Source organism: Lysinibacillus sp. GW823-FHT06C08 (genome assembly GCF_058795135.1).
In genome coordinates, this window is the sequence record NZ_JBXAHN010000005.1 from 1 (window position 1) to 57,671 (window position 57,671).

The 57,671-nt window shown below is 37.5% G+C and carries 52 protein-coding genes and 2 riboswitches (1 of these 54 running past the window's edge); of the genes, 35 read left to right on the forward strand and 17 right to left on the reverse strand.

The window, feature by feature from the left end:
- Window positions 1-188: 188 nt before the first annotated feature.
- The 3 genes from AC1Q6O_RS13055 to AC1Q6O_RS13065 all read left to right on the forward strand — a co-directional run bounded on the left by AC1Q6O_RS13055 (window position 189) and on the right by AC1Q6O_RS13065 (window position 2,909).
- Window positions 189-1,142 (forward strand): hypothetical protein, encoded by a 954-nt coding sequence (locus AC1Q6O_RS13055; protein ID WP_342529900.1) that lies wholly within the window; start codon window positions 189-191, stop codon window positions 1,140-1,142.
- A gap of 136 nt (window positions 1,143-1,278) precedes the next feature.
- A complete protein-coding gene (locus AC1Q6O_RS13060; RefSeq protein WP_008181660.1) occupies window positions 1,279-2,394 on the forward strand; it encodes a M20/M25/M40 family metallo-hydrolase in 1,116 nt (371 codons plus the stop codon).
- Window positions 2,395-2,420: 26 nt separating this feature from the next.
- On the forward strand, window positions 2,421-2,909 hold the full coding sequence (locus AC1Q6O_RS13065) for a chemotaxis protein CheW (RefSeq protein WP_239355197.1): 489 nt from the start codon (window positions 2,421-2,423) through the stop codon (window positions 2,907-2,909).
- Window positions 2,910-3,044: 135 nt separating this feature from the next.
- On the opposite strand, the gene nspC is transcribed toward AC1Q6O_RS13065, so the two are convergent.
- The 3 genes from nspC to AC1Q6O_RS13080 all read right to left on the reverse strand — a co-directional run bounded on the left by nspC (window position 3,045) and on the right by AC1Q6O_RS13080 (window position 5,769).
- Entirely contained in the window at window positions 3,045-4,184 is a 1,140-nt protein-coding gene (gene nspC, locus AC1Q6O_RS13070) for a carboxynorspermidine decarboxylase (protein WP_025116106.1), read from the reverse strand.
- Window positions 4,181-5,410: a saccharopine dehydrogenase family protein gene (locus AC1Q6O_RS13075; RefSeq protein WP_008181665.1), complete on the reverse strand. Its 1,230-nt coding sequence runs from the start codon at window positions 5,408-5,410 to the stop codon at window positions 4,181-4,183. The genes nspC and AC1Q6O_RS13075 overlap by 4 nt, the downstream gene beginning before the upstream one ends.
- 227 nt (window positions 5,411-5,637) lie before the next feature.
- A complete protein-coding gene (locus AC1Q6O_RS13080) occupies window positions 5,638-5,769 on the reverse strand; it encodes a hypothetical protein (RefSeq protein ID WP_008181667.1) in 132 nt (43 codons plus the stop codon).
- A gap of 281 nt (window positions 5,770-6,050) precedes the next feature.
- On the opposite strand from AC1Q6O_RS13080, the gene AC1Q6O_RS13085 reads away from it, so the two are divergent.
- The 3 genes from AC1Q6O_RS13085 (at window position 6,051) to AC1Q6O_RS13095 (ending at window position 9,347) form a co-directional block, all read left to right on the forward strand.
- Window positions 6,051-7,766, forward strand: a complete 1,716-nt coding sequence (locus tag AC1Q6O_RS13085) for a methyl-accepting chemotaxis protein (RefSeq protein WP_342529895.1) — start codon at window positions 6,051-6,053, stop codon at window positions 7,764-7,766.
- Window positions 7,767-7,868: 102 nt separating this feature from the next.
- Window positions 7,869-8,597, forward strand: coding sequence for a tetratricopeptide repeat protein (locus tag AC1Q6O_RS13090; RefSeq protein WP_237068870.1), 729 nt, complete (start codon window positions 7,869-7,871; stop codon window positions 8,595-8,597).
- A 117-nt stretch (window positions 8,598-8,714) separates the two neighbouring features.
- Window positions 8,715-9,347 (forward strand): LysE family translocator, encoded by a 633-nt coding sequence (locus AC1Q6O_RS13095; RefSeq protein WP_008178185.1) that lies wholly within the window; start codon window positions 8,715-8,717, stop codon window positions 9,345-9,347.
- 29 nt (window positions 9,348-9,376) lie between these two features.
- On the opposite strand, the gene AC1Q6O_RS13100 is transcribed toward AC1Q6O_RS13095, so the two are convergent.
- On the reverse strand, window positions 9,377-10,429 hold the full coding sequence (locus AC1Q6O_RS13100) for a Cj0069 family protein (RefSeq protein ID WP_107922539.1): 1,053 nt from the start codon (window positions 10,427-10,429) through the stop codon (window positions 9,377-9,379).
- A gap of 165 nt (window positions 10,430-10,594) precedes the next feature.
- Window positions 10,595-11,512 (reverse strand): DMT family transporter, encoded by a 918-nt coding sequence (locus tag AC1Q6O_RS13105; RefSeq protein WP_107922538.1) that lies wholly within the window; start codon window positions 11,510-11,512, stop codon window positions 10,595-10,597.
- Window positions 11,513-11,619: 107 nt separating this feature from the next.
- Here AC1Q6O_RS13105 and AC1Q6O_RS13110 point away from each other — a divergent pair, with 107 nt between their 5' ends.
- A complete protein-coding gene (locus tag AC1Q6O_RS13110; protein ID WP_492401444.1) occupies window positions 11,620-12,513 on the forward strand; it encodes an AraC family transcriptional regulator in 894 nt (297 codons plus the stop codon).
- 108 nt (window positions 12,514-12,621) lie between these two features.
- Window positions 12,622-13,662, forward strand: a complete 1,041-nt coding sequence (locus AC1Q6O_RS13115) for a beta-carotene 15,15'-monooxygenase (RefSeq protein ID WP_492401445.1) — start codon at window positions 12,622-12,624, stop codon at window positions 13,660-13,662.
- 47 nt (window positions 13,663-13,709) lie between these two features.
- Here the strand turns inward: AC1Q6O_RS13115 and AC1Q6O_RS13120 are convergent, their stop codons facing one another.
- Window positions 13,710-14,174, reverse strand: coding sequence for a hypothetical protein (locus AC1Q6O_RS13120; protein WP_008178191.1), 465 nt, complete (start codon window positions 14,172-14,174; stop codon window positions 13,710-13,712).
- 263 nt (window positions 14,175-14,437) lie between these two features.
- Between AC1Q6O_RS13120 and bioD the strand changes: the two genes are divergently transcribed.
- The 5 genes from bioD to AC1Q6O_RS13145 all read left to right on the forward strand — a co-directional run bounded on the left by bioD (window position 14,438) and on the right by AC1Q6O_RS13145 (window position 18,577).
- Window positions 14,438-15,142, forward strand: coding sequence for a dethiobiotin synthase (bioD, locus tag AC1Q6O_RS13125; protein ID WP_089986278.1), 705 nt, complete (start codon window positions 14,438-14,440; stop codon window positions 15,140-15,142).
- Window positions 15,123-16,499 (forward strand): adenosylmethionine--8-amino-7-oxononanoate transaminase, encoded by a 1,377-nt coding sequence (bioA, locus tag AC1Q6O_RS13130; protein WP_239355193.1) that lies wholly within the window; start codon window positions 15,123-15,125, stop codon window positions 16,497-16,499. Before bioD ends, bioA begins: the two co-directional genes overlap by 20 nt.
- On the forward strand, window positions 16,492-17,085 hold the full coding sequence (locus AC1Q6O_RS13135) for a biotin transporter BioY (protein ID WP_096365335.1): 594 nt from the start codon (window positions 16,492-16,494) through the stop codon (window positions 17,083-17,085). Before bioA ends, AC1Q6O_RS13135 begins: the two co-directional genes overlap by 8 nt.
- On the forward strand, window positions 17,082-18,077 hold the full coding sequence (gene bioB / locus AC1Q6O_RS13140; protein WP_008178199.1) for a biotin synthase BioB: 996 nt from the start codon (window positions 17,082-17,084) through the stop codon (window positions 18,075-18,077). The genes AC1Q6O_RS13135 and bioB overlap by 4 nt, the downstream gene beginning before the upstream one ends.
- A 377-nt stretch (window positions 18,078-18,454) precedes the next feature.
- The gene (locus AC1Q6O_RS13145) at window positions 18,455-18,577 is read left to right on the forward strand and encodes a hypothetical protein (protein ID WP_008178200.1); all 123 of its coding nucleotides are present in this window, start codon (window positions 18,455-18,457) and stop codon (window positions 18,575-18,577) included.
- A 45-nt stretch (window positions 18,578-18,622) separates the two neighbouring features.
- Here the strand turns inward: AC1Q6O_RS13145 and AC1Q6O_RS13150 are convergent, their stop codons facing one another.
- The gene (locus AC1Q6O_RS13150) at window positions 18,623-19,210 is read right to left on the reverse strand and encodes a LysE family transporter (protein WP_043990450.1); all 588 of its coding nucleotides are present in this window, start codon (window positions 19,208-19,210) and stop codon (window positions 18,623-18,625) included.
- Between the two features lie 116 nt (window positions 19,211-19,326).
- Between AC1Q6O_RS13150 and AC1Q6O_RS13155 the strand changes: the two genes are divergently transcribed.
- Entirely contained in the window at window positions 19,327-19,881 is a 555-nt protein-coding gene (locus AC1Q6O_RS13155; RefSeq protein WP_492401449.1) for a helix-turn-helix domain-containing protein, read from the forward strand.
- 45 nt (window positions 19,882-19,926) lie between these two features.
- On the opposite strand, the gene AC1Q6O_RS13160 is transcribed toward AC1Q6O_RS13155, so the two are convergent.
- Window positions 19,927-21,090 (reverse strand): aminotransferase-like domain-containing protein, encoded by a 1,164-nt coding sequence (locus AC1Q6O_RS13160; RefSeq protein ID WP_107922534.1) that lies wholly within the window; start codon window positions 21,088-21,090, stop codon window positions 19,927-19,929.
- 129 nt (window positions 21,091-21,219) lie between these two features.
- Here AC1Q6O_RS13160 and AC1Q6O_RS13165 point away from each other — a divergent pair, with 129 nt between their 5' ends.
- On the forward strand, window positions 21,220-22,617 hold the full coding sequence (locus AC1Q6O_RS13165; protein WP_492401451.1) for an aminotransferase-like domain-containing protein: 1,398 nt from the start codon (window positions 21,220-21,222) through the stop codon (window positions 22,615-22,617).
- 610 nt (window positions 22,618-23,227) lie between these two features.
- Here the strand turns inward: AC1Q6O_RS13165 and AC1Q6O_RS13170 are convergent.
- Window positions 23,228-23,773 (reverse strand): helix-turn-helix domain-containing protein, encoded by a 546-nt coding sequence (locus AC1Q6O_RS13170; protein ID WP_089986283.1) that lies wholly within the window; start codon window positions 23,771-23,773, stop codon window positions 23,228-23,230.
- Window positions 23,774-23,922: 149 nt separating this feature from the next.
- On the opposite strand from AC1Q6O_RS13170, the gene dsdA reads away from it, so the two are divergent.
- The 16 genes from dsdA (at window position 23,923) to AC1Q6O_RS13250 (ending at window position 44,232) form a co-directional block, all read left to right on the forward strand.
- The gene (gene dsdA, locus AC1Q6O_RS13175; protein ID WP_008178207.1) at window positions 23,923-25,302 is read left to right on the forward strand and encodes a D-serine ammonia-lyase; all 1,380 of its coding nucleotides are present in this window, start codon (window positions 23,923-23,925) and stop codon (window positions 25,300-25,302) included.
- A 296-nt stretch (window positions 25,303-25,598) separates the two neighbouring features.
- Complete coding sequence (locus tag AC1Q6O_RS13180; protein ID WP_090002577.1) at window positions 25,599-27,089, forward strand: M81 family metallopeptidase; 1,491 nt, start codon at window positions 25,599-25,601, stop codon at window positions 27,087-27,089.
- Between the two features lie 8 nt (window positions 27,090-27,097).
- Entirely contained in the window at window positions 27,098-28,696 is a 1,599-nt protein-coding gene (locus tag AC1Q6O_RS13185) for an ABC transporter substrate-binding protein (protein ID WP_090002578.1), read from the forward strand.
- Window positions 28,697-28,761: 65 nt separating this feature from the next.
- Window positions 28,762-29,679, forward strand: a complete 918-nt coding sequence (locus tag AC1Q6O_RS13190) for an ABC transporter permease (protein WP_043990452.1) — start codon at window positions 28,762-28,764, stop codon at window positions 29,677-29,679.
- Between the two features lie 17 nt (window positions 29,680-29,696).
- The gene (locus AC1Q6O_RS13195) at window positions 29,697-30,611 is read left to right on the forward strand and encodes an ABC transporter permease (RefSeq protein ID WP_090002579.1); all 915 of its coding nucleotides are present in this window, start codon (window positions 29,697-29,699) and stop codon (window positions 30,609-30,611) included.
- Between the two features lie 19 nt (window positions 30,612-30,630).
- The gene (locus tag AC1Q6O_RS13200) at window positions 30,631-31,626 is read left to right on the forward strand and encodes an ABC transporter ATP-binding protein (protein WP_089986285.1); all 996 of its coding nucleotides are present in this window, start codon (window positions 30,631-30,633) and stop codon (window positions 31,624-31,626) included.
- Window positions 31,623-32,627, forward strand: coding sequence for an ABC transporter ATP-binding protein (locus tag AC1Q6O_RS13205; RefSeq protein ID WP_090002580.1), 1,005 nt, complete (start codon window positions 31,623-31,625; stop codon window positions 32,625-32,627). The genes AC1Q6O_RS13200 and AC1Q6O_RS13205 overlap by 4 nt, the downstream gene beginning before the upstream one ends.
- Window positions 32,628-32,655: 28 nt before the next feature.
- A complete protein-coding gene (gene menC / locus AC1Q6O_RS13210) occupies window positions 32,656-33,786 on the forward strand; it encodes an o-succinylbenzoate synthase (protein ID WP_090002581.1) in 1,131 nt (376 codons plus the stop codon).
- A 48-nt stretch (window positions 33,787-33,834) separates the two neighbouring features.
- Entirely contained in the window at window positions 33,835-34,677 is an 843-nt protein-coding gene (locus AC1Q6O_RS13215) for a GNAT family N-acetyltransferase (RefSeq protein ID WP_258954724.1), read from the forward strand.
- Entirely contained in the window at window positions 34,670-35,809 is a 1,140-nt protein-coding gene (locus tag AC1Q6O_RS13220; RefSeq protein WP_008178227.1) for a M20 peptidase aminoacylase family protein, read from the forward strand. The genes AC1Q6O_RS13215 and AC1Q6O_RS13220 overlap by 8 nt, the downstream gene beginning before the upstream one ends.
- Window positions 35,810-35,914: 105 nt before the next feature.
- Window positions 35,915-38,020, forward strand: a complete 2,106-nt coding sequence (locus AC1Q6O_RS13225; protein WP_090002583.1) for a S9 family peptidase — start codon at window positions 35,915-35,917, stop codon at window positions 38,018-38,020.
- Window positions 38,021-38,092: 72 nt separating this feature from the next.
- Window positions 38,093-39,529 (forward strand): serine hydrolase domain-containing protein, encoded by a 1,437-nt coding sequence (locus tag AC1Q6O_RS13230; RefSeq protein ID WP_486347257.1) that lies wholly within the window; start codon window positions 38,093-38,095, stop codon window positions 39,527-39,529.
- A gap of 55 nt (window positions 39,530-39,584) precedes the next feature.
- Window positions 39,585-40,484, forward strand: coding sequence for a serine hydrolase (locus AC1Q6O_RS13235; protein ID WP_258954725.1), 900 nt, complete (start codon window positions 39,585-39,587; stop codon window positions 40,482-40,484).
- 520 nt (window positions 40,485-41,004) lie between these two features.
- A complete protein-coding gene (locus AC1Q6O_RS13240; protein ID WP_008178234.1) occupies window positions 41,005-41,868 on the forward strand; it encodes a MurR/RpiR family transcriptional regulator in 864 nt (287 codons plus the stop codon).
- A gap of 217 nt (window positions 41,869-42,085) precedes the next feature.
- Window positions 42,086-43,321, forward strand: a complete 1,236-nt coding sequence (locus AC1Q6O_RS13245) for a DNA polymerase IV (RefSeq protein ID WP_089986293.1) — start codon at window positions 42,086-42,088, stop codon at window positions 43,319-43,321.
- A 158-nt stretch (window positions 43,322-43,479) separates the two neighbouring features.
- On the forward strand, window positions 43,480-44,232 hold the full coding sequence (locus AC1Q6O_RS13250; RefSeq protein WP_089986294.1) for an alpha/beta fold hydrolase: 753 nt from the start codon (window positions 43,480-43,482) through the stop codon (window positions 44,230-44,232).
- A 50-nt stretch (window positions 44,233-44,282) separates the two neighbouring features.
- Here the strand turns inward: AC1Q6O_RS13250 and AC1Q6O_RS13255 are convergent, their stop codons facing one another.
- Genes AC1Q6O_RS13255 through AC1Q6O_RS13265 form a run of 3 tightly spaced genes read right to left on the reverse strand, consistent with a single transcriptional unit; the run spans window position 44,283 to window position 46,808 of the window.
- Window positions 44,283-45,137, reverse strand: coding sequence for an SDR family oxidoreductase (locus tag AC1Q6O_RS13255; RefSeq protein WP_090002586.1), 855 nt, complete (start codon window positions 45,135-45,137; stop codon window positions 44,283-44,285).
- Entirely contained in the window at window positions 45,134-46,162 is a 1,029-nt protein-coding gene (locus AC1Q6O_RS13260) for a polysaccharide biosynthesis protein (protein ID WP_089986380.1), read from the reverse strand. The genes AC1Q6O_RS13255 and AC1Q6O_RS13260 overlap by 4 nt, the downstream gene beginning before the upstream one ends.
- A 46-nt stretch (window positions 46,163-46,208) precedes the next feature.
- Window positions 46,209-46,808, reverse strand: coding sequence for a glycosyltransferase family 2 protein (locus AC1Q6O_RS13265; RefSeq protein ID WP_008178244.1), 600 nt, complete (start codon window positions 46,806-46,808; stop codon window positions 46,209-46,211).
- A 256-nt stretch (window positions 46,809-47,064) separates the two neighbouring features.
- Here AC1Q6O_RS13265 and AC1Q6O_RS13270 point away from each other — a divergent pair, with 256 nt between their 5' ends.
- Together AC1Q6O_RS13270 and AC1Q6O_RS13275 are read left to right on the forward strand one after the other, a co-directional pair.
- Entirely contained in the window at window positions 47,065-48,159 is a 1,095-nt protein-coding gene (locus AC1Q6O_RS13270; protein WP_008178247.1) for a glycosyltransferase, read from the forward strand.
- Between the two features lie 113 nt (window positions 48,160-48,272).
- Window positions 48,273-48,713, forward strand: coding sequence for a GNAT family N-acetyltransferase (locus AC1Q6O_RS13275; protein ID WP_008178250.1), 441 nt, complete (start codon window positions 48,273-48,275; stop codon window positions 48,711-48,713).
- An 82-nt stretch (window positions 48,714-48,795) separates the two neighbouring features.
- On the opposite strand, the gene AC1Q6O_RS13280 is transcribed toward AC1Q6O_RS13275, so the two are convergent.
- From AC1Q6O_RS13280 to AC1Q6O_RS13300, 5 genes are all read right to left on the reverse strand, one after another.
- Window positions 48,796-52,314: a S8 family peptidase gene (locus AC1Q6O_RS13280; protein ID WP_427071140.1), complete on the reverse strand. Its 3,519-nt coding sequence runs from the start codon at window positions 52,312-52,314 to the stop codon at window positions 48,796-48,798.
- Between the two features lie 138 nt (window positions 52,315-52,452).
- Window positions 52,453-53,301 carry an energy-coupling factor ABC transporter ATP-binding protein gene (locus tag AC1Q6O_RS13285; protein ID WP_427071139.1) on the reverse strand — a complete coding sequence of 283 codons (849 nt, stop codon included), beginning with the start codon at window positions 53,299-53,301 and terminating at the stop codon, window positions 52,453-52,455.
- Window positions 53,298-54,071 carry a cobalt ECF transporter T component CbiQ gene (gene cbiQ, locus AC1Q6O_RS13290; RefSeq protein WP_492401459.1) on the reverse strand — a complete coding sequence of 258 codons (774 nt, stop codon included), beginning with the start codon at window positions 54,069-54,071 and terminating at the stop codon, window positions 53,298-53,300. Before cbiQ ends, AC1Q6O_RS13285 begins: the two co-directional genes overlap by 4 nt.
- Before the next feature lie 5 nt (window positions 54,072-54,076).
- Entirely contained in the window at window positions 54,077-54,349 is a 273-nt protein-coding gene (locus tag AC1Q6O_RS13295; RefSeq protein ID WP_008178258.1) for an energy-coupling factor ABC transporter substrate-binding protein, read from the reverse strand.
- A 1-nt stretch (window position 54,350) separates the two neighbouring features.
- Window positions 54,351-55,097: an energy-coupling factor ABC transporter permease gene (locus tag AC1Q6O_RS13300; protein WP_043990468.1), complete on the reverse strand. Its 747-nt coding sequence runs from the start codon at window positions 55,095-55,097 to the stop codon at window positions 54,351-54,353.
- A gap of 144 nt (window positions 55,098-55,241) precedes the next feature.
- Window positions 55,242-55,426, reverse strand: a riboswitch (cobalamin riboswitch).
- Between the two features lie 261 nt (window positions 55,427-55,687).
- Window positions 55,688-55,869: riboswitch (cobalamin riboswitch) on the forward strand.
- A gap of 144 nt (window positions 55,870-56,013) precedes the next feature.
- Between AC1Q6O_RS13300 and AC1Q6O_RS13305 the strand changes: the two genes are divergently transcribed.
- The gene (locus AC1Q6O_RS13305; RefSeq protein WP_008178261.1) at window positions 56,014-56,385 is read left to right on the forward strand and encodes a (2Fe-2S) ferredoxin domain-containing protein; all 372 of its coding nucleotides are present in this window, start codon (window positions 56,014-56,016) and stop codon (window positions 56,383-56,385) included.
- A gap of 4 nt (window positions 56,386-56,389) precedes the next feature.
- On the forward strand, window positions 56,390-57,671 hold the 5' portion of the coding sequence (gene cobJ, locus AC1Q6O_RS13310; protein WP_008178263.1) for a precorrin-3B C(17)-methyltransferase. The gene runs 386 nt beyond the window's last position; only the first 1,282 of its 1,668 coding nucleotides appear in the window; its start codon is at window positions 56,390-56,392; its stop codon lies beyond the right edge, outside the window.

The following is a 57,671-nucleotide window of genomic DNA, read 5'->3' on the forward strand; positions in this document are numbered from 1 at the left end:
AGATTTTTTTGTGAAATGAACAAAAAACCCCGAATAGGGTCACTTTTTAAAGTGTCCACTATTCGGGGTTCAGTTCAGCTATACAGTTACTAGGCTTTTTATTCCCAAAAATTAGTATGTGATATTATCAATGAAAATTGAAACATTTTTCCTTGTCATCCGTACTGATATATAAGGAGTTGATATGAATGGAATGGAAGCAATTACAAAAAGAGCAGGAAAAGATTCATACACAACTAAGAAAAGCGGCAAGGCTAAACGAGCAGGGACAGTTAATTGACAAGCAGATTGAGCATACACAACAGGAAATAGACAAACATTTTAGTACACTCAATCAAATTCGGTCCAAACTACATAAATTAGAGGGTTTCTCATTTATGAATATGATTCGTACTTGGACGGGGCAACAAGATGAATTACGGGCTGAAAAAATTGATAAAGCAGCCGTGCTTGAATTAAAAATTAAAGAAGTGAAGAAAATACAGACGGATTTAAGCGAAGATAAAGTTCAAATAACTCAGAAATTAGCTCATATCAATACAATAGCCTTACAAGATGAGCTTCGAGAAATTCACGCAAAACAGAAGGTCTATTTACAAATCCATAATCCTGCACAGGCAGAGAGATTGGAGCATTTAGCTCAGGAAAAAATGCACACGAAGCAACTCATTACTGAAATTCAAGAAGCAGAAGGAGCAGGGGAGGTAGCTCTGACAAAGTTGGGGCAAGCAGCTGCGTCACTTCATTCGGCCAACGAATATTCGACTTGGGATACTTTCTTTGGTGGTGGAGTAATCGCTACACACTTAAAGCATGGTGCACTTGATCAATCAGAAAATTACATACATAGTGCCCAAATTGCGTTGCAACGTTTTTACAATGAGTTATTAGATGTTCATGAGATGTCTACAAAGACACTACAAGTCGAAACAGATGGTTTTGTTAAATTTGCGGACTACTTCTTCGATGATCTTTTTTCAGCTTGGTCGGTCCATTCCAAAATTTCAACCGCAAGAGAACAGGTTTCACGTGTCCAAGATGATGTACATAATACAATTTGGCGCTTACAGGATAAACATAATAAAGCAGCGAACTATTTACAAACAATCGAACAAGAACAAGGGGCCATTTTCAATGCGTAAGTTCAGTCTGAGATTAATTTCTCAGACTTTTTATATGGGTAGTATTGTTGAATGATTTCAACTCTTCTGACGTTGTGCTAAAATAATACTTATACTATAACGTGGAAAATCACGTAAACTAAGGGAGTTTTACAACATGACAAGTCGTTTAGTGGAAGAGTTTTTTGAGCTCGTTCAAATTGATTCAGAAACAAAATATGAACAAGAAATCGCACCAATTTTAGTCGATAAGTTATCAGCACTTGGATTTACAGTAGTCCAAGATGACGCCCATACACGTAACGGACATGGTGCAGGCAATATTATTGCCACATTAAAAGGCACATTAGATGTAGAGCCGATCTATTTTACTTCTCATATGGATACAGTTGTTCCTGGTAAAGGCATAAAGCCATCATTACGCGAAGACGGTTATATTGTATCGGATGGCACAACGATTTTAGGTGCGGACGATAAGGCTGGACTTGCAGCACTACTAGAAATGGTAAAACGCTTAAAAGAGCAAAATATTGCTCACGGAGATATTGAGTTTATTATTACTGCTGGTGAAGAAAGCGGTCTTGTTGGTGCCAAAGAATTGGACCCTTCTATTATTAAAGCAAAATATGGCTTTGCTGTGGATAGTGATGGCAAAGTTGGAGGCATTGTGACAGCAGCACCGTTCCAAGCGAAAATTTTCGCGAAGATTATCGGCAAAACTGCGCATGCTGGAGTTGCGCCTGAAAAAGGAATTTCAGCTATTACAGTTGCATCAAAATGTATTGCACAGATGAAGCTAGGTCGATTAGATGAAGAAACAACAGCCAATATTGGTCGCTTTGAGGGTGGACAGGCGACAAATATTGTTTGCGACGAAGTTACTATTCTAGCTGAAGCGCGTTCGATTGATAAAACAAAATTAGATGCTCAAACAAAGCATATGCAAGAGACATTTGAACAAGTAGCTGCTTCATTAGGGGCACGAGCTGAAGTTGAAGTGAAGCTTATGTATCCAGGTTTCCGTGTAACCGAATCAGACAAAGTCGTTCAAGTGGCAATGGCAGCGGCACGCCAAATTGATCGTACACCTACATTAGGTATTTCAGGTGGTGGGTCCGATGCAAATGTGATTGCAGGCTTTGGTATCCCAACAGTTAATTTATCAGTTGGGTATGAGGATATTCATACGACGAATGAAAAAATACCCGTTGAAGAATTAGAAAAATTAGCAGATTTACTAGTTGAGATCGTCAAAGAATCTGCGAAAAAATAATAGTCGAATTTGAAGGGTGTGACCATATGGAAAGTGTAAAAGCAGTAGTTTTTGCTTGTGGTACAGAGGAATATGCAGTGCCTGTAGAGCAAGCGATTTCAATTGAAAAATTAGAGCAGGTAACACCTATTCCTCATTTACCTAACTATCTTTTAGGTTTTACAAGAATTCGTGGGGAACTTGTGCCTGTTCTAGATTTTGAACGAATATTATATAATCGCACTTCCAATACAGCAACTGCTCGGGTGATTGTATTGAATACAGATGTTGTTAACTATGGGTTGCTTGTTACGGAAGCTCGTGAAATTCTTGATTTAGATGAGTCTATACTTCAACAGCTAGGACTTGTGAATTATAGTAAAACTCGCTATTTTACAGCTGTGGCTAATCTTGAAAACCGAATGATTACGTATGTTGACCCAAAAATACTCGTCAATTCATTAGAGGGTATTCGTGAAATTATCAATTATTTACACAAAATGCTTGAAAATGAAAAAGAAAACGTAGAGGCTTAGGCTTCTACGTTTTTCTTATGTTCAAATAGTATGTAATGTTGGGACAAGGCGAAGGCGACGTATGAACAGATTCCAAGACTACACAGCTATAAAAAGAAGCCCTTCCTGCAAAAACGGAAGGGCTTTGTCGCCTTCTTAAGAAAGACGACCACTGTAGTCTTCAAATTTAAATTCACGAATAATTTTAATACCTTCTTCATCATTGTAAGAAACGATAGAAGGCAGGTTAACACCGTTAAACATATGGTTTTTTACCATTGAATAATGGGCCATATCCGTAAATACAAGACGATCTCCTGGTTTTAATGGCTGTTCAAATGAATAATCACCAATAACATCACCAGCAAGACATGTTAATCCACCTAAGCGATATGTGTGGGCAAATTCATTAGCTTGACCAGAACCAATAATCATTGGACGGTAGGGCATTTCAAGTACATCAGGCATATGACATGTTGCCGACGTATCTAAAATTGCAAGATCCATCCCATTTTCTTGAATATCAAGCACAGTAGCTACTAAATAACCAGTATTAAGTGCTACTGCTTCACCTGGCTCTAAATACACAAGCAGGTTATATTTTTCTTGCACATAATTAATGATGTTCACAAGCTTCTCTACATCATAATCTTCACGTGTAATATGGTGACCACCACCGAAATTCAACCATTTCATTTGATGTAATACATCACCAAATTTTTCTTCCACTACTTCAATAATACGCTCTAGCGTATCCGAGTTTTGTTCACACATTGCATGGAAGTGTAAGCCATCAATGCCGTCAAGTTGGGATTTATCGAAGTTAGCCAAAGTCGTTCCAAGACGGGAATTCGTATAGCAAGGATCGTAAAGAGCTGTTTCAATTTCAGAGTACTCAGGATTCACACGAATACCACATTCAATTGTTTTACCAGTAGATTTTACTTTATCCTTGAACTGAGCCCATTGGTTAAATGAGTTAAATACGACGTGATCCACATAGCCTAGAAGCTCGTCCATTTCATGCTCAATATAAGCAGGTGCATAAACGTGTACTTCTTTGCCCATTTTTTCATAGCCAAGACGTGCCTCATGCAGGGAGCTGGCTGTAATGCCTGCTAAATATTCCCCTACTAGAGGGAAAGTTGAATGCATAGAGAACCCTTTAAGGGCTAGTAAAATGCGGCAGCCTGTACGATCTTGAATTGATTTTAAAAGCTCAAGATTTTTTGTTAATAATCGCTCATCCACTACATAAGAAGGGGATGGAACTTTTGAAAAATCAATTGGTTTCATCGGCTTAATTCCTTTGCATCTAAATCAAGGTCTAGTAACTCTGGGTTATGGCTTTCTTGCCATGGTAGACCCCATTTATTTAATGCATCCATGAATGGATCTGGATTGAAATCTTCTACATTCCAAACACCTGGTTTACGCCATTCGCCGTTCATCACAAGCATTGCACCAATCATAGCTGGCACGCCAGTTGTGTAAGAAATTGCTTGTGAGCCCACTTCGTTATAGCATTCTTCGTGGTCACATACGTTGTACACATAATACGTTTTTTCTTTGCCATCTTTTAGACCGCGAATGATACAACCGATATTTGTTTTACCTTTTGTACGTGGTCCTAGAGAAGCTGGATCTGGTAATACCGCTGTCAGGAAGTGGATTGGTTGAATCATTTTACCTTCAAATTCGATCGGCTCGATTGATGTCATACCAACGTTTTCTAATACTTTTAAGTGTGTTAAGTATTTTTCAGAGAACGTCATCCAGAAGCGGATTTGTTTTAAACCTTTAATATTTTTCGCTAGTGATTCAAGTTCTTCATGGTATAGAAGGTAAATATCTTTTGGTCCAATTTCTGGTAAGTTATACACTTCTTTTTTCTCAAGTGGTGCCGTTTCAACCCACTCGCCTTCTTTCCAGTAACGACCATTCGCAGTAATTTCACGAATGTTAATTTCTGGGTTGAAGTTTGTTGCGAAATGATAACCATGATCTCCTGCGTTTGCATCCACGATATCGATATAGTGGATTTCATCAAATTCATGTTTTTGCGCATGAGCAGTGAAAACGCCTGTTACACCTGGGTCAAAACCGCTACCAAGTAATGCAGTTAAGCCAGCTTTTTCAAACTTCTCTTTATAAGCCCATTGCCATTTATATTCAAATTTTGCCGTTTCAGGTGGCTCGTAGTTTGCAGTATCCACATAGTGCACACCTGTCGCTAAGCAAGCATCCATAATCGTTAAGTCCTGATAAGGTAGGGCAACGTTAATCACTACATCTGGTCCGAAAGCTTTAATAAGCTCAATAACCTCTTCTGTATTATCTGCGTCTACCTGTGCAGTATGAATTTTTGTTTTTCCGCCGTCTAGTTTTTCTTTTAGAGCGTCACATTTTGAAACAGTTCTACTTGCGATACAAATTTCCTCAAATACGTCCGAATTTTGAACACACTTGTGTACCACAACACTGGCAACTCCGCCAGCTCCGATAATCAATGCTTTACCCAATTGTCTACCCCCAAGTTCATAAAAGTATTGTCAAACAAGCTGATTATACAGAAATTTGATATAGTACTCAATCATTGTTTTAAAATTTTCTACAAAAAATTTAATTTTTCTACATCAATTAGACGTAATCAGAAGAAAATAGCTTGGAAAACATGAAAAAATCCCTTTTCTACAAAGGTAGCAAGGGACATCATTGCTTGAAACATTAGAACATCATTTCACTCTTTTTATTTTAAAAATCGACTGGATATTTGTTGCTTTTCATCTCCCCATACATAAAAGAAAATCACAAGTAATGTACTTAAAAATCCCATCACTAGTGCATACGTACTGAGGGCTACATGTACTTGGCTTTGCACGGCATAAATGAATATAGCTCCTATTGTTAGCAAATTTCCAGTAATAAGCGATACAAAATGAAAACGTTTATTTATTGTAAGCCCCCCTTTGTAGATGAATGATTGAATGCCTCAAAATAAAGTTAGTCCACTTCAATTATCGCATAATTCAGAACTTTTATCCAATACTTTTATTTATAGGAAAAATTAAAGATGCTTTTTTAATACATCTTTTTATAGTATGATGAGAAAATAAAGGGAAAATTCATAGATTATTACAAGAAAGGGGGAGAAGATGAATCGTGAAATTACGAAATTCATTAACTTTTCAACTTGGAACGATTATCGCTGGTATTTTAGTAGTCATGTTAGGGATTACATCGTTCGCTACATACATAACTGCTTACAATAAACTTTATGATGCTGCTGGTGTGGAGGCATATGGGTGTGCCAATATTACAACTGGTTTAATTGCTCCTGAACTAATGGACAAGGCCATGCGTGGCGACCAGGCAGCTCAGGAACGGATTGGGAATGACTTAAACTGGACAACCGGACACAAAGATATTTTTCAAACTCAATATATTCTGTCCCTTGACGGTACATTGTTAGCGCTGGACGACCATTTAGCCGAGAAAGGATTTGCCCCTGGGGATTCTTTCTATTTGGATCAAGAGGCGATTGATAGGTTGTTACAAGATAAGCATCCAACTTACTCTCAGCCCTATACGTATGCTGACATGGATCGCTTATCGGGCTATGCGCCCATTTTCAAAGACCACGATTCAAGTAAAGAAATCATTGCCATCAGTGTGATCGATTTTGACGCCAATATTGTCAAAGAGCGTACATGGGATGTTGTGCGAAGTGGGATATTAATTAGTATTTTCCCTATGCTGATTGCTTCAATTATTACAGGGTTTTTAATCCGTCGAAAAGTGAAGCCAATTAGTGTTCTCATTCAACAGGCCAAAGAAATTGCGAATGGCAATTTAGCAGTAGCTGAAACAAAAGTAAATAGCAAAGATGAGGTGGAGGATTTAGCGAAGACATTAAATCGTATGACCGCTAGCCTGCAAAGTATGATCATGACCATGCGTTCTACTTCTAATACACTTGCTAATAATGCAGATGAAACCGCTTGCACCTTAAACGAAATGACAAATACCATTCAAGAGGTCGCTCATAATATCGAAGAGGTAACAAGCACTGTGACGGCAGGCATGCATCATGCTGAAAATGCTACCGAAGTGCTTACCTCCTTAGCAGATGACTTGCAGGTAATCCAGTACAATGCTACGGATAGTGCTAATAATGCACGAGAAACAATGAAACTAGCAACAGAGGGAGAAAGGCTAGCCAAAGACATAAATAATGATATGGCATCGATTCAAAGTGGATCAGATGAAGTGAAGCATACTGTTGAAAACTTAGTTACGTCTGCTGCTAAAATACAGGCAATTACAACATCTATTGCTGGTATTGCATCACAAACAAATTTATTAGCACTGAATGCTTCTATCGAAGCGGCTAGAGCAGGAGAGCAAGGAAAAGGCTTTGCGATTGTTGCTGAGGAAGTGCGAAAGCTAGCAGAGCAGTCCAATGCAGAAGTATTACAAGTTGAACAGCTTATTAAGGATATGATGAAACATGTTCAACAAGTAATGTCGTCAACGAATGATAATACGCAATATATTGAAAAAGGAACAGAGACTGTCGGTTTAACAGCACAATCGTTGGGAAATATTTCAAACGCTGTAGCGAAGACCGTTGAGGAAATTATAAGTATTTCTCATGCAGTGACTGCTGAAAATGAAAAGTCAGCTCGAATTGTCCAGATGATACAACAATTAACTGAATCCATTAGAGACATCGAAGGAGCCATGAATAGAATTACTTTAGCAGCTCAGCAAACAACAGCAAGTATTGATGAGGTTGCACAAGGTTCGAATGAAACGACCCATATGGCACATACACTAGAGCAACACGTAAAAGCATTTAAATTAAAAGAATTGTAGAAAAATTAGAATAAGTTAGCTTTTGCTTGCGTGTCTAAGATGGTACACTATCAATAAGATTTTTCTTTTGGTGAAGGTGAGGATTTAGTGGTGGTAAAACAAATGGATGAGCAAGTACAGCAAATGAATGACTTATTTTTAAGTGGTCAAGTAAAAGAGAGTTATCGGCTAGCAAAGGAGATACTTGCCAACCAGACAAATTTAGAAGGTGAGACCCATCAGCTTATTCAGCAACATGTTGCATTACTCGAGGCAAATGGATATGCCAATATGCCCGAAACGACTGATGAAAAAGTCATACAAAGTGCCGAGCGTACAGATGGCTCGTACCCAGAGCGAGATGTTCTTACAGCCTATATCGGTACTCAAGATGATGAACAGTTTGGGAAGGTAATTGACGAATTATTAGCCGGACCCATTGAAGCACAGGCAAACGCGTATTATACGATGGCTGAATACTACGTTCTTACTAAAGAACAGGACAAAGCAATGGTACAATTTGCGGAGGCAATCAAATTACAGCCTAACAAGGGTCTCTATTGGGGTGCTTTTGCTCAATTTTTAAATCGTCATGAGGGGAGCCCTTATTTAGCACTTAGACTCATTGAGGAAGCCATACAGCTGGATGGTATGAATCCTCGCTGGCACTTTATTCAAGGGAATATTTTTTTACAGCTTGTAGCTGCTACGAAAAATTTAAGCTATTTACCTGCTTTAGAAGAGGCTTGGGAAAGAGCTAAAAAACGCTGTTCTACCAAGCAAATTACCTTGAAAATGGATCTCGTGAAATCAAATGATATGTTAAGACAATGGAAAAAACAAATGCTATAAATCTAGAAAAGAGATGTTCAAACTATTAATAATTATTTACTTTTGAGTATATTTATGCTATTATGAATGTATAAACGGACGTATGAAGCTTATCGATGACATGAAAGAAGTGTTTTTTTGAGTTTATATGTAGCGTATGTATTAGTGGGACTTGCCATTGCCATGCCTGTAGGTGCAATTACAGTCGAAATGACAAAGCAAGGACTCAAAAATGGTTTTCTGCACGGCTGGGCTGTAGGGCTTGGTGGCATGACCATTGACATCGTATTAGTTTTTGCCTTGTATATGGGATTAGCCTCCATTTTGGCTATGCCTATGGTACAGCTTCCGATGTGGATCATTGGAGCGGGCTTTTTATTCTTGTTAGGCTATGACTCTATTAAGAATGCCGATCATGATATTACATTGGCAGGAGAAAAAGTAACCAAGTCCTTTTTTGCCTCTTATTTTAATGGATTATTGGTAGCGATCTCCCCTGGTAACCTTGTTTTTTGGGTCAATGTATTCGGCGTGGTTCTAGCTAAATCTTATGGACAAGGGGAGCAATCAAGCTTTTTAATTATTGCTGCAGGCGTTCTGAGTGGAATTTTACTCCACGATCTTGGTTTACTAACCATTGTCTCAGTTACGCGTAAAGCCATGAATCGTAAAATGATTAAAACATTTACGATTGTCGCAGGATTCTTGTTAATTGGCTTTGCTGGATATTTTATATATGAATTTATACAAGCAATTAAAATTTATATATGAAAAGTGCGATCACTCAGATCGCACTTTTTTTATGATGGTGAAACGACTGTTGACTGCTCTTGGAGACAGGCCAAAATTTCTTCTGCTACTTGATGTGCTAAGGTAAGCTCTGACGTAAAGCCCACACAAGAACAATTCATTTCACCTAATATATAGCAATCTGCTCCAGCTTCATCCGTATCTAACATAAAATCAGCTGTCCAGATTAGTGGTAAGTCATAACCCCCTAATAGGCTCGTTACTTGAGGGAGTTGCGATAAAAAGTTTTCGACCAGCTCTTGCCAATCCTTTGGTGAATCATAGCGATATTGTGCACCTGAGAATAATGTTGCACTAAAGGCATCCTCAGTATTAGCAGGTTTTTTATGTACCACGTGAACAGGGTGATTGCGCAACATCAATAAGCGAACTTCACCTTCTGTAATACGAGGAAGAAAACGCATATCGATCAACATACCATTCAGTCCAGTAATATAGGGCTCACAGAATGTCATAAAGTCTCCAAGCGACCAATATTCAACATGATTATCTTTCGCTTCCGTACATTTAATTTGTGCATCTAGTGGAACTTCAGTCATTCCTTCAGCTAGAGGTTCTACTAATTTTACACGCCAAATACCTTCACCTGTAGAACCACGATTTTGCTTCAGAACACGTTCTGTTAATGCTAGTGAAGTAGGAAATTGCGCTTTAAATGCCTCAATCGTATAATAGGCGAACGTATCATCAGGTACTAAATTAGTAGCAATCAGCTTGGATAATACATCTTTAGAGCCATAGCTAATCATCGCATCGGGATGTGGCATGCCCATTACGCCGACTTGGCAAAGTTCTCGGAGCATCGCAAAATATTCTTCTTCATGTTGTAAATTGCCAGGGTTTATACGTGATACATAGGCAGCACCATGTTCCTTCACGTAGTCAAAAATTTGCTGTTTTTTTGCATTATCAAAAAAAAGCACCTCTGCATCTTGTCCACGTTGCTTTAAAGCTTCCACCATCGGCATTGTATCTGGACGATAGCCATCTGGTCCTTTATCTGTGCCACCCTCAACCTCGAAAAAAATAACTTTTTTATTCATCAATAATACCTCCTTTTTTGTTTGTCATTTATTTTCAGTATAGTAGACAAACAAGGAGAAAAGATATATGAAATATGTAAATTTTATGTATAAATTTATATAAACCAATATTTAATATAGGAGGTATTAACTACATGAAATTAGAAAAATCAGATATTTGGGTGTTTAAGCCTGTTTCTTCTGAAACACTGTGAGATATAGAATCATTAGAAGAATGAGCAAAGTGCCAATAAATTGATAACCTCCAAAGCTTATTTTTAACCACCATACACTTGTGATGACGGCCATTAATGGTTCTAAACTACCTAACAAGCTTGACTCCTTTGGGGATAAATAATGCAAGCTAGCAATATAAAACCAAAAAGCTAGCATGGTGCCGAATATAATAATAAAAAGAAAATAGGCAATCGTAGAAAATGTCCAGTCTGATACATCAATAGCCCATGGTGGATGGAAAAAACTCATAACGATTCCCCCAATGATCATGGACCAACCTACAACAAGTAAGGAATGAAATTGCTGGAGAAGTGGAACTGCATATAGTGTATAAAAGGCAACTGAAAGTCCTGATACTACACCCCAGAAGACCGCCATAAAAGGAACTGACAGTGTTGAAAAGGACCCATTTGTTAATAATAAAAAGGTTCCCACAAGCGTAAGTGTAACAGCAATACTATCCTGTTTTGTCAGCGGGCTTTGCTTAGATAAGAAGTAATACGCCATAATGAACAACGGTGCTAAATATTGTAGAAGCGTGGCTACTGCTGAATTTCCAATAGAAATAGACATCATATACGTATATTGGACAGCAAGCATGCCGAGTAAACTAAATAGAAGTTGTCTCATTGCATTTTGTTTTGTCCGCCACATTACAAATATTGACCCTTGTCGATGGGTTATTTTATATATTCCTATGAGTAATAGACCAGACAAAAGTAGACGACTAGAAACTAGCCATTCTACAGCTATTTGCTCCTGCTGAAACAGTCTTTGGGCTACGGTTCCACCGATTCCCCAAAAACTTGCCCCGAGGATAACTAGTAAAAAACCGAGGGACCGATTTTTTGGGATGATTTGATTCATGGATGAACATCTCCTAAACTATCAATATAAAGTGATTATAAGCGATCCATAAACCAATAAATATCGTGTTAACATGTTAAAAATATCAATATATTGAGGTGATGAGAATGCCTTTAACACATATAAAAGTTGCGAAAGATTTACAAGAGCTAACATTGCATGGATCGAAAGAATTTCCAGTTGCCTTGTATGAAACAAAAATGAGCATGGATAGTATGGATTTTCTACCGCTTCATTGGCATAAAGAAATTCAATTTGTATATCTCAAAAGTGGACGTGCTAAGTATCGGATAGGAGCGAATGTTATAGTTTTAGAGGAGGGGGAAGGGCTATTCATCAACGCCTCACAATTACATGAGGCAAAGCCATTTCAAATGGAGCAGGCTATTGTTTACTGTATAAATGTAGATCCTATAATCATCGGAGGACATGAAGGCAGTATTTTTATAACTAATTATGTTCAACCTTATTTAACGAATCAGCGACTGCCATACGTCAAGCTTACAAAGGAGCTATCACAAAAAGTGGCATGTATGGCTGAGATTTTGCGAGAGCAAGATGCCTTTTATCAACTAAAAGTATGGAGAGAGCTGCTATACATTTGGGAATTGATGTTAACCCAATCTTTGCTAACTGAAGAGATTATGGACCCCTCGATCATCGTGCAACAAGAACGGGCTAAAGTGATGCTGAATTTTTTACATACGCACTATCAGCAAAAAATAACGTTAGAGGATTTAGCGAAGCATGTGTATGTAAGTAGGGCTGAGTGTAGTCGTTATTTTAAGAAAATAATTGGACTGACACCTTTTACTTATTTATTACAATATCGACTGCGCAAAAGTATTGAATTATTGAGGGATGACGAGCAAACCGTCACAATAATAGCTGCCAATACAGGCTTTAGTACAGTCAGCTATTATATTGAGAAGTTTAAAGAATATACAGGCTATTCACCACATGTTTATCGCAAGAAATTCCTGCAAAATATTAAATTGTGAAAAAATCTTGAACGTAAATGGAAAAAATATGATTATTTATGCCTGTAATCTATACATGATTCACCATTTACAATAAAGTGAAATTAATAGTATGTGGGGGGCGTTAGAATGATGGTTTTAAGGAAAAAGCAGCATATATGGCTAGCCTTTTTATTCATCGTGTTAGTCAGCAATTATACGCTTTATAATACGGGGCTTGGTTCTTCCATCTTGCCAATTGAAACAAATGGAGTTGTCCTAGGTTCCCTTATTGATTTAGTAGTCATCATACCTGTATTATGGATGCTTTATAAAGGGAAGTTTTCATTAAAGCAAGCCATTTTATTAGCCGCAATTGGCTGTCTTGCCGCACGTTTTATCATTCCGATAGAGCATCTTCAGCCTTTTGTCGCAGTCACGTGGGCAGGCTTTGCCATTGAAGGCATGGTGATCGTATTGGAAATTTTTCTCATTGCTACCCTTGTACGCTATTTGCCAAGGGTTCTTGCCGATGTACGCGCCAGTTCATTACCAGATTTATTTTCATTTTCAAAAGCTGTGGAAAAACAAATACCGCAGCATCCTGTCATTCAAATGGTTTGTTCCGATTTACTTGTCCTTTATTATGGATTTGCTAACTGGAAGCGACAAGAACGACCCGGTTTCACTTTGCATAAAAATTCAAGCTATATCGCTTTTCAACTGATGATTATCCACGGTATTGTGATTGAAACAATTGGCATTCACTGGTGGCTACATGAGAAGTCTATGATCCTTTCCATTATTTTGCTCATTTTTAATGTGTATTCAGTCATCTTTTTTATCGCAGATATGCAGGCGGTTCGATTAAATCCTGTATACGTAACAGACGAGACAATATATATTTCGCTAGGTTTAATGAAGCGTACAGAAATCGACTTTAATAAAATTGAAGAGATCGTAGAGGATAAGGTACAGTTAGAAGGAAAATTATCAAAGGATACGATAGATTTCGTGGCACGTGATTTTGGTGAAGCTTATCCGCACGTTATTTTAAAAATGAAAGAGCCAGTGGAAGTGACCTTTATGTTAGGCATTAAAAAAAGCTATCATCAAGTAGCGATTAAAGTTGATCAGTCACAAGAATTTAAACAAATGCTTCAACTAAAAATGTCAAAGCATTTTGCCTAAATATATGTATCGCCAACGTTTTGAATAAAAACGTTGGCTTTTTTTATTTAATCAAGGTCTGCGATTGCTTGTAAAATATCATCGCGGATGGCTTCCCAAAATTGCAGTTGAACCGAGTCGCAATACGTATAAAGCTCTTTATGCTGAATGTGATCGTATAGTGCGGCAATGTCTTCTTGATGGAAGGATAGTCGATGGTTTAGATTCGCTCGTTCTTCCTCCAAACAAAATAATTTATAGATATCAGCCAGGCGCTCCAGTTTGGCTAGTTTCTTGGTCATCGCCTCATATTGTTTTTGATGAAAACGTCCTACTGCAGAGGTCATCGAAATTTTTGCACGATGTTCCGACTGAAGACTACGACACTCCTCCTGGCGAATAGCTACACGATACCAAAATTCATAGCGAGTCGGTAATTCTCTTAGTTCATAGGTAAGCAATGATTTTAAAATTGTATGCACTTGTTCATATGTATCAATGCTTTTCTCTGCGTCTTTAAAAATCCCAAACATACAACCACCCCCATATAGTGTAATACTACACAGCTAGATAAAACTCCTTTCATTTAAGAAGTATCTCCTACTTTATTTTATGAAAAAACATATTAAGTTGGTGCATTCCTTGAAAGGTCTAACTTTTCAAGGAGCTATGACAAGATTTTGTTATTTTTGTACAAGTTTCTGAGAAATTAAAGAATAGGCATTTACAAAAAGAAAATAAATGTGTTAACTTTTAAAGTGTCTTAGGTTAACTTAAAAAGAGGGGGAGGTTAACAATGCAACATTTTTGGGTTGTCGGTACTGATACAGATGTTGGTAAGACGATTGTCACCACATTGTTGATGTGTCAATTGCAAAGGCTGGGGTTGAAAATTACACCTTTTAAGCCTGTGCAAACAGGAGAGGTATACGACAATTTGCATAGCTATTATGCTGATACGGCTATGTATGAGAAGTATTCCTTGCAAGCTTTAAATAAAGAGCATATGAATGGCTATTCGTTTAAGGAAGCCGCATCGCCTCATTTTGCTGCTCAACTGGAGGGACAGCAAATTGATGTAGAAAATCTTTTACAGCGTATTCAATGCTTACAAGAATCCTACGATGTCGTTATAGCTGAGGGAGCAGGTGGATTGTTTGTGCCTTTAGATGTTCAACAAAGCATCACACTGCTCGATGTCATTGTGAGTAGCAAATTGCCAGTAGTGCTTGTTACTAGGACATCCCTTGGGACCATCAATCACACCTTGTTAACGATGGAGGCATTGCAATCACGCCAGATTGATGTTCTTGGCATTGTTTTTAATGGTGACACGGGCAGTATGATGGAACAGGACAATATAAAAACGATTTTACAGTATCACCCTTTGCCCTATGCGGTTATTCCACGTCTTCAGGACATTTCACAGCTAGTGAATATCAACATTACACACACAACATTATTTGAAAGGCTTTATGGAAATGATACGAGAAATAACTGACTTACAAGCTAGAGATTTACAGCATATTTGGCATCCGTGCTCGCAAATGAAAGATTACGAAGCATTTCCGCCAATCGTCATAAAAAAAGGACAAGGTGTGTGGCTTTATGATGAGCATGATAAACGCTATTTGGACGCAGTTTCCTCATGGTGGGTAAATTTATTTGGACATGCCAATCCGCGGATCAGTCAAGCCTTAAGTCATCAAGCCTTTACGTTGGAGCATACGATTTTTGCTAATTTTACACATGAACCGGCTATTCGGTTAGCTGAAAAACTAGTCGCTTTAGCACCACCTGGTTTACATAAAGTGTTTCTTGCGGATAACGGCTCTTCTGCCGTTGAAGTGGCATTGAAGATGAGCTTTCAATACCATATGCAAACTGGAAAACAAACAAAGACTAGATTTCTAGCGTTTACAGATGCGTATCATGGTGAAACCATTGGTGCTTTATCTGTAGGAGGGGTAGGACTGTACAATGAAGTATTTGAGCCACTTTTATTGGATACTGTACGTGCCCAGGGGCCGGATTGTTTCCGTTGCCCGTTTCAGAAAGTACCAGAAAGCTGTGACGCACCATGCAGTCAATTCGTAGAAGAACAGCTCAAGGTGCATCATGAGGAAATCGCGGCAGTTATTATAGAACCACTTATTCAGGCAGCAGCAGGGATGAAAATGTATCCACCCATTTATTTAAAACGGCTTCGAGCATTATGCTCACAATACGATGTTCATCTAATTGCTGATGAAATAGCTGTTGGATTCGGTCGTACAGGGACAATGTTTGCCTGTGAGCAGGCGAATATCACACCTGATTTTATGTGTTTATCCAAAGGCATAACAGGCGGCTATTTACCATTATCCGCTGTCCTCACAAGTAATGAAGTGTATAACGCATTTTATGATGAATATGGGACAATGAAAGCATTTTTACATTCTCATAGCTATTCTGGTAATACATTGGCATGTCGTGTGGCGCTGGAAGTATTAACAATATTTGAAGAAGAGCAAATAATGGACATGATTCAACGCAAGGGGCAACAAATGCGAGAGCTAGCAATGGCAGCATTTGATGATATGCCTTATGTGGGTGAGTACAGACAAGTTGGTTTAGTGGGGGCTATAGAACTTGTTGCAGACCGTCAGACGAAGGAGCCATTTGCCAGTGAAGAACGAATTGGTTACCAAATTTATCAACAAGCACTAGTAAAAGGTCTACTCATACGACCTCTTGGCAATATTTTGTATTTTATGCCACCTTATATCATTTCAAATGAAGAAATGACGTTCATGATGAATACAACGAAAGAAACGATTGAACAATTTTTCAAAGATAGGGGGGAGGAGGTTGATTAAACGTTATTCTACATTAGCATTAGTCATGATTGCCATGTTCGCTGCATTAACGGCGATCGGGGCGTTTATTAAAATTCCATTACCGATTGTCCCGTTTACTTTACAAATTGTTTTCGTTTTTTTAGCAGGATGTTTACTAGGTAGTCGCAATGGATTATATAGTCAGCTTGTTTATATCGGTGTTGGCTTAGTAGGGCTACCTGTTTTTACTCAGGGCGGAGGCATTACTTATGTATTACAGCCCACATTTGGCTATCTTATTGGCTTTGCTATTGCCGCCTATGTGATTGGAATGATTGTTGAGAGAATTGAAAAGCCAACGAAAAAGCATTTTATTGGGGCGACAATTTTGGGGCTTTTCATTGTATATGCTATAGCTGTTCCATATTTATATATAGCTTTAAACTTCTGGTTAGATTTGAAAACAAGCTGGTCACATGTTTTTGTTGTTGGCTTTGTAAGCAGTATCATTGCTGATTTTGGCTTAGCTATTTCAGCCGGCTTATTAGCAGAGAAATTGTATAAAGTATTTCATTCAGCTAGAAGAGAAAGTATTTCTCAAGGGGAAGGGGAGACGATGATATGAATTTTTTACAGGTAGCACAGGAAGTAATTGATGGCAAAATCATTAGCAATGAGGAGGCACTTGCTATTTTAAATAGTAAGGATGATGAGCTATTACAATTGATGGATGGTGCCTTTGCTATTCGTCGGCATTATTATGGTAAAAAAGTAAAGCTGAATATGATTATGAATGCTAAAAGCGGCTACTGCCCAGAGGATTGTGGCTATTGTTCTCAATCCTCTAAATCAACAGCACCTATTGAAAAATATCCTTTTATTACGAAAGAGGAAATCTTGGCTGGTGCGAAACGAGCATTTGACAATAAGATTGGAACGTATTGTATTGTGGCAAGTGGTCGTGGGCCGACAAGGAAGGACGTCAATGTCGTAAGCGAGGCAGTTGCTGAAATTAAAGAAAAATATGGCTTGAAGGTTTGTGCCTGTCTTGGCTTGCTAAAAGAAGAACAGGCACAGCAATTAAAGGAGGCGGGGGTGGATCGCTACAACCATAATTTAAATACCTCTGAGCGTCACCATTCCTTCATTACGACTTCACATACGTATGAGGATCGTGTCAATACGGTAGAGATTGTTAAAAAACATGGTATCTCCCCTTGCTCGGGCGCCATTATTGGGATGAAGGAAACTCGGGAGGATGTCGTCAATATTGCGCGTGCCCTCCATCAATTAGATGCAGATTCGATTCCTGTTAACTTTTTAAATGCGATTGACGGCACAAAGCTGGAAGGGACAAGGGACTTAAATCCACGTTATTGTTTAAAGGTCTTGGCATTATTCCGTTACATCAATCCAACAAAGGAAATTCGAATTTCGGGTGGCCGTGAAATCAATCTCGGCTCTCTACAGCCACTGGGCCTTTATGCAGCGAATAGTATATTTGTTGGGGATTATTTAACAACTGCAGGCCAGGAAGCCAATAGTGATTATCGTATGTTGGAGGATTTAGGCTTTGAGATTGAATTAACGCAAAAGCAAGAGGCAGCATTTTGTTAGGGCTTTAGAAATAAAATCTACTAAAGAGAACCGTGCACTCGTACGGTTTTTTGCTTAAGATGGATACAGTTGTAATGATGATGGATAAATAGAAAGAATAAAAGCCGTAATGCAATGGATAGTGAGTGAAAAATGACGGATAAACCTAACATCTCAAACCGGTTTTATACCTAAAAAATAAAGAAATTCACAAATTGTTCAATGAAAGCGGTTTGAAATTGAACAGTTTGTGAAGACCTTCACATAAAGCTTTCTTTTTCATAAATTCAGCGTAAAATAAGAATCAAGTAAGGAATTGTTGTAAAACAGTTGACGAGTAGTGTCACAAATTTTAGTGATTGTTATAGTACAAAAAATAAGAGAAGGGAGCTTTTTACATGTGGGTTATTACAGTATTTGATAAAAAGGATGTTCGAATTTTTGAGTATGCAAACAAAAATGAGGCAACAGAGGCTTTGGCGAAATTCAAAAAAAATGCGGTTTTAACATATACAAAATAAAAGTTCTTTTTTAACTACAGCCCTCGACAGTTGAGGGCTGTTTTTTTAATGAACAACAATTGAAAAGGCACTATATACAAGTAATAAAGCCATGATGATATTAAACAATTGTCGATGCTGCTGCAATACCTTTTGGAAAACAGACCCACATAATGCCCAACTAAATGTACTAATGATCCCAATGAAGCCTAAAAAGAGGGAGAATAGTAGATAGCTTATGTAGGAAGAATTATAAGGAAGGATGTAGGTAGCAACTACGGTAATCCCAAATAGTATTCCTTTTGGATTGATAAATTGTAAGAAGGTTCCTATAAAAAATAAGTTCCGTCTTTCTTCTACGTTGTTGCTTTCCTCCTGTTCTTTGCTTGTCACAATTTTAAAGGCTAAGTATAGCATATAGCCAACACCAAAAATGGTTAAGGGTAATTTAATGGTCGGTAAAATATTTAGCATGACGATGTTGAAAAAGCTGCTCAGAGCAATAATGATAAAAAATCCAATTCCCACACCAAAACAGAAGGGCAACGTTTTTGATAAGCCATGCTGTTTGGCAAATACCATGGCCATAAAGTTGTTAGGGCCAGGAGTGAAGCTTGTAATCGTGATAAAAACTAAAAAGGAAAATATAGGCAAGGACCATCACCACTTTCAATTTGTATGTTATAATGTCCGAAACAGACATTATAACGTTGTTTGTTTTATTATACATAACGTGCGTTATATTGTATATATTTAAAAGGAGATTAAATATGGATGATATTCAACTGATTTTTGCTCGAAATTTAAAGGCTATTCGTGAGAGAGAGAAATTAAGCCTAGAGAAGGTATCGCAACTAAGCGGGGTTAGTAAAGCCATGATTGGACAAATTGAAAGAGGGGAGTCGAGCCCAACATTAACTACCATTTGGAAAATAGCTAATGGGTTAAAAGTTTCTTTCACAGAGCTTATTCATCAACCGCAATCAGAGATAGAGCTCATCTTAGGCAATGACATTCATGCATTAGAGGAAGATAACGGGAAATATATCGTCTACCCTCATTTTCCTTTTCAAAAGGATAGCCGCTTTGAAATTTATAGTATCGAGATAAAGGGGAATGGAACATTACACGCTGAGGCGCATAGAGAAGGAACGGAGGAATATTTAACCGTTTTTGATGGGGAATTAATCATTCGAATACAAAGTAAGGAATATCGATTAGCAAGCGGTGATGCCATCCGTTTTAAAGCTGATCGCCCCCACACATATATCAACCCTGGGAAGACTTTAACACGTCTCAGCATGACCATATACTATCCACATTAATAAACCGTATAAACGCCTTCAAAGCGTTTATACGGTTTCATTTTTTTACAGTATACTTGCTAAACGTTTAATACCCTCGCGGATTACTTCAGGTGTTGCATTTGTATAGTTTAAGCGCATTGTATTCACGTTCGTTTTCGATGTATAGAATGGATCACCCGGCACGAAGGCAACCTTTTGTTCCATCGCTTTATGGAATACATCAAGGGCTGACGTACCATCCTTCATTGTTGCCCAAATGAACATGCCTCCCTCAGGTCGTGTGTACTCAACATGGGCAGGGAAAAACTCTTGCATCGCATCTAGCATCGCTTCTGATTGATTTTTATATAAGCTAATTATTTTATTAACATGCTCCGTGTAATCATTACTTGCTAAATAATCATAGATAACATATTGCGAGAAAATATTCGTATGAAGATCAGAAGCTTGCTTAGCTGTTTCGATATGCTGTAAAAGCTCTTTATTTTTTGTAATGATAAAACCAAGACGCATGCCAGGTGTGACCGTCTTAGAGAAAGAACCTAGTAAAATACTATTTTCTAATTTACCAGCGCCGATATAAGGAAGTGGCTCGCCTTGGAAACGTAGCTCCCCATAAGGATCATCCTCAATTAAAGCAACATCATACTTGGCAACCAATTCGTATATTTGCTCACGCTTTTCTTTCGAGTATGTGAGACCCGTTGGATTTTGGAAGTTTGGAACTGTGTAAATAAATTTTACATTTGGTTGTTGTAGGGCTTGCTCTAATTCTTCCAGATTAAGACCATCGTTTTCTAGTGTTACCCCATGAAAGGTTGGTTCAGCTAATGTAAAGGCTTGAATAGCCCCTAAGTAACCAGGCTCTTCGATAATAATGCCATCGCCCTTATTAATAAGTACTTTACCAATTAATTCAAGTGCTTGCTGTGAACCTGTTGTAATAAAGACGTCGTCAGCATGGATATCAAGCCCGTGGACACGTTGATACTTCGCAGCAATGTACTCACGTAATGGTGCATAACCTTGAGTTGAAGAATATTGAAATAGACGGCTACCATTTTTTGTGATAGCTTGATCTACTGATGCTCTTAATGCATCAATTGGGAAAGAGATTGGGTTTGGAAGCCCACCTGCAAAGGAAATGACATCCTCTGCATCTGTCACTTTCAAAATATTTCGAATAAATGAGGATGGAGTATTTAAGATTCTTTCAGAATATTGCATAATGATCGGTCCTTTTTTTCTGATTTTTTAAAAATTATATCATTGTCATCGGTTGCATACAATATTATCATTGTATGCAAGACAATTAAACTATTGTATGCAAATTAATAGAAAGAAGGCGCTTTGCGAATGCCTATTAATTCATTTGATGCGTATCCTATGAGTTGGAAGCCAGATATTAGTAATAGCACGGCTCCATTATATATAGCCATTGCACAACAGCTAGAGCTAGACATTAAAGAAGGAAGGCTAACGCCAGGAACAAAATTGCCACCGCAACGCGAATTAGCAGATTTTTTAGATGTGAATTTAAGCACGATTACACGTGCATTTAAGCTCTGTGGACAAAAGGGATTAATATATGCCTCGATTGGTAGTGGCACATTTGTTTCAACGGATGCAGCTAGCAATAAAATTTTATTACCATCAAACCGTACGACACCGATCATTGAAATGGGCTCCGTACTACCAGATAACTTTGTCAATGAGGACATTACTCGTTATATGAAAAAAATGGTAGGTGAACCTAGCTTTACTAAACTATTTCAATATGGGCGACCTGAGGGTAACGCTTGGCAAAATGAGGCCGTGCTCAAGCTCTTCGAATTGGTAAATTTTCAAACAGATCAGCCCATTTTGCTTGGAGCTGGTGGACAAAATGCCATTGTTGGAACACTTGCGGCATTATTCCAGCCAGGCGATCGAATTGGGACAGATCCTATTACTTACGCTGGGGTGAAAACTGCTGCCAATATGCTAGGTATTCAGCTTGTCGCTATACAACAATGCCAGGGTGAGATGACAAAAGAAGGACTGCTGTATGCTTGTAAAAATGAACATATTAAAGGCATTTATGTCATCCCTGATTTTCATAATCCAACTACACATACGATGTCGGTAGAAACAAGAAAAATGATCGCAGAAGTAGCAAGACAGAGAAATTTGCTTGTCATTGAGGATGCAATTTATAGCTTTCTTAAGGAAAATCCATATGCTCCGATTGCTTCCTATGCACCAGAAAAAGTGATCTATATTGCTAGTCTGTCGAAAACAATCTCACCAGGGCTGCGACTATCCTTTATCGTCACACCTCCTGCATTTCGTAAAAAAATAATGGAAACTCTCTATAATATCAATATATCAGTCTCTCCAATTATGCTAGAGCTTGCAGCAAGATTGATACATGAAGGAGTTGCTCAAACCATATTGGAAAAACATCGAGCATATGCAAAACAACAAAATGCACTTGTTAATCATTATTTAGCAGAGTATCACATTTTAGGTGACGAGGAATGTATTTTCAGATGGCTCCTATTGCCAGACAAATTCACAGGCGTACAATTTGAATTGCTGGCCTCAAAAGCGGGTGTACAGGTCTATGCTGCAGAACGCTTCGCAGTCGGCAATGCAAAGCCAGTGAATGCTGTGCGTATGGCTATAGCAGCTCCAGAGTATCAGTTGGAGCAAGCATTAATCATCTTAAAGGATATTCTCGAAAGTAATGGTGACTATACATTTGTTGATTAATCGTCTTTAAGTCATACGAAGAGGTATAGAGATATTAATGAAGAGTGCGTGATTCTTAGGTGGGCAAGTCTATTGCAATTGTAGGAAACCTAAAATTTTAAGTGCGCTAGGCATTACATAACTATGACTATCCATGAGGAAAAACATAAAAGTCCGTAGACAAACTCTTAAAATGTTAAGTTTGTCTACAGACTCGTTTATGTATTGACAGTCAAACTTATAAATCTAGCCTATAATAATATTCATGAGTTGTCATGTCCCCTGTAAAAGTGTTTACTTTCCTAGTAAACGTAAACCCATAAGATGTATATAATTTTTTCGATTTGCTCATACATAAAGAAACTTATTAAAACCTCATCATTATAAGGGGACATAGGATGCATATTTGAAGAATACACAGATTCCTTTAAAGATACAGCATTACTACATATAAATTCTTCGTACAATGTAAGTTGCCATTTTTATTACTTGTTAACTCACAAACCTCCATATAATTTTTTTGGTGATTTCACTAATTGAACTTACCATGCTAACTCCTTCTATATTCAAATTTGTTTAGGTGAGACAAAAATATTTTTTGTTCGTATTCATACATATCTCTTTTAATGTTTTAAAAAATAGGAGGAGTAACAGAAAATAATACAACTGCCACTGTATTAGAATTATTTTCCCATTTATGCTTCAAATTTGCTGGTATTTTCACACTATCACCAACTTCTAAAAGATATTCTTCCTCACCCAAATAAATTTTTATGCTTCCTTCTATAATAACTGCTATTTCCTCGCCTCTATGATCCAAAAGTTTCTCTGAAGAAGACGTATAGGGTGGAACGGTCAAAATGGCTGACGCCAAATTACCTGTGAAATCGGGTGATAATAACTCATAGGACAAGTTATCTACAATCATTTTCTTACGTTTATTGGATCTCACTATTAAAGCCTCAGTGTTTGTTTCTTCCATAAAAAAGCTAAATGTTGGAACATCTAAAGTTTTTGCTAAGACTTTTAATGTTTGAATGGATGGATTCGCTAGACCCCGTTCAATTTGGCTTAACATGGAAGGGGTAATGCCAGCTAAAGCTGCTAATTCTCTATTAGTCAAATCCTTCATTTTTCTGTATTTCTCAACTTTCTTCCCAATATCAATATTCTCCATTTTGAAACTCCTATCGTATGAATTAAAAATTATTTAACATTATTAAATTTTATTTAACGGGAACAGCAAATGTGTTAAACTTTATTAAATATTATTTAATTATATTTTATAACTAGAACTACTACAAGAAAAATGGGGGGATCAGCTAGATGATGAAAAAAGATAAACAAATATGGAAAGAACAATATCCAATATTCGATAAGCTTACAGTAATGGAGGAAGTATTTTGGATAAATCCGAATATGGAGATTTTCCAATCAGGAATTAAAAAATCCCCTCTGAACGAAGCGGATGTAAGGGATGCGGAGGAAAGGTTGGTACGCTTCGCCCCATATATAGCGAAGGTTTTTCCTGAAACGGAAGGAACAGCGGGAATGATTGAATCTCCTCTAGTGGATGTTCCTGCCATGAAGCAATCATTACAGAATACTTTTCAGCAGCCAATTTTAGGTGATTTATTACTGAAATGTGATAGTCATCTTCCTATATCTGGATCTATCAAAGCTAGAGGGGGGATTTATGAAATTCTCAAACATGCAGAGAATTTGGCTATTCAACATAATTTGTTAACGGTCGATGATGATTATTCAATTTTGGCTAGTGAGAAGTTCCGATCTTTCTTCTCACACTATTCTATTGCAGTAGGCTCAACTGGGAATCTAGGACTGAGTATTGGTATTATAAGCTCAAAATTAGGCTTTAATGTGACGGTTCACATGTCAGCAGATGCTAAGCAATGGAAAAAGGACTTGCTCAGAAATAGTCATGTCACTGTTATTGAATATGAAGCTGATTATAGTAAAGCAGTAGAAGAAGGTCGAATTCAGGCAGAAAAGGACCCAACATGCTATTTTGTGGATGATGAAAATTCACATGATTTATTTTTAGGCTATGCAGTAGCTGCGTCACGCTTAAAAAAACAATTAGATGATCTGAATATAATGATAGATAAACACCATCCTTTAATGGTTTACCTTCCATGCGGTGTAGGTGGCGGTCCAGGGGGGATAGCTTTTGGCTTGAAGCTATTGTTTGAAGATAATGTTCACTGTTTCTTTGCTGAACCTACTCACTCTCCTTGTATGCTACTCGGTTTAATGACAGGACTGCATGATCAGGTTTCTGTGCAAGAGATTGGCATTGATAATGTAACAGAGGCAGATGGACTTGCTGTAGGAAGACCCTCTGGATTTGTTGGTAAGACTATAGAACCTTTTTTAAGTGGTAATTTTACTGTTAGCGATGAACAATTGTATAGGTTACTTAAGGACCTTGTCGATACTGAAGGCATTCATTTAGAACCATCAGCACTAGCTGGTATGTTAGGACCAATAAAATTATATAAAGAGGGCACTGATTATTTAAGCAAGCTTCATTTAACAGAACAATTAATGAAAAACAGTACACATATTATTTGGGGAACTGGGGGGAGCATGGTTCCGGAAGATATCATGAATCAATATTATCAAAAAGGTTTGAAGTTGGCGCTAGAAAACAAAATTGATGGATCAGACATAGTTTCTCGATAAAAAAAGTGCTGGGCCTTTTCTATATAAATAAGCAATTTTTTGCAACTGAACATGGCGATCGCTATGTCCAGTTGCTTTTTTTAGATTTATTTGGACAAGAGTCGGTAGATTGTTGTCCTGTTTTGATGATAGCGCTGGCTGAACAGGTACTTGTATCTATAAATTCTGAAATTTTAGAAAAAATAAATAACTGTATTGACAACTTTGCCCAAAATCAATATGATTAAAAAAATAAAACATTTACTTTATTTTTGTTTTATTTTAAAGTAAATACTTCAAAAAGGGTGGGTAAAATAATGAAAATCTTGATAGGCGAAATTGCACATGAGACAAACACGTTTGCTAATGAGAAAACAACTGTTGAGTCGTTTAAGGAATGGGAATGGATTCATGGCGACGAGATCCTACAGAATCATCGTAAAGTAAGAGATTACTTAGGTGGAATGATGGAACGTGCTGAAGAAACAGGAGTAGAAATAATTCCTTTATTTTCAGCATTTGCCATGCCTTCTGGAGTTATAACAAAAGAAACCTACAACGTGCTTCTTCAGGAGTTAACGAATTCAATTAAAGCTGTGAAAGAGTATGATGCCATTTGTCTTGCACTTCATGGTGCTGGTGTCGCGGAAGACGTTGATGATCTTGAAGGCGGTATATTATCCGCTATTAGAGAAGTTGTCGGGTATAAAATCCCTGTTGTCGTCACGCTAGACCTACACGGAAATATAACGGATCAGATGGTTCAAGAAGCAGATGTCCTATTGGGCGTTAATTTTTACCCACATGTTGATTGTTTTGAAAGAGGAATCGAGGCAATCGATATTACCCGAAAAATTCTTTCAGGTGAGCTTCAACCAAAAATGAGCCTAAAAAAACTCCCACTTATGATTCCTACATCTACTACAAATTTACCACCAGCAAAAAATATCAATGAACTGTGCTGGGCACATGAAGTAAATGAAAAAATTATTGATTGCACATTCTTTCATGGCTTTCCTTACACGAATATACCTGAAGTTGGAGTTTCGGTGGTGACCGTCACTAATAATGATCAGGAGCTTGCAGATCAAACTGCAGAAGAAATCGCTTTGGAGATTTGGAATACAAAAGAGATGTTTTTTCCAGACATTATTAATCCAGATGAAGGAATTAAAAGAGCACTAAAAATAGAAGGAAAGCCAATTGTCATTAACGAAACTTCAGACAATCCTGGAGGGGGTACGCCAGGTGATGGAACTCATCTACTTTCAGCCATGATAGAGGCAAATCTTGAAAATGCTTGTTTCAGTTTTATTTATGACCCGGAAGTAGTGAATATTGCTCATAATAGTGGAGTAGGAGCAACAATCGATGTATTACTAGGTGGCAAAACAGATGATTTACATGGAAAACCGCTCAAGGTAACTGCTTATGTTAAAACTCTAGCAGATGGCCGATTTATCCAGTCTTCTCAAATGGGAAAAGGTGCAAAAGTAAATTATGGTAAGTCTGCAAGATTAGTAGTTGGCGATATTGATATTGTTGTTTGTTCTAAAAGGTCGCAAACACTGGATGAACAAATCTTTTTATTACACGGGATTGATATTAGGTCATACAAAATTGTCGCTTTAAAATCAAGTCAGCATTTCCGTGCCGGATTTGAACCCTTAGCCCATACAATCATTACCGTTGACTCACCTGGGTTATCAAGTTTTAATCTGTTTTCTTTTGAACATTCAAGACTTGCAAAAGAAGTTTATCCTTTTAAAAAAGATGTTGAATTTTTACAGAAAGATAAAGTTAAGTAAAGGGGAGGATGAAGGTGAAAAAGAAAACCAGCGGAATTAAATTAATCGTTATGGTAATGATCATGGTTATTTTAGCAGGCTGTACCCCAGATTCAAATGAACAAAGTTCTGGAAATGGCGATAGCAAATCAAAGAATACATTAGTCATCTCTTCTGTTCGTGAGCCGGATACAATTGATGTCCATAAAACAACTTGGGTTGATAATTCAACTTCTAATATTTATGACACATTGTTAAAAAGAGACCTGGAGGGAAATATAATACCTGGTCTTGCTGAAAAATATGATATTTCAGATGACGGTAAGATTTGGACTTTTTATTTAGATGAAAATGTCACGTTCCATTCTGGGGAACCGCTTACTGCTGAAGCGGTTAAAAAGTCATTTGAAAGGTTCCTAGAGTATTCTGCCGTCAAGTTTTTAGCTGGACCAGTGGACAAAATGGAAGCTGATGGGCAAAAATTAATGATTTATTTCACAGAGCCTTTTGCACCTTTTGCCAGTGGATTAACTACCGCCTATTTAGCACCGATGGATCCTAAGGCACTTGATGATTACGGTGAGGATTTTGGAAAAAATCCTTCAGCTTCAGGAATATTTAAATTTGAGGAAAGAGTACGTGGATCTTCTATTACTTATATGAAAAATGAGGATTATAATTGGGGCCCACCATTTGTAGACAATAAGGGCGCACCTGGTTTTGATAAATATGAATTCCGATTCATTACGGATGACGATACGAGGGTACTAGAATTTAAAAAAGGTACCACGCAAATTATGACTAATGTGCCCCCGAATTATATTAAAGACCTTGAAACAACAGAGGGTGTGAAAATTGATCGTATGTTCGAACAAGGCATAACTTACTTAGGCTTCAATAATAAAAAACCAATGTTCCAAGACAAACGTGTTAGGCAAGCTATCGCACTTGGTATCAATCGGGATCCACTCGTAGAATTTGCTTTGGAAGGTTATGCAAAACCACTTTTTGGTCCACTGCCTCAAAGCATCCCTGGATATAGTGAGAAAGTTGAAGGAGAGGCAGCACAAAAATACACGCAAAATGTGGAAAAAGCTAAATCGTTACTCGAAGAAGCTGGGTGGAAGGATACAAATGGAGATGGCATTGTAGAGAAGGACGGAAAGCCTTTCTCATTTGAAATATGGTTATCTGATGAACCAGTTATGCAAAGAATTGTTCAAATTCTTCAAGGCCAATTAAAAGAGATTGGTATTGTAGTTAATATTTCTGTTCAAGAGCCAGCATCCATTAGTGCAAACACACCAAAGGGATTACATGATGCCATTCTAAATACGTACGGATGGTCAGATCCAGATATCTTATATATGCTTTTTGGAAAAGGAAGTTCATTAAGAATGCATTACGAACCTGAAGAATTACACAATTTACTCACTAAAGCACGTCAAACGATGGATATGGAAGAGCGGATGAAGATTTATGAGGAAGCACAGCAATTCCTTGTGGAAGAGTCTCCTTGGGTTCCGTTATTTGTACGTGAAAATGTAACCGCTTACCGTGACATTAATGGATTTAAACAAAATCCTTACTCACAATCAATTATTTTCAATGATATCACTTCAAAATAAAAATTAACCTGTAAAGTTAGGGACCGCTCATCGCTAACTGCCTTATTAAAAGGGGGGATTAAAACTTGTCTAAATATATTTTGAATCGAACTCTTTCAATGGTTATTACTCTAATTGGTGTATCAATTTTAGTCTTTTTGATGATGCATCTCATACCGGGTGATCCCGTAACTTATATTCTAGGAGACTTTGCTTCAGAAGAGGCCATAGTGGAAATGAAAAAGACTTTAGGGTTAGATCAACCGCTTTTTATTCAATACATTGATTACATTAAAAATGTGTTGCAAGGGAACTTAGGGACTTCCTATATTACGGGTTTGACAGTGGGTGAAGAGATTGTGGCTCGCTTTCCAATTACAGTACAACTAGCACTTTATAGTTTAATCATTGGAGCCGTCATTGGAATTTTAATGGGTATTTTAGCAGCAGTGAAACAAAACACAATCTTTGACCAACTAGCTATGGTGATTTCCTTAATAGGAATATCTGCACCAGGTTTTTGGATAGCATTATTCTTAATTTGGATGTTTTCCTACCAATTCAATATTTTCCCTATTTCTGGATATCAAGGGTTTTACTCGTTAATTTTGCCATCTATAACACTGGGTTTAGGCTCAGCTGGCAATATAGCAAGAATGACGAGGTCTAGCATGCTTGAAGTTATTAAACAAGATTTTATGAGAACGGCTCAAGCTAAAGGACTTGCCATGATTCCTATGATTTTTAAGCATGCCCTCCAAAATGCGATGATCCCAGTTATTACTTTAATTGGTCTACAGTTTGGTTTTCTATTAGCAGGTGCAGTAGTCATAGAAACGGTATTTGCACTACCGGGGTTAGGGAGTTTTTCTATTGAAGCCATTACTAAAAGGGATTTGCCAACAGTACAAGGGTTAGTTCTATTTATGGCATTTCTTTTTATTATAACTAATATGATCGTGGATCTCGTTTACAGTCTAATAGATCCTCGTATTAAGTATTAGAAAGGGAGGCAAGTATTTTGAGTAGTTCAGCTCCTAAACTTACAGATTCAGAAACTAAATTCAATCCGCCTCACAATAAAGATTCTGAAGCAAAGTCTAAAACTTACTGGTCAGTCGTGGGGAAAAGAATAATAACTAACAAAAGTGCTGTTAGTGGGGCCTTTATCTTATTGTTCTTCGTATCAATTTCCTTACTTGCTCCTTGGATAGCTCCACATCCAGTTGACGTAATGAATTTCGAACAAAGGTTTTTACCTCCAGGAGGACAATATTTTTTAGGGACAGATGATTTTGGGAGGGATATATTTTCAAGAATATTATATGGTGGTCGGGTTTCCTTAATGATGGGGCTTGTTGCAGTGCTAATCGCAGGTGTTATCGGTGTCATTTTAGGAGTGATAGCAGGCTATTATCGTAAATTTGATATTTATATTATGCAGGTTATGGATATTTTACTGGCTTTTCCTTCACTCCTTCTTGCCATCGCTATTATTGCTGTACTTGGGGTCGGATTAACGAACGCGATGATCGCAGTCGCAATTTCGGCAATACCTTCGTATGTAAGGGTAGTTCGAGGATCGGTTTTATCAATAAGAGAAAAAGAATATATAGAGGCAGTTAAGGCCCTTGGAGTTTCAGATTTTAAAATTATTGTAAAGCACGTATTTCCAAACGTCTTATCACCCGTAATTGTTTTATCCAGCTTACAATTTGGAACTAGTATTCTAGTAGCTGCAGCGTTAAGTTTCTTGGGGCTCGGTGCTCAGCCTCCAACTCCTGAATGGGGTTCGATGGCTTACGTCGGGAAAGCTTTTTTAGGGCAGGCTTGGTGGATGTCCCTTTTCCCAGGTATGGCCATTATGTTAATCGTCCTTGGTTTTAATCTGCTAGGTGATGGATTACGTGACGCATTAGATCCAAGGCAAAAATAACTGCTTGGGAGTGAAAAATATGGGAATAAAAGATGAAGCGCTTCTGAGAGTGGAAGACCTTTCTATTAAATTTAAAACGGGGAAGAAAGATTTTGTCAATGCAGTGAGTCAGGTGAACTTTACTATTAATAAAGGTGAAACACTTGCTTTGGTAGGAGAATCTGGATGTGGAAAAAGCGTTACGTCCCTTTCCATCATGAGATTAATAGCAAATGGTGTTGGTGAAATTGAAGGGAAAATTCTTTTTAAAGATATGGATTTTAATCAAATATCTGAAAAGAAAATGCGTTCGATTCGAGGGAAAGACGTTTCAATGATATTTCAGGAGCCTATGACATCCTTAAATCCTGTTCATAGAATTGGCAGGCAAATTAGTGAGGTTCTTAAGCTTCATACAGATGCCTCAGGAGATGAGTTAAAAAAGCAAACGGTAGATATATTAAAAAAGGTTGGAATTCCACGTCCGGAAAAAATTGTTAACGAATATCCCCATCAACTTTCTGGCGGAATGAGACAAAGGATCATGATTGCAATGGCGATGGCGTGTAATCCTAGCCTATTAATTGCTGATGAGCCGACAACAGCATTAGATGTAACTATACAAGCCCAGATTTTAGATTTAATGAATGATCTCAAAACTAACTACGATACAGCCATATTATTAATCACGCATGATTTAGGTGTTGTAGCAGAAATGGCTGATCGGGTTATGGTGATGTATTATGGACAAATTGTTGAAGAAGCCCATGTGAAAACGATCTATAAAAATCCACAACATCCTTATACTATTGGTCTATTAAATTCTATTCCTAGTCTTGAAGATGAACAGGATAAGCTGAAACCAATCGAAGGCAATGTACCTAATATCGGAGAAGTAACGAAAGGATGTCCTTTCTTTTCTCGGTGCACCAAAGCTCATTTAAAATGTTTTGAAAGCAACCCACCTCTCATAAAAACGAATAACGAACACTCCGTTAGATGTTGGCTATATAGTAAGGAGGAGGCATTCGCATGAGTGAAGTATTGCTAGAAGTTCAAAATCTAAAAACCTATTTTCCAATCAATAAACGTTTTTTTTCAAAAAATAAGGACTATGTGAAAGCTGTTGATGGTGTTACTTTCAAGCTATTTAAAGGAGAAACATTAGGAATTGTTGGAGAAAGCGGCTGTGGCAAGTCTACAACTGGAAGAAGTATTCTAAAATTAATTGAACCAACAAGTGGTAACATCCTATTTGAAGGCAAAGATGTTCTAAGCTTGAGCAAACAGGAATTGAGAAAGCTCAGGAAACAAATGCAAATTGTTTTCCAAGATCCATTTGCTTCTTTAAATCCTCGTCTACGAATATCTTCTATTTTAGAAGAAGCACTATTAACACATGGAATAGGGGCGACTAAAAAAGAAAGAAGACAGAAAGTAATAGAGATTTTGCAAATGGTGGGGTTAGGTGCTTTTCATGCAGATCGTTATCCTCATGAATTTAGTGGAGGGCAAAGACAAAGAATTGGTATCGCCCGAGCAATCGCGGTTGGACCGTCACTTATCGTAGCAGATGAGCCAGTTTCTGCCTTAGATGTATCTGTACAGGCACAAATACTTAACCTTTTTCAAAGCCTCCAAAAAGAATTAGGACTAACTTATATTTTTATTGCTCATGATTTAAGTGTTGTAAAACACATTAGTGACAGAATTGGGGTCATGTATCTAGGGAGAATGGTAGAGTTTGCCGATAAAAACCAATTGTTTGCTGAACCGCTTCACCCATATACAAAATCCCTTATGTCTTCTGTTCCAGTCCCAAATCCTGAAAGTGAAAAAAAAGACCGGATCATTTTAACTGGTGATGTTCCAAATCCGGTAAATCCTCCTCTTGGTTGTACTTTCCATCCGCGGTGCTTCGCGTGTATAGAGGTTTGTAGGACAAAAAAACCTCGAAACATAGAAGTTAAACCGGGACATTTTGTAGCTTGTCACTTGTTTGAACCAGAAAGAACGGAAGTAAGAGACCAAAAGTAATTTTATATAAAAAGGAAGGTATTACTAAATGGATATAAATAAAATTTCGTTACAAAGAATTAAATTACCCTTAAAATCTTCGTTTGAAACTAGCTTCGGTAAAGTGACTGAAAAGGATATTATCATCGTTAAGGTTCATGGTGGAGATAAAGTTGGCTTTGCTGAAAGTGTCGCGATGCCTTTTCCTATATACAATGAAGAGACTACAGGTACAGTATGGCACATGCTTGAAACTTACTTGATTCCAAAGCTATTAGAAAATGAAATTAAAGAGCCCAAAGATTTCTCAGAATTGTTTTCCTATATACGTAGAAATAACATGGCAAAGGCAGCACTTGAAATGGCCATTTGGGATTTATATAGTAAGCAAAAAGGGCAAACGCTATCTACTACACTAGGAGGTAAACGATCAGAGATTGAAGTGGGCGTAAGCGTTGGAATTGAAAATAACATAGAAACTCTATTAAACAAGGTGGCAGGCTTTTTAGAGGATGGCTACAAAAAGATTAAAGTGAAAATAAAACCTGGCTGGGACATTAAACCTTTAGAGGCTATTCGGAAAAAGTTTGGAGAACAAATTCCACTAATGGCTGATGCTAATTCTTGCTACAGTTTGAATGATTTACAACTATTACAAGAATTAGATCAGTTTAATTTAATGATGGTGGAACAGCCGTTAGCTCATGACGACATTATAGATCACGCAAAATTACAAAACTTATTAACAACACCTATCTGTCTAGATGAAAGTATTCATTCATTAGAAGATGCAAGAAAGGCAATTGAAATTAATGCATGTAAAATTATTAATATTAAGGTTGGTCGTGTAGGAGGGCTATTCGAAGCAATTCGAATGCATAATCTGTGCGAGGAAAAAAATATCCCAGTTTGGTGTGGTGGAATGCTTGAAGCTGGTATAGGTAGGGCTCATAACATCGCAATCGCTTCATTAAGTAACTTTAGTATTCCGGGTGATACATCTGCTTCAAGTCGTTATTTTGATAAAGATATCATTTTACCAGAAGTAAAGCTTTCAAAGGCTGGCACTATTATTGTTCCAGAACAACCTGGAATTGGTTTTGAGGTTAATCAGGAATTCATTAATCAACTTACAGTGACCCAGAAAGAGTTTATTAGAGATAAAATAAAGTTCTACTAAATGATTTTCAAGTTGATTTTATTTCATGGTGTCTGGAGGGATTTACCAATGGTTTTCACACAGCCAATCATCTATAAAAGTATTATAAGTTTAAAGGAAATACAAGATGTAGTTAGTTTTCAAGAGGATATCTGGGATAAAGATGTAGTAACGCCTCTTCCGCAGCTTGTTGCTGCAACTCACAATGGTGGAAACATCGTTGGAGCGTTTAAAGAAGGTGAATTAATTGGGTTTTCATACGGTTTTTCGGGCTTTAAGAATGGGAAAAAATATTTAATTTCTCATATGACTGGCGTCCATAGTAAGTACCGTAATTATGGGATAGGCTTACAGCTAAAACTTAAGCAAAGGGAGTGGGCAGTGGAATACGGCTATCAAAAAATTGTATGGACTTTTGATCCTTTAGAAGCCAAAAATGCATACTTTAATCTTAATAAGCTAGGAGCTTATTCTCAAACGTACTTTCCTTCTTATTATGGTGAAATGAGCGATAAACTGAATAAAGGTCTACCTTCTGATCGTTTTTTAGTAGAATGGGATATTTGTTCGAGCCGAGTAGCGAATGCACTTACCGGTGTACTCAAAAAGGATACATTGGTTAATCACTATAAGTCTCTGCTGTCATATAGTGATAGTAGAATTATCCCATATCCCAATGAGAGAGAATCGATTAAGAATGAAGACGGATATTTAATACCTGTTCCAGCTAATTTTCAGATTTTGAAACAAGAGGATTTTGAAGCGGCGAAGGCTTGGAGGTATAAGTTGAGAGATGCAGTAAATGATGCTTTCTCAAAAGGTTTTGTAGTAACCGGAATGTTAAAAAAAAATTTAGCTAACATTCATTTTTATGTTATTGAAAATAAATCCATGGAGCCCCTATATGATTGAACAAATCAATAATTGGGTTGATGAGAATAAAGAGCTAATAAAATCAACATATCATCATTTTCATTGTAATGCGGAAATTAGTTGGAAAGAAAAAGAGACAACGGATTACTTATGTAAGCAATTCGAATATTTGAAAATACCTTTTGAGAGGTTTGAGGAGCATACCGGAGTTGTTGGATATTGGGGAAATGAAAAACTTGGTCCAACCATTGGAATTAGAGCAGACATTGATGCGTTATGGCAGCTGGTCGACGGTGAATGGAAAGCCAATCATTCCTGTGGTCATGATGCTCATATGACAATGGTTCTTCATACTATTTCTTGTCTAAAGAAATTAGGTTTTCAACCAAGGGGGCTTATTAAAATTATTTTTCAGCCAGCTGAGGAATCCGGTTTAGGAGCTAAGGCTCTAATTGATAGAGGCGTTATGGATGATGTTGATTGTTTACTAGGGATACATGTACGTCCCATTCAAGAATTAAAATTTGGCCAAGCATCTCCTGCCATCTATCATGGCGCGACAACACTATTGAAAGGGAAGATCCATGGAATTCAAGCTCATGGTTCACGACCAAATCTAGGAATAAATGTTGTTGATTCACTTGGAGCCATTATTCAGGCTGTTAACTCAGTTAAAACAGATCCGACATTATCCTCATCTGTCAAAATAACCATGGTTCAGGCCGGTGGAAACAATATTAATATCATTCCCGATTATGCTGAATTTGGCATTGATGTCCGTGCACAACAGAACTATGTTATGGAAGATTTACTTAAAAAGGTAGAAAATGCGGTTCTTTCTTCGGGCTCAGCAAATGGGGCAATAGTTGAAATAGAGACACTAGCATCGATGATTGCTGCGGAACCTAGTTCACAACTTGAGGAACTAGTGGGAGAAGCTATTATTGAAGCTCTAGGGAATGACGCAATCGCTGCTCCAGTCATTACTCCTGGAGGGGAAGATTTCCATTTTTATAAAAAGTATTTTCCTCATATTAAAGCTACAATGATTGGACTTGGAACCGATTTACAACCTGGACTGCACCATCCTCATATGAATTTTAACTTAGATGCTTTGCAAAATGGTGTAAAAATTCTTGCTATGACTACCATTAAATTATTTAAACCATAGTATTAGTGAAAATTAGTAGAAGAGACTAGATTAGAATATTGCGAAAGTATTTTTCTGAAGAATTGCAATAGTGAAATATCTATTATTAATAAGGAGTGATAAAAGATGTTAAGAACTACAGTGCCAGAAGATATTTATAACTTTGAATGGCCAAGCAATCCTGTCATTTCTCCTGATGGACAACAGGTAGTTTATGAAAGAACCATAGCTGTGAAAGAAAATAATTACGAAACACATTTATATTTAAGCGATGTAGAAGGAAAAACACGAAGAGTTTTAACATCCTCAGGCACAAGGAACGTCAATCCTATCTGGTCACCCGATGGAAAAACCATAGCATTTATCTCGGACCGTGCTTACGGAATGCAGGCATGGCTGTTATCTCTCGATGGTGGAGAGGCCCGGTGTCTGACAAAGTTTCGTCAAGGAATTAGCTCAATAGTATGGGCTCCTAACGGTAAAACGATATATGGATTGGTACCTGTAATTGTACATTCGGAACTAGAAACCTTTCATGAAAATGCAACAATTCATGAAGCAAAGAGTGAGAAGGAACAAGAGGATAAGTTATGGAGAGATGGGGCTAAACGCTATCATCATCTATATTACAAAAATGATGGAACTGGGTTTCATAAACCGTACAAACGTCAAATTGTTGCTATTCATATAGATACTGGAACATTCGTTTTGATAACAAAAGGAATAAATGAAGTTCATCAGCCTGACGTGTCACCAGATGGAGAATATATCGTGTTCAGTTCAAACGCAGAAAATGAAAATTTTCTTTTTGGAGGAAAGGTTTATCGAGTTTCTTCTTCCGGAGGAGATGCGGAGTTGCTATACAGTGATACGGAAGCAAGCTCACCTTCTTACTCACCTGATGGAAAGTGGATAGCGTTTTTTTGCAACCATGCAGAACAGAAGGAATTATTAGTCATACCTTCAGAGGGAGGGGATGTTAGCTCTTTAAGCAAAAAATATCAAGACACCCTCCTTGATATGACTTTTACAGATATGCGTAATCTCAGATATGCACTTCGCCCTCAATGGTCTAATAATAGTAGGTATATTTATGCGCTTAGTACCCATGAAGGAAGAAATGAAATTGTTAGATTCTCGAATGATAAAAATGACGATCATCCGGTAATTATTGCTGGTGGAGACCGTACTATTTTTCATTTTTCATTTGATGGAGAAGAGACGATTAGTATGGCCTATTCGACAGTCAATCATCCTGGGAGGATATCAGCCATTAGAATTGATGAAACGAATACAGCCGACTGTAATTATCGGTATCCAACAGAAGCTTTTCCTCAATTACATGTACCCATTTTCCCTGAAACTGAAGTTCGTCTGGATGACTGCAACGACAAGTTATTATCCGAACTCATCGTAGTTGAACCTGAGGTTTTTTCCTATAAATCTGTTGATAACTGGTATATGCAAGGTTTTATTTTAAAACCCGCTAACTTTGATCCTGAGAAAAAATATCCTGTTCTATTAGATATACATGGAGGACCACATTCTGCTTATGGTTTCACATATTTTCATCAATTGCAATTATTCGCTGCGCGAGGTTATGCAGTTATCTATACGAACCCACGAGGAAGCTCAGGATTCGGTGTAGAATTTACCAATGCTGTACATGGTGATTATGGTGGAAAGGATATGAATGATATTTTGAACGGACTGGACTTTGCCTTACAAAAAAATCGATATCTTGATAAAAATAGGGTAGCCGTTAATGGAATTAGCTATGGTGGATTCATGGTAAATTGGCTCATCTCTCACACCGATAGATTTTTTGCAGCAGTTTCTGAAGGCTGTATTTCGAATTGGATTTCCATGTATGGCACAAGCGATATAGCACCATATTTTATTGATCAGGAGTTTCTTGGAAAGACAGATTTGGAGAATCTTTGGAAATTCTCTCCTCTTGCCTATGTAGATAATGTAAAAACGCCACTTCTACTTCTACACAATGAAGATGATTTACGATGTCCAATAGAGCAGGCAGAACAGTTTTATTCCCATATTAAGCGTCGAGGAGGAGAAGTAGAACTGGTTCGTATTCCACAATCAAGTCATGGGCTCCTCCAATACGGCAAACCCGAATTAAGAATAGCTAGGTTGAATTCAATGCTCGATTTTATAAACAGACATTTACCTGTAGAAAATTTTTCGAACTTGATAACGACTGAGAATCAATAATGTGAGGATAATAGTTAGATCATCGATTCGATCTACATTATTATATACAACTACTCTAAAGGAGGAAAAGAAATGAAAGTAGATGTGAATTTAAAAGCATTTGAAGAGGCTGGTCAAAAGATAACGGAAAAACATAAGATTCCTGGTACTGCTGTTGCAATTGCTGAAGCTGGGGAGATTCTTTACCATAAAGGATTTGGCTTCCGTAATGTAGCCGATGGACTACCTGTAACTGAAAATACAGTTTTTGGTATTGGTTCGATAACAAAATCATTTACTTGTGTGGCTATTATGCAACTGCAGGAAGTCGGTAAATTGAATGTGCATGATCCTGTTAGTAAATACTTGCCTGAATTCAACGTTAAAAATAAAGAGGCTATCAAAGATATCACTATTCATCACTTTATGACTCACACAGCAGGATTGCCTCCAATGTCTTCGTTATTTTATGCAATGAAAAGGTCACTAGATCTTGACCCAACTGTAAAAAATTATCCAGGTTTAAATATTAATGTTGAAGATCACGGACCAATTGACACTTATGAGCAACTTATGCAGTTTATTGATGAACAAGATATTGAATTATTGGGTGCACCTGGTACACATTTTAGTTATTCCAATGAATCATATGCCTTATTAGGAACAATCATCGAACGAATCAGTGGAAAAAGTTATGAACAATATATATATGATCATATCCTCACACCTTGTGGTATGGAAAACAGCTATTTCACAATTGAGGAGTACGCTGATTATGAAAATATCACCACTTGCTATACAGAGGACAAAAGCGATGGAACAAAACACGTTTTGGCTGCACCAATTTGGTGGGAATCTACTTCAATGCGAGCAGCAGGCTTTTTGAAATCTACAGCTAGAGACATGTTATTGTATGCAGAAATTTTCCGTAATGCTGGTGTAGTAGATGGTAAGCAAATATTATCAGAAGAAAGTGTAAAAGAAATGACTAAACCCCATATTCAATTACAACCTGGAAGATTCTATGGGTACGGTTTTATGATTACTCCCGATTATTTTGGCACTACTCTTATTGAACATGGCGGAGGGCTCAAGGGAATTTCAGCTCAATTAAGTATTTTACCTGAAAAAGGGGTTACAGGTGTTGTATTAACTAACTTGGCAGGTGTACCTGCTGCCCGAATTATGCAACTTGCATTTAATGCTTTGAGTGAAAGGGAGGTAGACGCCAATCACCTTACCTTTGAAGAATATGATATTTCAGAAGAACGACTTCAACAGTATCAAGGAGAATATCAATCGAATGAAGGGACGAAAGTATGCATTAAAATCAAGGAAGGAAACCCAGTTCTACTCTCACAAAATGTAGAGATACCAATAACTTTTGTGAGCGATAACATGTTTATAGCATATTTTAATGACTTTACAGAAATAGCTGAGATACTAGTGGATGATAATAGTGAAGCATACGGAATATCATATCATTTTAGACAATTCCCTAAAGTTTCCGTAAATATACCACTTAACTAGTGAGTTCCAAGGTTTTCATATTGAACTCCTTATGTAGAAATTTGAGAGGATGTTGATGATGGGATTACAGGAGAGTTTGGAAAAAATTATACAAGAAGCTACTGGGACATTCGGGGTTTATGTGAAACATCTGGAATCTAGAGAGACTGCTGCAATAAATGAGAATCGTTTATTTCAAGCTGCAAGTGTTTTTAAGATTCCTATTTTGGCCACTTTATATCGTGATGTTCAAATGGGGAAGGTCGAACTAAAAGAACATATTAGGTTGGAAGAAGAGGATTTAGTCAATGGATCAGGTATATTTAAGGAGTTAATTCCTGGAATCGACGTTACGATAAAAAATTTAGCGACTATGATGATAATTGTTAGTGATAATGTGGGAACAGATAAGTTATTGAGTATTTTAGGGAAAGAAAATGTAAATCAATATATGAAAGAAATTGGACTAAGCAATACTTACATTCGTCTCAGCTGCTGGGAGCTTCTTTGCTCTTGTGTGGGATTACCTCCACAAAAATTCTCAATGGACACTTATAATGACATTAACCGTCGATTTAAAAATGGTGAAATTGATCATCATTCAATTGTATTTAAAGAAAGTCATGCAAACAATGTAACAACCGCAGCTGATATGGCACTTTTATTAGAAAAAATGGCAAATAAGCAATTAATCTCTGAAAAAGCTTGTCATGATATGTTTGAAATCCTTGCCAAGCAACAATTTCGAAGTAGAATACCTTATTTATTACCTCAAAATACAGTTGTTGCTCATAAAACTGGCACCATTGCAAGTGTTGTCAATGATTCAGGGATAGTCCAGCTACCTGATAATAAAGGTAATTTTATCATTTCAGTATTTTCTATAGGAAATAATACTGAAGCAGAAGGTGCTAGTATCATATCTAAATTATCGAGAGTTGCTTATAATCATTTTCTTAATAAAGTAACCGTTTAGCTTTTAAACCCAAAGGCTATTAATAATTTATCAAATATAATCGGTTATGAAAAAATATACAACTATAACATAACTCATAGCTAAATGGTATGATGATGTTACAACTAGTAAGTTATATTCTTGTTGAAAATCAATTAATGTTGGGGTATTCACACTAAATATATTTATAGTGAATGCCCTAGAATCTAAGGTTGAAAGGTTACACGGGTTAGGGATATGCTAAAAATATGAAACTGAAATTATACATAAAACTCACAATAAAGGTTCGTGTAATTACCAAATTACCTACGTAATAGATTGAATGTTTGTACTATAGTAATTGTTCATTGGATACATTACACCGACAGATAAAAGTATAAAACTTGGAGCTCATTATCTCTAAGTGATTTAGTGGTTTTTTAAATATAAAAGTGATGCATACTGAATAATAAAATGGGAGTTTTTTTAGTCATCAACCATTTACTGAACCTGTATTAAATAAGTTACATACCTAGATTAACTCATTGGAAGGGCTGGCTGTATGGATAATTATAATGAAAGAATTAGAAAACAATTTAATGAACTAACAAAAAGACAGAAATTAGTTGCAAAATATATTGTTGACTTTCCGAAAGAGGTTGCATTTCAAACATCGAAGCAGCTAGGTATTGCAAGTGAAACAAGCGATACAACGGTGATTAGGTTATCATATGCTCTTGGGTATTCTGGATTTAGCGAATTGCAAAAAGAAATTCAAGCTACTTTATTAGAAGATTCTTCACCCATTTCAGATCCAATTGAAGGGCTTCGATCTACGTCCAAGTCTTTAAAAGATACAAATTTAATTCAACATGTAATCGAGAAAGATACTTCGTATATACGTGCAACGTTAGAACAAATAGATTACACCCAGTATAAAAAAGCTATAGATCTTTTAATTAGTTCTGAAAAGAGAATCGTCATAGGCTTCCGTTCCTCATATGGTCCTGCTAACTGGCTATCGTTTAGTCTCAATGTTGTTGTAGGAAATACGTTTTTATATCGTGGAGAAATAGAGGATTCTAATTATTTATTATCCTTAATCGATGAAAAGACATTATTGGTGGCTATTTCTTTTCCTCGATATTCAAAAGAAACGAATGCATTTGTCAAAGCAGCAAAGAAAAAAGGGGCACAAGTGATAGGCATAACAGACGATGAATTGTCGCCATTAGGGCTTCTTTCGGACATTTTGTTTAAGGTGGTTGCTCCTTCTCCTATTTCTCTAAAAGGTGCTACACCAACCTTTGCACTACTTAATCTACTAATAACAGGAATAGCAGCTTCTGATGAAATAAAGGTTCAAAAGCGGATGGAAGATTACGACCAAACAAGTGATGATTTCTCACCATTTACTAATCAGTAATAAGGGAGCTCATCGGATAGATTCTAATAGGATAGGTAACCAAAATAAAAGGTTTTTTTGATGTCACTTGATTTCCGAGAGTATACATCAAAAGAACCTTTTTATTTTATTGTGAAACCTATAAAAACATGCTTTGCTTAGACGGTAGATTAAGTGTGAAAGGACTCATATATGATAAAATATAGCTAACATTAAAATCAACGTGAGGTGAACGAAATTGCATAAAGGAAGAATCATTTTACATATTGACCTTAATTGCTTTTATGCCTCAGTGGAACAAATTTACGATCCCTCATTAAAGGGAAAACCTATAGCCATTGCAGGTAATCCAAAAGAACGTAGAGGGATTGTTATTACGTGTAGCTATGAAGCTAGAAAAAGTGGTGTATATACAACCATGAATGTCGGTGAGGCCAGAAGAAAATGCCCAGAGTTAATTGTGCTACCTCCAAATTTTGAACGATATAGAGCTGCTTCAAAATCTTTTTTTGGATTACTGAAAGAGTATAGTGAAATACTTCAACCCGTTTCTATAGATGAAGGATATATACAATTGCCTATAATCGAAGGACAAAATGTATTAGAACATGTACATGGTATACAAGATAGAATTTGGAACGAACTACAATTGCCTTGTTCAATCGGCATTGCACCCAATAAGTTTTTAGCAAAAATGGCCAGTGAAATGAGAAAGCCGATGGGCATTACAATATTACGTAAACGTGATGTCCCTTCAGTTTTGTGGCCATTGAATGTTAAAGAGATGCATGGAATCGGGAAAAGCACAGCAGAAAAACTGAAAGAGTTAGGTATACAAACGATTGGAGAATTAGCTGCGGCTGATGAATACACATTAAAACAGAAGTTTGGCATCAATGGACTTCGCTTGAAACAGAAGGCCAATGGCGAGGATGACCGACCTGTTGATCCAGAAGCAATATATGATACGAAGAGTGTAGGGAATTCGACAACATTATCTCATGATACGACTGACCGAGATGAATTATATAAAATAATGACAACTCTTTCTGAAAAGGTAGCAGAAAGATTAAAGGCTAAAAAGCTCGCAGGAGTGACTGTGAGTATTATCATCCGTACAGCTTCTTGGGAAACGTATACACGGAGTAAATCAGTCAATAACGCGATATTTTCAAAAGAGGATATAGTTGAACAGGCGTGGAATCTGTTTAATAAAAACTGGAATGAGGAGCCTGTTCGATTATTGGGTGTGACTATTTCCAATGTAAGTGACATTAAAGAGATGACTCAGCAGCTAACTTTTTTTGATTTTGAAGATCATATTAAAGACGAACCCATTATTAAATTGGTAGATCAAATTGAACAGAAATTTGGAAAAGGTGTCATTTTAAGAGGTTCTGATATTGTAAAACCAGCAGGGAAGCATCAAGCAAACACGAGTTTTAGTAAGGACTTTTGGGATGATCATTTGTAAATGATTCCATTTTGACAGGTTTGAGGCAATTAATTTCCGTATCGAGAAAGACATACGTTAACAATTGCCCAGGAAATACAAAAAACCAGACATTCAATCAATCTCAAACAAGCTTTTGAGAAGCTAAACAGTAAAGAAAGTAGGTGCATGAATCCATTATGCAATATAAAGAGTATGGCCATTTCGACGGTCCAGTGATGATGTTTCTTCATGGGGGTGGTGTTGGGGGATGGATGTGGGAACAACAAATTCAGCACTTCTCCAAGTATCACTGTGTAGTGCCTGAGCTTGTGTCCGATCATTCATTTTCTATTGAGCAATGTGCACAACATCTCGTACAGCTCTTAGAGGAAAAGGCGAATGGCAAGCAGGTAATTGTTATTGGCTTTTCATTAGGTGCTCAAATTGCCATACAAATGTTAAGCATAAAGCCTAGTTTAATCCACTTTTCGATTATTAATAGTGCTCTTGTTATCCCTTCACCTACTACAGCATGGATGATTCGGCCGTTTCTCCGACTATCATTCCCGCTTATCAAAAATAAAACCTTCGCAAAGCTTCAAGCGAAAACCTTATACATCGATGATCGCTATTTTGACCGCTATTATCATGATAGCACTAAGATAACATACGATGCATTAATTCAGGTTTTACAAGAAAATATGACGTTTTCAATCCCACGAAATTTCCACAATGCACAGGGGCATATTTTAATTACTGTTGGCAATCAAGAGAAAAAAATAATGAAAAAATCTGCACAAAAGCTTGTACAAAGCCATCCAAATGCAAAAGGAATCATGTTAAACAACATAGGGCATGGAGTATCATTAGCCCAGCCTGCATTTTTTAATCGTTTTGTAGAGAATTGGATCAAGGAAGGACAATTGCCAGTGGGCACAGTCATTCAATAGAAAAACTCCATTATGAGTAACGTAACAATACTCGTAATAGAGTTGAAGTTTTAAGAAATATAGTGAGGATATAAATCCTTGTGCTGCAAAATCCATTCCTTCATGTCAATTATCATTTCTTCATAGCTAGGGACCGTAAAGGAAAAATCGTTTCTAGTATTAATTAAAGTTTTATTAACATTAATAAGCTGATGTGGAGTAATCTTTATTGTATGGTCCATAAAGTGCTTATTCAATAACTGAAGCAGATCGTATTTGGATATAGGCGATGTATTGACAAGATGATAGAGTCCAGTTAATTCTTCATGTGCTGCTTGCTCCATGGCTTTCGCTAGGGTGAGGGTTGTGACCCCCGTCCAAATAGCACCAGTATAGCCGTGAATCGGACCTTTTTGGTGCATAAACCAATTGAAAAGCCCAATTCCATCCATTTTCAAATCAGGGCCAATAATTGAATTACGGAATGTTAAATGTTTGGTATGATCAATTTCGCCTAAACCCTTTGTACGGTCATAAAAGGTAGTTCCGTCCTTTACACTATTTTCATAATAGGGTGCGTTTTCACCTGAAAATACACAATCGGTACTCATATGAATAAGCTTCGTCTGGCGATTTTCAAGGAGAGATACGATAGCATGTGGTAAATAACTATTCAAGAAAATACTCTTCTCAGGATTTGCCTCACATTCTTTATTTAACATACCGATACAATTAATGACAATATCATACTGATGGTCTTGAAGAAGTGAACGTAAAAAGTTCAAATCTGTAATATCACCAGTAATATTATTTCCATATGCGAAAGCAGTTCTCGTATACGTTGTCACATCATACCCTTGCTCCCGTAAGTAGATGGAAATGGTATGACCCGCCATGCCAGAAGCGCCGAGCACTAAAAATTTCATGGTGTTCCTCCAGTCCAAAGGAGAAGCTCTTCTTGAATGAGAGATAAGGTTAGTAATTTTTCTTTAATAGCCATCACGTTTAACATTTGTGTATTATTGGAATTATATTCATCCGATAAGGTAATTTTAGGAGAGCCTTCATCCAGGTATTTTCCATAATTCAAATCTCGATTATCTGCTGGGATTCGATAAAAATCACCTAAATCTATGGCTTTTGCTGCTTCCTCCTTTGTACATAATACTTCATACCGTTTCTCCCCATGCCGCGTGCCAATAATGTGAATCGCATTGTTCACTTGGAAAATTTCAAGGAGAGCTTGTGCCAAATTCTCGATCGTAGCAGCGGGTGATTTTTGCACCATAATATCGCCATTTTGCGCATGTGAGAATGCATACAACACCAATTCGACTGCTTCCTCAAGGCTCATCATAAAACGAGTCATAGTTGGATCGGTAATAGTTAAAGGTTTACCAGCTTTTATTTGTTCGATGAAAAGTGGTATGACTGAGCCTCTTGAAGCCATTACATTCCCGTATCGTGTGCCGCAAATCAATGTTTGCTTTGGGTCGACCATCCGTGATTTAGCAATAAATGTTTTCTCCATCATCGCCTTGGATATCCCCATCGCATTGACAGGGTATGCCGCTTTATCTGTTGATAGACAAATAATCTTTTTAACGCCAGCTTGAATCGCCGCAGTTAAAACATTATCTGTTCCTAAGATATTTGTTTTAACAGCCTCTAAAGGGAAAAATTCACAAGAGGGAACTTGCTTGAGGGCCGCAGCATGGAACACATAATCTACGTTATACATCGCAGGGTGAAGGCTTTGTAAATCACGTACATCCCCGATATAAAATTTAATTTTAGAGTTTTGATAAAGCTTTCGCATATCATCTTGCTTTTTTTCATCCCTTGAAAAAATCCGTATTTCCTTAATATCGGTATTTAAAAATCGATTTAGTACCGCATTACCAAAAGATCCTGTTCCTCCAGTAATCAGTAAAGTTTTATCTTTAAACATTGTCTGTCTTGTTACACCTCCCACATGCTTAGGTCCGTTCATGATGTTATTTCAATCCTCTTTCATGCAAATCGCATTCTGAGTTTTCTCGTGGATAGTTGTACCAATAAGCGTATTCATGGGTATATTTACTGGTTGGATTTTTGTCCATGAGCGCACAATTAAAATCCCAATCTCCTGCAATATCCTTACGTATAGTAAATTTCGCATCCCCGATAAAGCTTCTTCGTATGATTTTAAATTGTCCCGGCAAGGAATAACGATTTGATTCATCTTTAATAAACGCATAGCCATTCTTAATGATCATGTTGTAATAGTAAATATCAAATTCACCATCCACCTGTGCTAATACATTGCGGATGGCAGGTAAATAGTGGTCATCACTATCGATGATGGCAATATAATCACCTGTTGCTTCAGCGATGCATCGGTTATAGGCAACGCTTGCACCTAGATTCGTTGGATGAACGATGATTTTTAACGCTGTACAGTTTTTTTGATAGTCCTGTAAAATGGCTAACGTCTTGTCGGTGGAGCCGTCATCTACAACGATAATTTCATAGGCATATTCTTTAGGAATACTGTCAAGCATTGTTAGGATCCATTCTTCGCTATTATAAGTAGGTGATAAAAAGCTTATTTTCATTTTATCCCTCCATCCTGATTAAGTAATTTAGTTCTTCATGTTTACTGAACAGATTCTTTATTACAATATGCGTGGATAGAGGGCTATCGTAGGCAATTGCTTGCTATCATAAGTTTTTTAAGAGAGTAATTTTATGGATTGCCTTTATTTTTGCTAGAGAACTATGGGGATGGTTGTGACATTTTACTAAGTTATACACGTTTGACAGGTGTGGTCATAAACTAGGAAAGAGCGCTTTTTAAGAAAGAGGGATTCGATGACAAAAAGGATCGCATTTATTTGTAGCGTGGAATCAGCTAAACTTTCCGATGCACACATTTTCAAAGATCTATGTCTTGTGCCTATTTTACTAGGGGAGTATTTAGGCTATGAAGTTAGTATAGTGACGACAGAGATGAATGAAACCCTTCTGCAACAATCTTTTCCGGCTGTTAAATTTGAGCAGGTTCCAATTGGGATTGATTATGTTGCCAATATGAATGCTTATTTAGTGAAGCATGCCAAGAACATTGATCTTGTATTTGCTATAGGACCATACCCATCCTATCTTTCCATTCTTCAAACATACAAGCAGTTTAATCCTAATGGCAAAGTTTATATGAAGTTAGATGTTAATCGATTTTGGTTAAGTCGATTAAAAACCTATCCATACTTTCTAGAATTGCTACAGCTTTGTGATCTTCTGACCTCCGAATGTGTATCGATTCAAACTGACATTCGAGAGTTTTCACAATTAGATGTTCAACATATCCCAAATGGCTTTTATGAGTATTTTCACACAGAGCCCGTGCAATTTCATGAGAAAGAAAATAGAATTCTATCAGTGGGCCGATTAGATGCACCAGAGAAGCAGACCATTTTTACAATAAAAGCCTTTCTAGCAGCACAGCTGACAGACTGGGAGCTTCGTTTGGTAGGACCTATGTCTGAATCGTTTCAGCAGGAAATAAAACAATTACTGGACAGTCATCCTTATCCTGCGCAAGTCACAATGGTAGGGCCAATCTCAGACAAGATGCAGCTAGAGGAGGAGTATCGCAAGGCAAAAATCTTTTGCTTAACATCCACAGTTGAATGCTTTGCACATGTTTTTGCAGAGGCTGCTAAAAACGGTTGTTATATTGTGACAACCGATGTGGATGGGGCTGCTGATATTACCCAACAACAACGCTTTGGCCGTATTCATCCAACACATGATTGGGAAAGTATTGCTCGGACGTTGCAGCAAGTCGCACATCAGGAAGCATTGTTAGAAAATACTTGTCTTCAGCTACAAGCCGATGCGCGGAAGGAATTAAACTGGCAGCATATCGTGAAAGATGTCGCTGCATACTTAAATGAAAAAAAGTAGAACTTCTCTCGATGGAGAGGAGTATTCTTTTCTTTGTGCCATTTTTTCCTATATAATGAAACTAGCTTTATAATGGTAGAAACAATCATGGGAAGACACAAGGGGAGACAAGAATGGAAATATTGCAAGCATCGATGAACGAACTAGAAGAGTTAACAAAGCTATTTGATGAATATCGTCAGTTTTATGGTATTGAATCGGACGTAAGTAGCGCTAAGGCATTTTTACAATTACGATTGGCCCTCAAAGAGTCGGTTATTTTTATGGCGCAAGTAGACGGCAAGATGGTTGGATTTACACAATTATATCCAACGTTTTCTTCCATAGCGTTACAGCGTGCCTATATTTTGAACGATATTTATGTCACGGAAGATGCTAGGGGCCTAGGGGTGGGCAAGGCATTGATGGAAAAAGTTTTTCAATATTGTGAGCAACAGTATGCTCGTTATGTGACACTGCAAACAGCAGCAGATAATGTGAATGCGCGTAAGCTGTATGAAAAGCTTCATATGAAGCAAGATGAATACTGTAATTATGTCAAATATTTTATGTAATAAGCATTTTAGTTTAGAATAAAGATGCTTAGATGTATAAAAATCCCCTAGATATTCCGTTATCTAGGGGATTTTATTGATATTATTTAATTTCTAACGTATATGGCTGTGTACTTGCTTGGCCATAATATTCACTAACTTCAATATAGTATTTACCTGCATCCAGTTCGATTGTACCTACCTCAGCATCTCCAGCTCCGTAAAGATCTAAAGTTTTGACTGTTTTTCCGTTTGCATCTATCACTCGAATCACACCATCTAGTGCTTTTTCTGTTTGAAGTGAGAAGAAGATATCACGTTTTTGGACGTTGTTAAATTCAAAGTAATCCTTATCACCAAATGGTATACCCGCATTTAAATATTGAGTAGCTATCCATTTGTCGTCTTCTTTCTTAAGGGCTAATGGTTTGGTTGGTACACCATTCACTAATTGGGAATCTGCATCTTCGTCTGTTCGTTTATGGTCGAACATCGTCAATGTGTAGGGCTGAATGGACAGTTGGCCAAGCCCTGTGCTATTGACTTGAATAAAGTAACCACGATCCTTTTTAGCCTTAAAGGATGTATTTACGTCTGTCGTTCCTACCATGCCAAGGAGTATCTCAAGAATATTATCGCTCAATCCAAATGGAATGGCGGTCTCCATTTCTTTCGGGTCAATTTTCATATTGCCATTTGTATCTTCAATAATCGATCCTGCAAATTTCAAGTCCTTCTGTAACTCTTTTGGCAATTGATTTAATTGTTCATTGGTAAATGGAACAGAGGAAATTAATAAACTCATAATTTCATCATTACCGTTTTGCTTATAATAATAGTAATCCTCATCGTCTTGGTAAATTAGATGATCTTTATAAGTTGTACCTGGTTGAATTTTTAGAGCTTTTGCTTCTTCATAATTATCAGGATTATAATCTTTTGGAATATCACCGATTTTACTTGTTTTCAACGTATATGGCTCAATAGAACGTTCCCCAGCATTTACAACGGCTACTACATATGTTTTGTCCTTTTTCAATGCCATCACTTTTGCATCGTTTTCATTACCGGCTGAGCCAAGAAGCAATGAAAGTAAGCCCAAATCATTGGTTAAGGACGAAACAGGAATTAGTTCATTTGCTTTTTCATCGTATTCAAAGACAGTACCAGCAGGCATTTGGCCAGCACCTTTGTTAAAGCTAAAACTATAAAGGGCATCTTCCTTTGTTTTAAATAAGAAGTAGTCCTCATCATATTCTGTTTGGAAATAAGCTTTTTGATCCTCACCAATGTTGAAGCGAATAGCTTGCTTAATAATCGGATCAACATTTTCTAAATTGTCCGTTGTAAAGGAATTCATGAGCATACTCATCATGCCTTCAATTTCATTTCGCTTTTTTGTTGTACTTGGCGTTATTGGTAATTGGTCGAGAGAGATGTTTTCGTCGTACATGGCTTCCTCTAAAGGTAGTCCATCCTCATCGGGTGGAAGTATAACAACCTCACCTTTTAATGTGTATGGAATCATAGACTCACTGACTGTTTCCTCTTTTTCAATGCCACCACTGAAAAACATCTCCATTGAAAACTCGCTATTACTTTCATTAGATACACTTAAAATGTATTCTTGATCTGGAACAGCATCGATAATCATGCTAACGGCTTCACCTTTAGCTGCACCGTAGGAACTTTGAATAGGGAAGGCTTCCTCTTCTTCAATTTCCTCTTTTTTAGCTTGCTTTATCTCTTCTGGTGGAATCGGATTGAAATCCTCTTTTAAGTAAAGATCCATAGTGGCAGTAACACCTGGAATTCCAGATAAATCAAACTTCAATGTTGTTGGTTTTGTTACTGAAAACGTAAAATAATCTTGATCCTTTTGTTGATCTTTGGACAGTAGGGTATAGTTTTTACCTGCCGTATTATATGGGAATTTTTTAATAGGCTGCATTGAAGACTTATTTAAAGCATCAATTGGCAAATTCGAGTTTTTCGCAGTTTGTGCTGTAAAGATATAAGTAGATTTCCCTTTTAAGCTATAACTACCATTATGATCTTTCACACCAATTAACAGCGTTCCTTTTTGGTCTGCTTTAAAAAGGTGACCTTCTTTTTTTCCTACACGAACATCATTAACTTTAATAGGCTCTACTTCACCTTGTTCATTAGTAGGGTAAAAGTATAAATCGAAGGCATAGTCGTATTGATCAGCGCCTTTTAATGTTAGCTGAGCATACTCATTTGCCTCTAGCTCAACCTTGTACCATTTTTTCTCGTCTTGCTGTTCGAAAACACCTTGTTCAATATTTAATGTATTTTTAGCAAGAACTTTGGCATTTTTGATACGCTCTTCTTTAGATTCAGAATAATGTTTAGGTAATTTATTTAAATCGAACTGTAAGGCTTTCACTGGATCGACAAGCCCATGACCATAAGTAAGATCATAACCCTTTTTACCTAAATCTTGTGCAGTTATTTCAAGAATTGCTTCAATTTCATGTGGCTTTAAATTCGGATGCTTTGATTTAAGTAGGGACACGATGCCTGCCACTACGGGAGATGCCATGGAAGTACCACTAAACTTAACAAAAGATGATCCTTTTTTGTCATCGTGTACAGTACTGTAGATGTCTTCGCCAGGAGCCACGACATCGACAGAGGGACCATAATTGGAATAGCTTGATAGCTTATTACGATCATTCGTGGAACCAACACTAATTACACCTTCATAGGAAGCAGGGAAGGAATATTCATCCGTCGACTCATTACCAGCCGCTGCGACAATCGTAATGCCACTATCAATAGCTTTTTGAACAGCATCCTGCATAAGTGGTGATTCACCATAGCCTCCTAAACTCATATTAATGACATCAACACCTTGCTCAATGGCGTACAGAATACCTTGTGCAATGATAAAATCATTTGCTCCTTCTTTTCCGTTAAAGACATCAATAGGTAGTAGCTTCGCTTGTGGATTAATTCCATGTCCACCAATGCCATTGTCTTTAGCTGCGGCAATAATCCCAGCAACATGTGTTCCATGATCACCTGGATAAGATGTATTTGCCGGTGCAGCTGCATTATAAGGTGTGAGTACTTGAGATTTTAGATCGGGATGTTTAAAATCAACACCAGAATCGATGACAGCTACTGTTACGTCATGTTCCCCAGCTAATGCTAGAGCCTGATCCATTTGCAAGAGGCTTAGATGATACATATCTTGTTTCTTTGGGTCAGTTTCTTTGTTGAAAGAATGATAGACATAACTAGGGGATACACTTGAAATCCCTTGCTGCTTTAAATAGTAAGAGACGGCTTTTTCTATGGATACACCTTTGTTAAGTTGAATCACATCATAGCCTAATGAAGGAATGGAGCGGATGACCTTAGATCCGATTTTTTTATGTACGTTTTTATCAAGGCCAGAATGCTTGATAATAATCGTATCCTTACTCATCCATTTGTCTTCATTTGTAAGATTCTTACCTGCATGTTGTGAATTGCTTGCTAATACGTTCTTCGCACTTTGTTGTGGTGTCTCCTCAGCAAAAGCCGAAGCGACAGGAACCATTAATGCAGCGGATGCTGCGACAGCGACTGATTTTTTAAACCAACTTTTCAATTGTATCTCTCCTTGATGTTCTATAATATGTCTCGACTATACTAATACGGTTAAACGTTAGAAAAGTTTCGCAAATGAGGAAAATTTTTCTCTGCGATTTAAAAACGAACTGTCCGTTACTTTTTATGGATGATACCATTACGCCTCTACATATAGCTGTTCAATCAATTGCAATAAGTCATGCTTAGAGCGAGGAATTGAAATATTTTCGTGCCATAATTTCTTTTTTTGTAGAGCCAAAGCCATGTCAAATACCCATGGTCGTTCAAGATGTGCCCGTTTTAGCAATTCTTCTTCATAAAATAAGGCGACAGGGTCACCATTATAAATAATTTTTCCTGCCTCCATGACCATAATTTGATCGGCCCATTCATAGGCAAGGGCAATGTCGTGAGTCGCAAGGATAATCGTTCTTTCATGGTCTTCTACTTTGGCTAAGTATTGAAAAACTTGTGTAGCGTAATAGCTATCAAGACCCGCTGTTGGTTCATCTAATAAAAGGACAGTCGGTTCCATCGCTAATACACCTGCCATGGCCACACGCTTTTTCTGCCCTACGCTTAAAAAGTGGATGGGTTTATCTAGTAGCTCTGTCACTTCAGTTTGTGCAACAGCCCATGCTATTTTTTCTTCAATTTTTTCCGTAGGCCATCCTAGATTCATTGGACCATAGGCTATATCTTGCTTAACAGTTCCTGAAAAAAGCTGATTATCAGCATCTTGAAAGACGATTCCAACCTGTTGGCGAAGAGCCTTTAATCCCTTTCTATTATATTGAAGTTTTTCTCCATCAAATGAAATGGTCCCAGCTGTTGGTTTCAAAATACCATTAAGGTGCTGAAATAAAGTGGATTTTCCTGCTCCATTATGACCGAGTATAGCGATTTTTTTTCCTTTTGGAATGTTTAATGTAATATCTGTCAAAGCCTTCGTACCATCTGCATAGGCATATGACAGGTTGTTTAGTTTAAAATAAAATGCTGTCATGAGAAGTACCCTCCGTATACGATGAGGAATAAAAAAATAGCCGTTATACCAAGCCAGTTTTTTTTGCTATAGGCGCCCGTTTCATGCCAATAAACCGTTTCACCACCACGCGCCAGCATGGCATGATTAAGCTCTCGACTGCGCTGAAACATTTCAATAAACAACGCGGCAATTAGCATAGACACTGAACGTAACCATTGCATGGGTGAGTGGTAGCCAAGCCGGGCTTGCTGGGCCAAATGAATTTTTTGCATGCTTTCTAAAAAAATAAAAATAAAACGATAGGTGAGTTCTACTAGCTCAACTAATAAAGTAGGTAGCCGCCATTGTCGAAGCACATAACAAATTCCTTGTACAGATGTCGTTAAAACTAAAAAATATAAGCAACTTATACTGCCAAGTACAATAAAGAATAGTTGCTGGGCGGTAGCGATACTGGCTCTCCCAATAAAAATTGTCCAGTTTATATACGTAAATGCCCCCATATGGGCTGGTAATGTATGCGCTGCTGGAGCTATCGAAATGATGATTGATAAGAGACTTGTGAATAAGAAAAAACCAGGTAGTAATAATAGCTTCGCATAATAGTTTAGTGGAATTTTCGCGCCCCAAATGATAAAAGCACTCATTACAAAAAATGTAATGAGTGAAAGTCGTTCATCTCTCATAATAAGCGTGAATAAAAGTAGTCCTAATGAAAATATCATTTTTTCTAGCGGATGAACGAACGCTAGCTTATTGAGATACGCATACTTATCAATGAGTAACATAATCCTTAACCTTCTTTATGCTTGCCACGCATATAGCCAATAAAGTAGCCGATAAAACCAGCACCAATAGCTGCTTGTAGCACGAATAATAAGCTTTCAATTTCACCACTAGGTGGTTCCCACAAACTATCAAACCATGGCTCATATTCTGCATTGATCTCCCCAATGGCTGCTTCTGCTTCACCGTCGGCTCCTCCAAATTCTGCTCCTTTTTGGACGAAAAGAGGGATAATCGCCAATAGTACGACGATTGCTAAAAGTAATAAATTTCGTTTCATATTAGTGCGCCTCCTTTGTAGAGAAAACACGTAAAGATTTTAATTCGCTAATATTATATTTTTTCAAGAAGTTCATGACAATAACTGTTAATATTCCTTCACTCACAGCTAATGGGATTTGTGTTAAGGCAAAAATACTTGCGAACTTTGTAAAGGAAGCCATAAAGCCTCCAACTTCAGATGGGAAGGCTAGTGCTAATTGAATGGAAGTCACCACATATGTACCTAAATCCCCAAGCATGGCCGCAAAGAAAACAGCTAATGAAAACGATAACCCCAATTGTTTTGCCCCTTTAAATACAAAGTAGGCGATAAACGGTCCTACAATAGCCATCGAAAATGCATTAGCCCCTAATGTTGTGATCCCACCATGAGCTAAAAGTAAAGATTGAAATAATAAAACAATTGTCCCAATGACACTCATGGCTAACGGTCCAAATAATACTGTTCCGAGACCTACTCCTGTTGGATGTGAGCAGCTCCCTGTAACTGAAGGGATTTTTAAGGCTGATAGGACAAAGGCAAACGCACCGGACAGCCCCAGAATCATTTTTGTTTCAGGGTTTTCATCAATTGTTTTACGAATAGAGCGCAATCCTAAAATAATAAATGGGATGGAGATTACCCACCAAAAAATAGCCCATTCGATTGGTAAAAAACCTTCCATGATATGCATGGCGAAGGCACGCTTTGGCACCATTAAAAAAGCCAATAGAAAATAACTAAGTTTCCACCAAGACAGCTTCAATTTTTTTCCTCCAAACTGTAAATAGATTTTTAGAATGTAGCGTGCGTAATAAAAAAGCACTTTTCCGTTGTTGGAAAAGTGCATAGCTAAAAAAGCAAATAACATTTTCATCTGCTAAGCCGCACACCTATCCTCGTAGGCTGAAACGATCACTTATGTTCGGCAGGTCTCCTGGCTCTAGTTCAACACTTTATAGGTCTTCCCATCCATTGGACAGTGACATTTTCTATAAAGCTCCCTATTACAGTGGCGGGACCGCGCCGGACTTAAACCGGCTTCCCTTTTAAGCAAAATGACGAGCATTTTACACCGAAAAATAGTAAGTTGTGAGATTTCACGACAAAGTGTATCACGAATTTCCATAATTATGCTATACTTTTTTTATAAAAAATTAAAAATAGAATATCAATGTCGAAAATTCTGATAACTAACGTTTTTTAGGATTAAAGAAGGCAAATTCAAATTTTTAATAGCTTTCACCCCTCCTATGAAATTGATAAATTTGTCATGATTTTTTAAAGAAATATTGAAATTTTAAAATAATAAGATATGATTAAGACAGTTTTCTATTATGTATACGATTAAAAATTTCATATAAAACGTCGATAAGTGCTCGAAGAACTCGAGATAATAGGGAAATTGGTGAAAGTCCAATACAGCCCCCGCTACTGTAATAGCTGATGAAATCGCAATGCCACCTGTGCAAACTAGGGAAGGTGCGACAGTAAAATGAAGCTTAAGTCAGGAAACCTGCTTATCAGATTGTGCATGCAAACTTTTCGGAGGGAGAAGTTGAAGCAAAAGCGAGGATCTGTCTTTCAATCTATTCGTTTTTATTTGGCTTCTACAAACCTTTACTCTTCGGCAGAGTAAAGGTTTTTTCTTTTTTCCAAAAGCAAATGAGGGGAGATATAAGATGACAACGTGGAATTTAGAGGGGATGAAAACACATCTCTTTATTTGCAATGGCAGTAGCTGTATGAACAAGGATGGGGAGGAAATTACCCAAGCTATACGAGATGAAATACAGCGTAACGCACTAGATAAAGAAATACATACGACAAGAACGCGCTGTAATGGACGATGCAAGGATGCTTGTGTTGTGATTGCTTACCCTCAGGGGAATTGGTATCGTGTACCGTCAACGGAGCATGCTAGAACACTTGTACAGGATTTGCATCATGAATCCTTATATAACGATCATGTTTTTACACTTCGAGAAGGGACATTACAGCGAACAGCGCAAACAACAGCCATTAAAGGGATTGAAAAGGTGAAAGAGGGGTAAAAACATGGCGCAAAAAGGGAAAATTTTCGTAGTAGGCTTTGGGCCTGGAGACTTTAAGCATATTACGACACGTGCAGTAGAGGCTTTACAACAAAGTGACATGATCATAGGCTATAAAACCTATGTTGAACTGATTCAAGATTTAGTCAGCGCAAAATCCATTGTCAGTACAGGTATGACAGAGGAAGTGTCACGTGCTCAGGAGGCCGTTCGTCAAGCAGAGGCAGGAAGTATTGTTTCGGTCATTTCGAGTGGAGATGCAGGCGTTTATGGTATGGCGGGATTGGTGTATGAAGTATTAATTGAGCTAGGCTGGACAGAGGCAACTGGTATTGAAGTGGAGATTGTCCCAGGTATTTCAGCTATCAATTCATGTGCTAGTTTACTTGGTGCACCCATTATGCATGATGCTTGTACCATTAGTTTGAGTGACCATCTCACTCCGTGGAATTTAATTGCGAAGCGTGTGGAAGCCGCAGCTATGGCCGATTTTGTTATTGCTTTATACAATCCTAAAAGTGGTCGCCGTACAAGACAAATTGTCGAAGCGCAACGAATTCTTTTAGAATATCGTTCTCCTGACACACCAGTAGGGCTTGTAAAAAGTGCCTATCGAGAACGTCAGGAAGTGACGATGACGACATTGGCAGAAATGCTGGAACATGATATTGGTATGCTGACAACAGTTATTATCGGAAACTCATCTACGTTCTTCTATGATAATAAAATGATTACACCGCGAGGCTACCAACGTAAATATACACTTGGTGAGGAAAAACAGCCATTACGTCCTCATCAACGCTTACGGGAAGAAAATGAGCCATGGGCGATGAATCAAGAGACAGGAACAGCACGAAATGACTTTGCGGCAGACCCTAATGCAGGGAGAATGAATAAACCCAGTATAGCCGTTATGCCAAAGCCGAAAAAAACAGCACTTGAAATGGCTACAGCGGCACTTGCAATGGTAAAGGGAACAAGTGCTATCAAGGTTACTCCAAAGCTTGTACAACAAAAAATAGAATCCATTTTTGAATTAGCAGTGAGCCCTGGCGTGGCTAATAAATTTTTCACACCACAGCAAATGATGACGTTAGCAGAGGTAGTAGGAGAAGAAGGATCAATGGAATATACACCAGATCATCAAATCCATTTGAAAATACCTACAACAACGCCTGAACGTATCACTGAGAAATTACAGGAAGTAGGCTTTTTATTAGCACCAATTGGTGATGTGTTATCGTTGAAGGCTTGTGATTTTTGCTACGGTGAAAAAGCAGATTCCA

Bases quoted from the DNA above. Each gene is read 5' to 3' on its own strand.
- AC1Q6O_RS13055 (WP_342529900.1), top strand. From the start codon at position 189: ATGGAATGGAAGCAATTACAAAAAGAGCAGGAAAAGATTCATACACAA.
- AC1Q6O_RS13060 (WP_008181660.1), top strand. From the start codon at position 1,279: ATGACAAGTCGTTTAGTGGAAGAGTTTTTTGAGCTCGTTCAAATTGAT.
- AC1Q6O_RS13065 (WP_239355197.1), top strand. From the start codon at position 2,421: ATGGAAAGTGTAAAAGCAGTAGTTTTTGCTTGTGGTACAGAGGAATAT.
- nspC (WP_025116106.1), bottom strand. From the start codon at position 4,184: ATGAAACCAATTGATTTTTCAAAAGTTCCATCCCCTTCTTATGTAGTG.
- AC1Q6O_RS13090 (WP_237068870.1), top strand. From the start codon at position 7,869: ATGGATGAGCAAGTACAGCAAATGAATGACTTATTTTTAAGTGGTCAA.
- AC1Q6O_RS13100 (WP_107922539.1), bottom strand. From the start codon at position 10,429: ATGAATAAAAAAGTTATTTTTTTCGAGGTTGAGGGTGGCACAGATAAA.
- AC1Q6O_RS13105 (WP_107922538.1), bottom strand. From the start codon at position 11,512: ATGAATCAAATCATCCCAAAAAATCGGTCCCTCGGTTTTTTACTAGTT.
- AC1Q6O_RS13110 (WP_492401444.1), top strand. From the start codon at position 11,620: ATGCCTTTAACACATATAAAAGTTGCGAAAGATTTACAAGAGCTAACA.
- AC1Q6O_RS13115 (WP_492401445.1), top strand. From the start codon at position 12,622: ATGATGGTTTTAAGGAAAAAGCAGCATATATGGCTAGCCTTTTTATTC.
- AC1Q6O_RS13120 (WP_008178191.1), bottom strand. From the start codon at position 14,174: ATGTTTGGGATTTTTAAAGACGCAGAGAAAAGCATTGATACATATGAA.
- bioD (WP_089986278.1), top strand. From the start codon at position 14,438: ATGCAACATTTTTGGGTTGTCGGTACTGATACAGATGTTGGTAAGACG.
- bioA (WP_239355193.1), top strand. From the start codon at position 15,123: ATGATACGAGAAATAACTGACTTACAAGCTAGAGATTTACAGCATATT.
- bioB (WP_008178199.1), top strand. From the start codon at position 17,082: ATGAATTTTTTACAGGTAGCACAGGAAGTAATTGATGGCAAAATCATT.
- AC1Q6O_RS13145 (WP_008178200.1), top strand. From the start codon at position 18,455: ATGTGGGTTATTACAGTATTTGATAAAAAGGATGTTCGAATTTTTGAG.
- AC1Q6O_RS13155 (WP_492401449.1), top strand. From the start codon at position 19,327: ATGGATGATATTCAACTGATTTTTGCTCGAAATTTAAAGGCTATTCGT.
- AC1Q6O_RS13160 (WP_107922534.1), bottom strand. From the start codon at position 21,090: ATGCAATATTCTGAAAGAATCTTAAATACTCCATCCTCATTTATTCGA.
- AC1Q6O_RS13165 (WP_492401451.1), top strand. From the start codon at position 21,220: ATGCCTATTAATTCATTTGATGCGTATCCTATGAGTTGGAAGCCAGAT.
- AC1Q6O_RS13170 (WP_089986283.1), bottom strand. From the start codon at position 23,773: ATGGAGAATATTGATATTGGGAAGAAAGTTGAGAAATACAGAAAAATG.
- dsdA (WP_008178207.1), top strand. From the start codon at position 23,923: ATGATGAAAAAAGATAAACAAATATGGAAAGAACAATATCCAATATTC.
- AC1Q6O_RS13180 (WP_090002577.1), top strand. From the start codon at position 25,599: ATGAAAATCTTGATAGGCGAAATTGCACATGAGACAAACACGTTTGCT.
- AC1Q6O_RS13185 (WP_090002578.1), top strand. From the start codon at position 27,098: ATGAAGGTGAAAAAGAAAACCAGCGGAATTAAATTAATCGTTATGGTA.
- AC1Q6O_RS13200 (WP_089986285.1), top strand. From the start codon at position 30,631: ATGGGAATAAAAGATGAAGCGCTTCTGAGAGTGGAAGACCTTTCTATT.
- AC1Q6O_RS13205 (WP_090002580.1), top strand. From the start codon at position 31,623: ATGAGTGAAGTATTGCTAGAAGTTCAAAATCTAAAAACCTATTTTCCA.
- menC (WP_090002581.1), top strand. From the start codon at position 32,656: ATGGATATAAATAAAATTTCGTTACAAAGAATTAAATTACCCTTAAAA.
- AC1Q6O_RS13215 (WP_258954724.1), top strand. From the start codon at position 33,835: ATGGTTTTCACACAGCCAATCATCTATAAAAGTATTATAAGTTTAAAG.
- AC1Q6O_RS13220 (WP_008178227.1), top strand. From the start codon at position 34,670: ATGATTGAACAAATCAATAATTGGGTTGATGAGAATAAAGAGCTAATA.
- AC1Q6O_RS13225 (WP_090002583.1), top strand. From the start codon at position 35,915: ATGTTAAGAACTACAGTGCCAGAAGATATTTATAACTTTGAATGGCCA.
- AC1Q6O_RS13230 (WP_486347257.1), top strand. From the start codon at position 38,093: ATGAAAGTAGATGTGAATTTAAAAGCATTTGAAGAGGCTGGTCAAAAG.
- AC1Q6O_RS13235 (WP_258954725.1), top strand. From the start codon at position 39,585: ATGATGGGATTACAGGAGAGTTTGGAAAAAATTATACAAGAAGCTACT.
- AC1Q6O_RS13240 (WP_008178234.1), top strand. From the start codon at position 41,005: ATGGATAATTATAATGAAAGAATTAGAAAACAATTTAATGAACTAACA.
- AC1Q6O_RS13250 (WP_089986294.1), top strand. From the start codon at position 43,480: ATGCAATATAAAGAGTATGGCCATTTCGACGGTCCAGTGATGATGTTT.
- AC1Q6O_RS13255 (WP_090002586.1), bottom strand. From the start codon at position 45,137: ATGAAATTTTTAGTGCTCGGCGCTTCTGGCATGGCGGGTCATACCATT.
- AC1Q6O_RS13260 (WP_089986380.1), bottom strand. From the start codon at position 46,162: ATGTTTAAAGATAAAACTTTACTGATTACTGGAGGAACAGGATCTTTT.
- AC1Q6O_RS13265 (WP_008178244.1), bottom strand. From the start codon at position 46,808: ATGAAAATAAGCTTTTTATCACCTACTTATAATAGCGAAGAATGGATC.
- AC1Q6O_RS13270 (WP_008178247.1), top strand. From the start codon at position 47,065: ATGACAAAAAGGATCGCATTTATTTGTAGCGTGGAATCAGCTAAACTT.
- AC1Q6O_RS13275 (WP_008178250.1), top strand. From the start codon at position 48,273: ATGGAAATATTGCAAGCATCGATGAACGAACTAGAAGAGTTAACAAAG.
- AC1Q6O_RS13285 (WP_427071139.1), bottom strand. From the start codon at position 53,301: ATGACAGCATTTTATTTTAAACTAAACAACCTGTCATATGCCTATGCA.
- cbiQ (WP_492401459.1), bottom strand. From the start codon at position 54,071: ATGTTACTCATTGATAAGTATGCGTATCTCAATAAGCTAGCGTTCGTT.
- AC1Q6O_RS13295 (WP_008178258.1), bottom strand. From the start codon at position 54,349: ATGAAACGAAATTTATTACTTTTAGCAATCGTCGTACTATTGGCGATT.
- AC1Q6O_RS13305 (WP_008178261.1), top strand. From the start codon at position 56,014: ATGACAACGTGGAATTTAGAGGGGATGAAAACACATCTCTTTATTTGC.